We start from the raw sequence: 51231 nt of genomic DNA, 5'->3' as shown, positions 1-51231 counted from the left end.
GTCTTGCCATGGTCAACGTGACCAATCGTACCAATGTTGCAGTGCGGCTTGTTACGCTCAAACTTTGCCTTGGCCATCGCTCTATTCCTGTTATCCGACCAGTGTCCGACGGCCCCTTGCGGACCCGCCTGTTGCGTTCACGGTGCGACACCCGGATTCGCGCCGCGCCCTGATGGCGCCGTTCGCTAACCCAAATGCCGCGAGCGGACCATGCCAAGGCATGTCCGCCCTACTAAGCTGGAGCGGGTGAAGGGAATCGAACCCTCGCAACCAGCTTGGAAGGCTGGGGCTCTACCACTGAGCTACACCCGCCGCTTCGCGTCACTTTCCAAAAACTTCCACCAACCTATTGATGCCAATGCATCTTTCAGATGGCGTGGAGATGGTGGAGGGGGCTGGATTCGAACCAGCGTAGGCGTACGCCAACGGATTTACAGTCCGTCCCCTTTAGCCACTCGGGCACCCCTCCGACCGGGCCCCTCGATTACCGAAGGGATATCTGCCCGTCAATGGAAAAACGCGACAAAAGCCCCGTCATCGCCCCCTCCCCTCGAACAAAAATGAGGTTCGGCGGCAATGTTGTTGCTTCTGACGGCCGGCACTATAAAGGCCCCCATGTCCAGACGCAAGCCAGATACCCGAGCCCCGAAACGCGCCCCCTCCAAGGGCGCTTCCGGCCCCCGAAACCGTGCCCCCGAAGGCCGCGAACGCAGCGAAAGCCGCCCGGACAGCCGTCCCGGCAAGGCTGCCGCCGGCGCGAATCGCCCCTTCAAGGGCAAACCCGGCCCCGGTGGCAAAGCTGGCGGTAAACCCGGCGGCAAAACCATCACCGGCCGCTCGAAGCCGGGCGAGTACCGCCCCTGGGAAGAGAATCAGGGCCGCCGCCCCGAAGCGCCGCGCCCCGAGCGCCGCCCGGACCGCCCGGAGTCGCGCGGCCCCCGTCCAGCGCCAGAACAGAATCGCGAAACCGGCCGCCGTGGCCCCGACCGTCATGTGGGCGATACCGGCGAACGCCGCCCCGACCAGCGCAGCTTCGATCGCCGCCATACCCGCGGCGACCTGCCGGTCTGGCTCTACGGCCATCATGCGGTCATCGCAGCGCTGGAGAATGACGCCCGCTATGTGCGCCGCCTGGTGCTGACGCGTGAGACCCAGGACAGCCTGCAGCAGGCCCTGCCCGCCGGCAATCAGCCGGAGATCATCGACCGCGTGCGCCTCGACAGCCTGCTGCCGCCCGGCGCGGTCCACCAGGGCATTGCGGTGCTGGTCGATCCGCTGGAAGACGGTGGCGTTGAATCGCTGAAAGACCCGCTGGACGAAGACGCGCGCGAGATCGTGCTGCTGCTCGATCACGTCACCGATCCGCGCAATGTCGGCGCCATCCTGCGTTCGGCAGCGGCCTTCGGCGCCCGTGCCGTGATCGTCACCGACCGCCATGCACCGGAAGCGACCGGCGCCCTGGCCAAGGCGGCCTCCGGCGGTCTGGAAGTCGTGCCGCTGATCCGCGTCACCAATATGTCGCGCGCGCTCGACCTGCTGGCGGATTACGGCTTCTGGCGCGTCGGCCTGGAAATGGAAACCGACAAGACGCTGGCGGAAGCCGTGACCGACATCCGCCGCGTGGCGCTGGTGCTGGGTGCGGAAGACGAAGGCCTGCGTCGCCTGACCCGCGAGAAATGCGATTTCCTGGCGAAGCTGCCGATGACCGGCGCGGTGGAAAGCCTAAATGTGTCGGCTGCCGCAGCGGTCGCGCTTTACGAATGCGTGCGCGGCTGAAGCCACAGGTCAGCGCACCAACAAAAAAAGGCCGGAGTTTTCTCCGGCCTTTTTCTTTTCAGCGCAATCGTGATTACGACGGCGAACCGTCGCCCATCTGCGACTGCAGGTAATTCTGCACGCCAACCTTCTCGATCAGATCGAGCTGGGTCTCCAGATGATCGATATGCTCTTCGGTATCGCTGAGGATGCCCTTGAGAATGTCGCGGCTGATGTAATCCTGCACGGATTCGCAATGGGCCATGGCGGCGACCAGGTCGATGCGGCCCTTGCGCTCGAGATCGAGATTGGCGCTCAGACCTTCGGGCACCGTCTCGCCGATCTTCAGCTTGCCGAGATCCTGCAGGTTGGGTACGCCCTCCAGCAGCAGCACACGCTCGATGATCTTGTCGGCGTGCTTCATCTCCTCGATCGACTCTTTGTATTCATGATGGCCGAGCCGCTCGAAGCCCCAGCTCTTCCACATGCGTGCATGCAGGAAATACTGGTTGATGGCGGTCAGCTCGTTCTTCAGAACGGTGTTGAGGTGCTGCAGAACTTTCTTGTCGCCCTTCATGGCGGGACTCCTTGTGCCGGGAATAGCGACTCAACAACGCCGCTGGTTGGCACGAGGCTTACGCCCGCCGTTTCAAAGCCTCAAGGAAAATGCGTGAAATTACGAGTTAGTCGCAAAGATTTCCGCGACTTAACTCATTTTCTGTGCGACTTAGTCGCGATAACCGCGCGACTGCGCATCATGCGCAAAACAGCCAGAGTCGAGAACACAACGCCAAGGCTCGCCAGTGCGAAGAGCACCAGTTCCAGCGTGCTGCCCTGGCTCAATCGGCACCTTCCAGGCTGGCAACGGCGGCGCCCGGCATCATGCAGGCGGCGCCATGCTGATGCGTACCTTTATGCGCGTTGATCATGCCACGTACATCCGGCACGCATTTGCCGCATTGCGGACGGTCGGCCAGATGGCGATAGACCGACGCGACCGATTTGCAGCCGCCGGCAATCGCGTTGCGCACATCGCCGTCGGTGAAGCCATGGCAGAGACAGATATACATGACAGCCCCCGCCTTCAGTGCAGACGCTGCGCCGACGCCGGCACCGGCTGCAGCATCGCATCATGCTGCACGGGGCTGCGCGGGCGGGTACGGTAAGGCAGGTCGTGGCCACTGCCAGCGAGGCAATCGGCCAGCGCCTGCAAAGGCGCGAGGAAGGCGGCAACGCCCTCGCCGCGCACCAGCCAGGGAGCCATCGCCTGGGCAGCGCGACCGGCATCGTTCTGCAGGGCGGCAACAATGGACAACACGCAGACCTCATCGGCCGCGAGGCAGGGGCAGCAGGCCTGATGATGCACAATGGTGCGACGGGCATGGCGGGTCAGCACCGCCATCGCCGCGTCGAGCGAGACCAGCGCCGGACGCGACTCAACACGGCGGAACTGACGGTCGAATTCGCGGGCCAGCATGGGCAGATGTTCGGGGCCGGCGATCCAGCGGCGGAAGGCCCAGAGCACCAGGCGCTCGCCCTCGGTCAGCTCCTGGACGCTGGTCGGCCATGGCTGGACGGCCTGCGCCTGCCCGGCGGGGCTTTGCCCCTGGCCATCACTCGTGTCCTGACTGCTTCGGATACCGGTCCTGAGGAACTCGCCCATCGCCACACGCAATCCTGCTGTGCAAATCATTCTCAGATACGGTTTTAGCGATCTTGCGAGTGATTATCAAGTACCCTTTTTGACATTCTTGCAGCCCGACTATGCTTGCCGGGTGCGGATAGCTCACGTAAACAGGCGCCCGGACGGCCCACTGCAGGCCCAGATGCCGGATTAGCTCAGCGGTAGAGCAGCGGTTTTGTAAACCGAAGGTCGGGGGTTCAATCCCCTCATCCGGCACCATTTTCCGTCAATCCAGCACCGGCTGGCCCATCACGAACCAGGCGCGGGCAATGGTCTCCCCGGCCAGTTCATAGATCGCGATCACATCCACACGGCCCGGCCCTTCAGGGAAGGTCCGCGTCACGACCTCGCGATCGACCACGGTGCTGCCAACCGACATCCGCGCGATCAGCTTGCCGAACAGGTTCGGTTCCCGGAAGCGCGCCTCATGGCGCGCCCGGATTGCGGCGGCGCCGCTGGCCAGCAGCGTATCGGGATGGGCGAAAATCTGCGCGTCTGCGGCCCAGCAGGCCATGAAGGCGTCGATGTCCTTCGCGTTATAGGCATCGAGCTGCCGGCCGACGATCTCTTCAGGAGTCATGATCCGCTCTGTGTTCGTGTTGCACAGACACTAGCAAGGCCGCGGCGAAACGGAATCGTGGAATTGTGCCGATGCAATCCGGCCGGACCTCCCAAAAAAACCACAATGCATGGCATAAGCTGCGGCATGTCATCCATGCTGATTCGCCTGCTGCCTCTCGTCGCCTTGACGCTGGCTATCCTGCCGGCCCGTGCCTCGACGCCCGAGGCCTGGCAGGCGCTGTTCGTCACGGCCGGACAGCGCTGTACGGCCGCCAGCGGCCTGCTGGAAGCCAAGGCCAGCGCCCAGCCCGCCGATTTCAACGATGAAGTGCTGATGCTGGTGACCGGCATGTGGCCGCAGCCGCATATGAAGCAGAGTTCGGCGCAGCTGCTATGCCGCTACAGCAAGGCCAATGGCCAGGTGCAGCTGATCGAGCTGCCCACCGACTGGCGCCTGCAGCTGCTGCGCAACTGACGCGTCAAGCGTCGAGCAGCAGGTCCTTGGCCCGGTTGATCTGCGCCGCCAGATAGGTCGAGCCGCCCTGGTCGGGATGGAATTTCTTCATCAGGCGGCGATGGGCGGCGCGGATATCGGCCTCCGGCGCGCCCGGCTTCAGCCCCAGCACATCCCAGGCCTGCTCACGCGTCATGGTGCTGCCATTTGCGGCCCCGGACATCGGATCTGCCGCCTCGCCCGGATCGCCGCTGGCGGCACGCTCGCGCCAGTCCTCGCCCACCGTGCGGTCGAGATAGGATTCCAGCAAAGCCGCGCCCTGGTTATCCGCAGCGCGGCAGTCGCGCAGCAGCAGGATCAGCTCCTCGAACCGCAGGCTGGACAGCCGCCTGCCGCCATAGCGGCCCTGCAGCACGTCGCCATCCATGCGGCCGGTGCCGTGATCCAGATGCATGCGCAGCCAGGCGGTCTCGACGCTGGATTGCGGACCGCCACTGCTGCCGGCCATGCCGTCCGGCGGGGCTTCGTGTCCTGTACGCGCGCGCTGCCATCCGGATCCGAGGCCGCGGCCGTGGAACAGGCCGCTGAACGGGATCAGGCCGCGCGGCAGGTAGCCCAGCGAGGCTGCTGCACCGGCCCCCAGCATCATCGCCACATCGATGCGGCCGCGGATGAGGAAAAAGATGGCCAGGCCGCCGCAGATCACCGCGCCGCCGATCTTCAATCCCCGCGCCAGCAGTTTCGGATCGGCATTGACGAAGGCCCGTGCGCCCAGCATCAGCAGGACGAGGATCACCACACCGATGGCAAACCATGCGGCCATGGTCAGCGCATCTGCCCGATCAGGGCCCGAACATCCCCGCCGGCGCCACGGCCGTAATCTTCCAGGGCGCGCATGCCGCCGGTGGCATAGACGGCAACGGCAGTAAGCAGCGCCCGCAGGGTCTCGGCGCTGGACTTGTCGAAGGCGCAATAGGCACCACGGGTCAGCTTCGCCATATCCTGGAAACAGGCGCGCGCCAGCGGCTCGTCGCCTTCCTGGAAGGCGAAGATCGGCACGCCCAGCAGGCCCAGCTCGCCGGCGCGCTGGGCGACATCGTCATGGGCCTCTTCCAGGCAGTCGCCGACATAGACCAGGGCATTGACCCGGCGTTCGCGGGTTTCGCCGATGGTGTGCTTGAGCACCCGCTCGATCTGGGTATGGCCGCCGACGCATTCGACCTGCCGCATCAGCCGCAGCATTGCATTGGCCTCGCCGACCCAGGGCGAGGCCTTGCATTCGCCGTGGCCGCGGAAGAACACCAGCTGGATATCCAGGCCGCCGAGGGCAGCCGTGGTGCGGAACATATCGGCCTGAATGCTCTGGGCTTCGTCCCAGGTCGCCCGCCGGCTAGCGGTGGCATCCATGGCAAAGACCAGCCGGCCGCGGCCATCGGCCTGGGGGGCCGGTTTGGGGCTCAGGGCGACCTGGCGCAGGAAGGCTTCGACCTGCTGGGTCGAGGATTTCACCGGGGTCCGGTTTTCCGTGCTCATACAGCAAGGATATAGGTGCTGCCGCCACAAAGCAAAATGGGCGGAAAAGCAAAACGCCGCCGGCAGGGCCGGCGGCGTTGCGGGATTGTCCGGGAGAGGCCGGTCAGCCTTCCTCGGTGAAGGCTTCCTCGCGCTTCTTGCGAATGGTCGGTAGCAGCACGACGATCAGGCCGATGGCCGCCATGCCCAGCATGATGGCGCTGATCGGGCGCTCGACGAAGACCATCGGGTCGCCGCGCGACAGCACCATGGCGCGCCGCAGGTATTCCTCCATCATCGGACCGAGAATGAAGCCGAGCAGCAGCGGCGCCGGTTCGCAATCCAGCTTGGACAGCACATACCCGAGCAGGCCGAACAGGGCCATCAGGTAGACGTCGAAATCGGAGTTGTTCAGCGAGAACACACCGATGGCGCAGAACACCAGAATGGCCGGATAGAGCAGATGGTAGGGCACGGTGAGCATGCGGACCCACAGACCGATCATCGGCAGGTTCAGCACCACCAGGAAGAAGTTGCCGATCCACATCGAAACGATGATGCCCCAGAACAGCGCCGGCTGTTCGGTCATCACCTGCGGGCCGGGCTGGATGCCCTGGATGATCATGGCGCCGATCATCAGCGCCATCACCGGATTGGACGGAATGCCAAGCGTCAGCATCGGGATAAACGAGGTCTGCGCGCCGGCGTTGTTCGCCGATTCCGGCGCGGCCACGCCTTCGATGGCGCCCTTGCCGAAATTCTTCGAATTCTTCGAGACCTTCTTTTCCAGCGAGTAGGCCGCAAACGATGCCAGCATGGCGCCGCCGCCCGGCAGAATGCCGAGCGCCGAGCCGAGCGCCGTGCCACGCAGCACCGGCGGGATGATGGTCTTGATATCCGCCCAGGTCGGCAGCAGGCCGGTGATCTTCTTGGTGAAGACGTCGCGCGATTCTTCGCTCTCCAGATTGCGGATAATCTCGCCCAGGCCGAACATGCCCATGGCGACGATCACGAAGTTGATGCCGTCGGCCAGTTCCGGGACATCGAAGGTGAAGCGCGGCGTGCCCGAGGTCACATCGGTGCCGACCAAGCCGAGCAGCAGGCCGAGCAGGATCATCGCGATCGCCTTGATCAGCGACCCATGCGCCAGCACAACCGACGCCACCAGACCCATCACCATCAGCGAAAAGTATTCGGCTGGACCGAATTTCAGCGCGATCTCGGCCAGCGGCGGCGCGAACACCGCCAGCAGGAAGGTCGCCACCGTGCCGGCGAAGAACGATCCGAGCGCAGCCGTCGAGAGCGCAAGGCCGGCCCTGCCCTGCCGCGCCATCTGATAGCCATCCAGCGCCGTCACCACCGAGGATGACTCACCCGGCAGGTTGATCAGGATAGCTGTGGTGGAACCACCATACTGGGCGCCATAATAGATGCCCGCGAGCATGATCAGCGCCGAAACCGGCGGCAGGCCGAAGGTCACCGGCAGCAGCATGGCGATGGTCGCCGTCGGCCCAAGGCCCGGCAACACGCCGATCAGCGTCCCGACAAACACACCGCCGAGGCAGTACAGCAGATTGAGCGGCGTCATCGAAACTTCGATGCCGATCATCAGGTTGGAAAGCAGTTCCATGACTTAACTCCTCAACCGCCAAGCCACGGCCCGCGGACCGGCATCGGCAGCCCCAGGGCATAGACGAAAACAATGACGCAGAACACGGCCATGCCGATCGCCAGCACCAGGGTCGGCATCCATTTGAAACGCTGGCTGGCGAAAGCACTGACGGCGACCAGGATCGCGGTGGCAACGGGAACGCCGGCATTGCGGACCAACACCGCGAACAGCAGCGTGGAAACAATGACCAGCAGCAGGCCCTTGAAGGTGAAGCCGCGCGGCGGCTCTTCAGAAACCGCGATGCCGCGCACACCGATCACAATGCCAATGATGACCAGAATGGCCGCCAGCACGATCGGGAAGAATGCCGGTCCCATGCGGCGGGCCGTGCCGAAACCGTAATCCCGGGCCAGCCAGATGAAGCCAACGCCAAACAGGATGAATAGTAGGCCGGAATAAAAGTCTTTTGGATTGCGGATAAAGGACATTTTTCCCCCTGCGCCGTATCCCCGGCTGCCCCCCGGCCACCTTGGCCATGGGGCAGACTTTGTACAAGGGGCGCCCGGCCTGCAAAAGGCCGGACGCCCCATCTTTTACGCCAAAGATATACTGCGTTTAGTCAGCGTATTCGCCGGCCGCCTTGATCACCGGCGCCCACTTGGCGATCTCGGCCTTCAGGTACGGACCAAGCGCCGCAGGCGTTGCACGATCCTGCGCCACCGGCTCGGTGCCGAGTTCACGGAAACGCGTCACGACATTGGTGTCCTTCAGCGCGGCCTGGAGAGCCGGCACCAGCTTGTCGATCGCAGCCTTCGGCGTGCCCTTCGGCGCATAGAGGCCATGCCAGATCGAGACGTCGAAGTCCTTGATGCCCGACTCATCCATGGTCGGCAGGTTGGGCAGCGACGGCACGCGGGTCTTGGTGGTGACCGCATAGGCCTTGATCTTCTCGCCCTTGATCTGGCCGGTGGTGTTGGTCGTCTGGTCGCACATCAGGTCGATCTGGCCGCCCAGCAGGTCGTTCATGGCCGGGCCGGTGCCCTTGTAGGCAACGGTGGTCATCTGGGTCTTGATGGCGCTCATGAACATCAGGCCGCAGAGATGCGAGGCCGCGCCGATACCGGCATTGCCGTAGGACACCTTGTCCTTGTTCTGCTGCACGTAGGCGATGAGTTCCTTCATATCCTTCGGCGGCAGGTCCTTCTTCGCCACCAGGGTCATCGGCACGTCGGTGATCAGGCCGATCGGCTCGAAGTCGGTGATGGTGTCGTAGGGCAGCTTGCGATACAGCGAGGCGCTGGTCGCGTGGCCGATATGATGCAGCAGCAGGGTGTAGCCATCGGGTGCTGCGCGGGCAACACGACCGGCGCCCAGCGTGCCGCCGGCGCCGCCAACGTTCTCGATGATGACCTGCTGCTTCAGCGTCGTGCCCATCGACTGGGCCACAAGACGGGCGACCGTATCAGTCGGGCCACCGGCAGCGAACGGCACCACGATGGTGATCGGCTTGGACGGATAGTCCTGCGCCTGAGCAGCGGTGCCCAGAAGCAGCAGGCTGCCAGCGAGCAGCGAAAGAGTCTTTTTCATATCGTCTCCCTGTTTAACAATTCCACGGAACCTGTACGGGACCGGTCGAATAGCCGTTGTATAAAGCATAACTTGGCCGCGCCCTCCAAGCAAAACCCATGGAGGAATTTCGCTTGTGCAGTGCAGCAATGCCGCCGTTTAAGGCAGATCAGTCTTCGGTGATGAGGTTGAGGCCGAGCAGCAGGGCCCGCACCTCCTGACGCGCCGCCGCCTGCGCCATATTGATGCCGCCGGCGCCACCGGAAAGGCTGGTGCGGTCGAGGTCCATCAGTGTCAGGCCACTGAGGAAAAGTTCGCGGAAAATCACGCGTTCCGACAAGCCCGGCAAAAACCGGAAGCCGATGCGTTTTTCCAGCGCCTCCAGCACATGACCGACATTGCGCTTGTTGCGCGCGTCCAGATGCGAGAGGCGATTGCGGATCACAACCCAGTCAACACTCTGGCGGTCGCGCGCCAGCCGCTGCTTGCGCTGCTCCCAAACCATGACGGCATAACGACTGGGCTTTATCACCTTCAGCGTGTCCGGATCGATTGTGGCGAGCAGATCGATGTCGATGAAGCTGTCATTCACCGGCGTGATCAGCAGATCGGCATGGGAATGACCGATACGGGCCAGGTTGGTATCGCTGCCGGGACAGTCGACCAGGATGAAATCGTGACGAGTGGAAAGACCGGCGACGGCCTCGGCGAAACGCGCCGCTTCCTCGGCCTCGGCTGCCGGACGATGCGGCTGGTCGCTTTCGGTGATCACCACATGCTCGGGCATCGCCAGGCGCAGGTTATGTTTGGCGATAAAAGCCTGCCGGTTTTCCAGATAGCGGGTCAGCGTGCGCTGCTTGCCGTCCAGATCGATGGCGGCGACACGGCCGCCCTCGGTCAGCAGCGCGATCAGGATATGCATCGAGGTGGTCGACTTGCCTGAGCCGCCCTTCTCGTTGCCGACGACAATGATGCGTGCCCGCTGTTGAGCGGTCATGGTGAACTCCGGATACAGATCCTGTTGAAACTATAGCAGCCCGAGCGCGCGCAACTCGGCCAGCAGCTCGGGCGGCATTTCGGCAGCGCCCTTGCCAGCCTTGGAGACATCCGGCGGTGTGTCTTCGTCTTCCAGATAGCGCCAGCCCTGGTGCGGGCGGCGCGGCTGCGGCAGCACCGGGATCAGCTCGGTCTTCATCACGATGCCGCAATGAGGCCCCTTGTTTTCCAGCACCGCCTCTTCCAGCCGCACGATGGGGCAGCGCACGGCGATATAGCCCTTGACGATCCAGTAGAGCGAGCCGCCGGCCAGCACCTCTTCGGCGCGCTTGGGCATATGCCGCGTGTAATGGGTGAAGGTCTTGCCGGCCTTCCTGCGCATTTTCATGCGCTCCTGGAAGTGCTCCATGCTGTCGATGCCGACGGCGATCTTCAGCAGATGAACCGGAACGATGGACGTCTTCGGGGCAGGCTTCTTCACAGGCATTTGGATTTCAGCGCCCTTGCCACGCTGGAGACCGGCGGCCGGCCGAGGCGGTCGGAAATCCACCAGGCCGTCTGCACCAGTTTCTTCAGGTCGACGCCGGTCTCGATCCCCATGCCGTCCAGCATATAGACCACATCCTCGGTAGCGACATTGCCGGTGGCGCCCGGCGCATAGGGGCAGCCGCCCAGGCCGGCGACGGAAGCATCATGCCGTGCGATGCCGCATTCGAGCGCGGCGAGCGTATTGGCCAGGGCCTGGCCATAGGTATCGTGAAAATGCGCGCCGATGGTTTCGAGCGGCACCAGCTTCGCGCAGGCCTCGATCATCGCCTTGACCTTGCCCGGTGTGCCAACACCGATGGTATCGCCCAGGGCAATATCGTCGCAGCCGAGATCGTAGAGCTGCTTGGTCACTTTCGCCGTCTGCTCGGGCGCGATGGCGCCTTCAAAGGGGCAGCCGACCACGACCGAAACAAAGCCGCGCAGCTTCACGCCATCGCGCCGGGCCGCTTCCGCCACCGGGCGCAGGCGTTCGATGCTTTCGTCGATGGTGCAGTTGATATTCTTCTTGGAGAAACTCTCGCTGGCGGCAACGAAAATGCCCACGGCTTCGGCGCCGGCGGCGCGCGCACCTTCGTAGCCCTTCATATTCGGCGTCAGAACCTGATAGGTCACGCCGGGCCGGCGCTTCAGCTGTGCCATCACCGCTTCATGGTCGCCCATCTGCGGCACCCATTTCGGCGAGACGAAGCTGGTGGCTTCCACGTGTTTCAGGCCACAATCGACCAGACGGTCGATCAGCTCCACTTTCACCTCGGTGGAGACAATGCCGGGTTCGTTCTGCAGGCCGTCGCGCGGCCCCGCTTCCCACAGGGTGATCCTGGACGGCATGCCCATGATCAGGCCTCGGTTTCCAGATTGAGCAACACGGCGCCCTCGCTGACCTGGTCGCCAGCGCGGAAGCTCACCTTGGCGACTGTGCCGCGCGCCGGCGCGCTGATGGTGTGTTCCATCTTCATGGCCTCCAGGATCATCAGCGGCTGGCCCTTCTCGACCTTCGCGCCCTCTTCCACCAGCACCGTCACCACCTTGCCCGGCATCGGTGCGGTGAGATGGCCGCTGCCGCCCTCGTCCAGATCGCTGACCGCCCGCGGATCGACCACCGTCAGACGATGGGTCTCGCCCGGCAGCATCACCGCCAGCTCGTCGCCCTGGGCATCCTTGCGGCGCACGATGCCCGCACGCAGACGGCGACCATCGACCACGGCATCCAGACCGCCATCGCCATCCAGGTTGCCCTGCACGGTCACATGGCCGCCCGGACCGTTCACCCGCAGGGCGCCGCCATCGAGATATTCAATCCGGCAACTGACATCGGTATCGCGTTCGCGGATCACCAGTTCATCCCAGCCCTGGTCGTTCAGGCGCCAGCCGCTGACCTGCGCCCAGGGCGACCAGCGGTCGCCGCTCGACAAAGCCTGCCGCTCGACGGACGCACGCTGCTCCAGGGTGACAGCCAGTGCGGCCAGCGCCAGCACCGTGATCGAGGCCGGCTCTGGCGTCGGGATCAGGTCGGCGCGGAATCGCTCGATGAAGCCGGTGTCCAGGTCGCCGGCAATGAAAGCCTCATGACCAGCCAGCGCGATCAGAAAGGCGGTGTTGGTCTGCACGCCGGCGATCTGGTATTCGGCCAGCGCCTGCTTCATGCGGCGCAAGGCCGACTTGCGGTCCGTGTCCCAGACGATCAGCTTGGCGATCATCGGATCGTAATAGGGCGTGACCGCATCGCCCTCGCGCACGCCGGTATCGACACGCACATGGGCATTCTCGGCTGGCGCCCGCAGGCGATGCAGCGTGCCGACCGAGGGCAGGAAATTCTTCTGCGGGTCTTCCGCGTAGATACGCGCTTCCACGGCGTGGCCGTTGATCGAGAGCTGGTCCTGCGCCAACGGCAGGGTGCCGCCGGCCGCGACATCGAGCTGCCAGGCCACCAGATCCTGCCCGGTGATCATCTCGGTCACCGGATGCTCCACCTGAAGCCGCGTGTTCATTTCCATGAAATAGAAGCGGTCAGGCCGAAGTCCATCGGAGACATCGGCGATGAACTCCACCGTGCCGGCGCCGACATAGCCGATGGCCTTGGCGGCAGCCACCGCAGCATCGCCCATCGCCTTGCGCATGGCCGGCGGCATGTCGGGCGCCGGCGCTTCCTCCAGCACCTTCTGGTGGCGACGCTGCACCGAACAGTCGCGCTCGAACAGATGCACGGCATTGCCATGGCTGTCGGCAAAGACCTGGATTTCGATATGGCGCGGCTTCACCAGATACTTTTCCAGCAGCACCTTGTCGTCGCCGAAGGCATTGGCGCCCTCGCGCTGCGCACCGGCCAGAGCAGTCGCGAACTCCTTGGCGGAATCGACACGACGCATGCCCTTGCCGCCGCCGCCGGCTACGGCCTTGATCAGCACCGGATAGCCGATGCGATCCGCTTCTTTCGCCAGAAGATCGGGGGACTGGTCGTCGCCGTGATAACCCGGCACCACCGGAACCTTGGCCTTTTCCATCAGCGCTTTTGCCGCGCCCTTCAGGCCCATGGCCTCGATGGCGGAAGCCGGCGGCCCGATGAAGACGATATCGGCGGCCTTGCAGGCCTTGGCGAATGCGGCATTTTCCGAGAGGAAGCCATAGCCCGGATGGATCGCCTGCGCGCCGGTCAGTTTGGCGGCGGCAATGATCCGCTCGGGCAGCAGGTAGCTTTCGCGTACTGCCGCGCCGCCGATATGCACGGCCTCATCAGCCATGGCGACATGGCGCGCCTGCGCATCGGCGTCGGAATAGACAGCCACCGTGGCAATGCCGAGCTTTTTTGCCGTGCGGATGACACGGCAGGCGATTTCACCGCGATTGGCGATCAGGATCTTGCGGAACACGGTCTGACGCTCCCCTTACTTCGCCCAGTTCGGCTTGCGCTTGTCGAAGAAGGCGGTCAGGCCCTCCTGCCCTTCCGGACTGGCGCGGCGGTCAGCGATATTCTGCGCCGTGAACTGCATCAGCTCGTCATCGACACGTACATGAGCAACACGACCGATCAGCAGCTTGCTGTCACGGATCGCGCCCGGTGCGCCCTGCAGCAGGGCCGCAATATAGTCTTCGCCACGCGCAGCCAGCGCTGCCTCGTCAGCAACAACCTCATGCACCAGGCCGATGCGGCAGGCATCCTCGGCGCTGAACCGTTCGGCGGTCAGGAAATAGCGGCGCGCCTGGCGCGGGCCGATGGCGGCCACCACATAGGGCGAGATCGTCGCCGGCGTGAGGCCGAGCCGCACTTCGGTCAGCGCGAATTTCGCATCCGCCGTCGAGACCACCATATCGGCAGCCGAGGCAAGGCCTGTGCCGCCGGCCATGCAGTTTCCGTGTACGAGGGCGAGCGTTGCCTGCGGCAGGTCGTTCAGCTTTTTCAGCATGCGCGCCATGTTCATGGTGCTGGCGCGGTTCTGTTCCGGCGTCGCCTGGCCGGACTTGCGCATCCAGTCGAGGTCGCCACCGGCCGAGAAACTCTTGCCCGCGCCTTTCAGCACCACCACGCGCACATCGGTATGGCCGGCGACCTGGTCCCAGATCGCGGTCAGGCGCTGCACCACATCGTCATTGAAGGCGTTGTGGATCTGCGGCCGGTTCAGGGTCACCGTGGCGACGCCGCGGCTGTCGATATCAAGCAGGACGAGTTCGTCAGACATGGTGCATCTCACATCCGGAACACGCCGAACTTCGTCGGCTCGGGCGGCGCGTTATGGGCCGTGCTGAGGCCGAGCGCCAGAACCGTGCGGGTATCGGCCGGATCGATGATGCCATCGTCCCACAGGCGGGCCGAGGCGTAATACGGATGACCCTGGCGGTCATACTGGGCGCGGATCGGGTTCTTGAAGGCCTCTTCCTCGTCCTTCGACCAGGTGCCGCCGCCGGCCTCGATGCCGTCGCGCTTCACGGTGGCCAGCACGCTGGCCGCCTGCTCGCCGCCCATCACCGAGATGCGGGCGTTCGGCCACATGAACAGCAGCCGCGGACTGTAGGCGCGGCCGCACATGCCGTAATTGCCAGCGCCGTAGGAGCCGCCGATGATGACAGTGAATTTCGGCACGCTGGCGCAGGACACGGCCGTGACCAGCTTGGCGCCATCCTTGGCGATGCCGCCGGATTCGTATTTCTTGCCAACCATGAAGCCGGTGATGTTCTGCAGAAACACCAGCGGGATATTGCGCTGGCAGCACAGCTCGATGAAATGCGCGCCTTTCAGCGAGCTTTCCGAGAACAGGATGCCGTTGTTGGCGATGATGCCGACCGGATAGCCATGGATGCGGGCGAAACCGCAGACCAGCGTGGCGCCGTACAGCTTCTTGAACTCGTCGAATTCGGAATCGTCCACGATCCGCGCGATAATCTCGCGCACATCGAAGGGAATGCGGCCGTCTTTCGGAATCACGCCGTATAGCTCGGAGACGTCATAGCGCGGCGGCAAAGGCGCACGCACATCGCCGGACACCTGCTTCACGCTGTTGAGATTGCCGACAATGCGACGCGCCAGCCCCAGCGCATGATTGTCGTTCATGGCGTAATGGTCGCTGACGCCCGAGGTGCGCGCATGGACATCGGCGCCGCCGAGATCTTCGGCCGACACCACCTCGCCGGTCGCCGCCTTCACCAGCGGCGGGCCGGCCAGGAAGATGGTGCCCTGATTCTTCACGATGATCGATTCATCCGACATGGCCGGCATATAGGCGCCGCCCGCAGTGCAGGAGCCCATGACCACGGCGATCTGCGGAATGCCGGCCGCCGACATATTGGCCTGATTGTAGAAGATGCGGCCGAAATGCTCCTTGTCGGGAAACACCTCGTCCCAGGTCGGCAGGTTGGCACCACCGGAATCAACCATGTAGATGCAGGGCAGACGATTCTGCATGGCGATTTCCTGCGCCCGCAGATGCTTCTTCACCGTCATCGGGAAGTATGTGCCGCCCTTCACAGTGGCATCGTTGCAGATGACGACGCATTCGCGCCCGGCCACCCGGCCGATGCCGGTGATCACGCCGGCCGCATGGATATCGCCGCCATACATGTCATAGGCGGCGAACTGACTGAGTTCGAGGAAGGGCGTGCCGGGATCGAGCAGCGTGCGCACGCGGTCGCGCGGCAGCAGCTTTCCGCGCGACAGATGCTTCTCGCGGGCCTTGTCGCCGCCGCCCTGCTTGATCAGGCGGACCTTGGCTTTCAGATCGTCGACCAGCGCCTGCATCTGCGCCGCGTTGTCGCGGAAGGCCGCCGAACGGGTATCGAGTTGGCTGGTAAGAGCGCTCATGGCAGGGCTTCTGCTTCTCGTTCTCGGGCTGTGGTTGTTCCGACCATGCCAGCGCCCCCGATAGCCTGCAAGGGGTGCGGCGGGAAAAGGATGCAGCCCGTGCGGCAAGCTGCTAATTTCGCCTTATCTATCGGCAACATCGATAAAAACTATGGAGGAACCATGGCCGGCAAAGGCTTCGATCTCAGCGGCAAGGTGGCACTGGTCACCGGTGGCAACGGCGGCATCGGCCTGGGCATGGCCGAGGGTCTGGCGCAGGCCGGCTGCGACCTGGTGATCTGGGGCGGCAACCCGTCCAAGAATGCCGCGGCCGAAACCAAACTGAAGACCCATGGCCATCGCGTGCTGGTGCAGAAGGTGGATGTGTCGGATGAGGCGCAGGTCGAGGCCGCCTTCGCCGAAGCCCTGAAGCAGATGGGTCGCGTGGACGGCTGTTTCGCCAATGCCGGTGTCAGCCAGGCGCGCGCCGCCTTCCATGAACTGGCGACGGCGGAATGGCGCCGGGTTCTGTCGGTCAATCTCGATGGCGCCTTCTTCACCCTGCGCGCCGCCGCAAAACATATGGTCGAGCGCAGCAAGGCCGGCGACAAGGCCGGTGGTCGCCTGGTCGGCATGGCCAGCACGGCTGGCGTGCATGGCGCGGCGCGGAACCAATCCTATGCCGCCAGCAAGGGCGCCATGCTGTCGATGATCCGTGCTCTGGCTGTCGAGATGGCGCGCTACGGCATCACCGCCAATTCCATCCTGCCCGGCTGGATCGAGACCGAGATGACGGCGGCCGGCGTCGCCGATCCGAAATTCAGCGGCAACGTGCTGCCGCGCATCCCGGTGCGGCGCTGGGGCCAGGGGTCGGATTTCAGCGGCATCGCCACCTACCTGATGAGCGATACCAGCAGCTATCACACCGGCGACAGCTTCGTGATCGACGGCGCCTACACCATCTTCTGACGGGCGGCTTCCCGGGCCGCCTTCATGCCCAGCCACTGCATGCGGACCACGCCGGCGAGGATCAGTATTCCGCCGGCGATCTGCTGCAGGGTGATGGCGCTGCCGAAAAACAGCGCCGAGACCAGCACGGCAAAGACCGGCGCCAGACTGGTATAGAGCGTCGCCACCGGTACGCCGACATGGCTGACGCCGTAATTCCAGAACAGGATCGCCAGGCCGGCGCCGCCAATGCCGACCCAGGCCAGCATGCCGAGTGCGGCAGCAGAGGGCACCTCCGACGGCAACCGCGCCGGCGTGATCATCGCCAATACCACGAACAGGCCGCAGATCAGCAGGCCGCCGGCCAGCGAGGTCAGGCAGGTGATGCGCATGTTGCTCCAGCCCAGCGGCGCGAGCCAGGCCTGCACCTTCAGGGAATACAGGCTCCAGCTCGCCATGGCGCCCACCAGCATGATTTCGCCCAGCAGGCTGAACTCGCCGGGGCCGCCGGCCTTTGGGCGCACGGCATCCAGCGCCACCAGCGCCGCGCCGATCACGGCACAGATCGCCGCCGGCCAGAACCCGCGCGCCAGCGGAGCGCGCAGCATCAGCTTGGTCATCAGCGCTGCCACCAGCGGGCCGCAGCTCATGGCAATGGCCGCCCGCACCGGCTCGGACAGCATGATGCCCACCGTGTAGAAGATGGAGAAACAGGCCATGATGACGCCCAGCTTCGCCACCACCGGCCAGGGCACCGGCGCACGGAAGGGCGAGGCCCGATCGAATACCAGCACCATGCCGATCAGCAACGGCGCCGGAATCAGGTAGCGGATCGCCGACATGAAAAACGGATCGATATGCCGGGTCGCCAGCACATGCGTCATCGGGATCATGGCGCCCCAGAGCAGCGCCGTAACGATGAGGCCGGTGACGGCCAGCGCGCCGCCGGCAGGTTTGACGCTCATTTGCGCTTGCTGAGCCAGCGGTCGATATGATCGATGCGGTCGGCGCCCCAGAACATCTCGTCATCGACAATGAAGGTGGGCGTGCCGAAGGCCTTGGCCTCGCTGGCCTCGGCGGTGGCATCCAGCACCGCCTGCCGGGCTGCGGCATCTTCGGCCGCCGCGGCGATCTCGGATTCCGGAACGCCCGCCACATGCACCACGGTCTTGAGATGCTCCGGCCGCGCGATGTCCTTGCCCTCGCCCCAGTATTGCCGGAACGCCGCCTTGGCCACCGCCACCGCCTTGGCCGGATTGCGCTCCTTCAGCCGGTAGAACAGCAGGCGCGGCAGCTTGACGTCGGTGGGAAACGGATCGGGCGTGGAGACGATGGGCAGGCCGGCGAGTTTGGCCGAGCGCGTCCAGTCGTGCATCATATGCTCCATCTTCACCTGCGGGATCGGCGCGCGATCCGGGATCGCCTTCCACAGATGGCCGATCGAGACCGCGCGCCAGTCGACGCTGCGGTTGTGCTTCTTCGCCACCGCCTCGATCTGGTTGGCGCCGATATAGGCGTAGGGCGAGGTGAAGTCCCAGTAGAAGATGATCGGGTTGGCCATGGCAGCGTTCCTCTCGGTTTTTATGTTTTATGTTACCAGCCGCCGCGCTGCAGCCAGCGGTCGACCTGGTCCAGGCGGTCGGCGCCCCAGAAGGGTTCGCCGTCGACAATGGTGAAGGGCGAACCGAAGACGCCGCGATGCTGGATCGCATCCTCGGTCACGGCGCGCAGCTTGTCCTTGATCGGCTGGCTTTCGATGCCGGCCATGAAGGCCTTGCGGTCGACGCCAAGACCGGCAGCGATATCGCCCACCGCCTCCGGCGCGGAAATGTCGATGCCATCGACGAAATAGGCCTTGTAGGCCGCCTTGATGAAAGCGACCGCCTTGTCGGGCTGTTCCTGCTGCAGCCAGTAGACGCCGCGCCCGGCGGCCTGGGTCGCCACCGGGAATTTCGGCGGCATGTTAAACTGGATGCCATGCTCGCGCGCGCTGCGCTTGAAGTCATGGGTCGAGTATTTGCCCTTCATCGGATACTGCGTCAGCGGCTGCGTGCCTTCGGACTTGAACACAGCGCCGAGCAGCATCGGATGCCAGTTGACGCTGCGGCCATGCTTCGCCGCGATCTCATCGATACGCTGGGCGCCGATATAGCCGTAGGGCGAGCCGAAATCGAAATAGAAATCCAGTGCAGCCGCCATGCTGCATCCTCCGTCTTTTTTTGTTTAGTCGAAACCAAAAGCACGGCGGAAGCCGCGCAGGATCGGATGCTCCTCGGGTTCCAGCTCGATGCCGATCGAGGTGATGCGGTCGTTGCGGATCTCGCGCACCACCAGCTCCACCGGGCCGAGACGGATACGGTCGCCGACCACGGGACGATGGCGCAGACGACGGCGGACAAAGGCGCCGGCCGGCTCCTTGCGGTCCTTCTCGTCGACGGCAATGCCATAGATCACCGACAACTCGCCCATCAGCGTATCGCCGGCCAGCACGAATTCGCCGAACACCTCTTCGCCGCGTTCGCGCTTGCGCTTGGCCTTGTCCTGCTTGCGCGCGGTGAACAGCCGGTCGAGCGCGAAGAACTGCTCCGGCGGCGCCAGCATCAGCAGGTAGTCGCCGGGCTCGATATTCTCCAGCTTGGTACGGTCCATCACCGTGCCGTCACGGATCACCGAGATGATGCGGCAGCGTCGCGGCAGCGGCAGCTCGGGGAAGCGATAGCCAAGCGCCGGCGCATCGGCCTCGATGCGGTAGCTGGCGATATCGCGATCCAGGGTCGAGCCCAGGTCGATATCGGCGGTGCGGGCCGCGGCTTCGGGCTTCGGCGGCAGCTCAAGGCCGAACAGCCGGGCGACCGGCGCAATCGTCCAGCCCTGCAGGGTCAGGGAGGCGAGCACGCAGACAAAGGCGGCGGTGACATAAAGTTCGGAATTGGGCAGCTTGGCCAGCACCGGGATGGTGGCCAGGAAGATCGGCACCGCGCCGCGCAGGCCGACCCAGGAGATGAAGCCGATTTCACGCATGGTGTAGCGGAACGGCAGCAGGCAGAGCATGACCGCCACGGGACGCGCCACCAGCATCAGCACACCGGCGATGATGCCGCCGCCCACGGCATAGGGCGTCATCTCCTCGGGCGTCATCAGCAGCCCGAGCAGCAGGAACATCACGATCTGTCCAAGCCAGCTCAAGCCGTCATAGAATCGCAGGATCACCTGCGCGCCGCGATGGCGCCGGTTGCCCAGCACCAGGCCGGCGACATAGACGGCGACGTAACCCGAGGCCTGCACGTAATGCGCGCCCGAGAAGATCAGCAGCGCGCCAGCCATGGCCACGATGGGATAGAGGCCGCCAGCCACCGCCACGCGGTTGAACAGGCCGACCAGCAAAAAGCCGCCGAGGATGCCGACCACCAGACCGCCCGCCATCTGCACCGTGAACAGGCCGAGCAGATTCAGCGTGTCGGGCACCTTGCCCAGCCGCAGCATCTCGACCATCACCAGCGTCAGGAAGATCGCCATCGGATCGTTGATGCCGGATTCGACTTCCAGGGTGCCGCTGACGCGTTTTTGCAGCGCCAGCCCCTTCATGTTGAGCAGGAAGAACACGGCGGCCGCATCGGTGGAGCCGACGATGGCGCCGACCAGGCAGGCTTCCAGCGGCTTCAGGCCGAAGGCGAAATGCGCCGCCACGCCGACCAGCGCCGCCGTCACCAGCACCCCGATGGTGGCGAGCACGAAGGCCGGGCCGATCACCAGCCGCACCGTGGAGAAATGCGTGCGCAGCCCGCCGTCGAACAGGATGATGCCGAGCGCCGCCGAGCCGACGGCATAGGTGAGCTGGTAGTCGCGGAAGACGATGCCGCCCGGCCCGCTTTCGCCGGCAAACAGGCCAAGCCCGAGGAAGACCAGCAGGAAGGGCACGCCGAAGCGGCTGGAGGCCGAGCCGGCAAAGATGCTGACCAGGACCAACAGAGATGCGATGAAAAGGATCTCGTTGGCCTGGTTCAATACCGCTCCTTACAGGGCCCTTGCGGGCGTTTGAGTCTAGCTTCCGGTGAGAGCGCGGCTGATCACCAGCCGCTGCACATCGCTGGTGCCTTCGTAGATCTGACAGACGCGCACGTCCCGGTAGATGCGCTCGACCGGGAAATCGGCGAGATAGCCGTAGCCGCCGTGAATCTGGATGGCATCCGAGCATACGCGCTCGGCCATTTCAGAAGCAAACAGTTTGGCCATGCTGGCTTCTTTCAGGCAGGGCGCGCCGGCATCCTTCAGCCGCGCCGCATTCAGCACCAGCTGCCGCGCCGCCTCGATGCGGGTCGCCATATCGGCCAGCCGGAAGGCCACGGCCTGATGGTTGATGATCGCGGTCCCGAAGGCCTGGCGCTGGCCGGCATAGTCGCGCGCCGCCTCGAAAGCCGCCCGGGCCATGCCGGTGGCCTGGGCGGCAATGCCGATCCGGCCTGATTCGAGGTTGGCGAGTGCAATGCGGTAGCCCTCGCCCTCGGCGCCCAGCAGGGCGTCAGCCCCCACTTTCAGGTCCTCGAAGACAATCTGGCAGGTATCCGAGCATTTCTGGCCCAGCTTCTGTTCCACACTCGCTACGGTGTAGCCCGGCGTGTCGGTGGGCACGACGAAGCAGGACATACCGCGCTTGCCCTGGTCCGGATCGGTGACGGCAAAGACCAGGGCCACCCTGGCGATCGAGCCCGAGGTGATGAACTGCTTCACGCCATTGATCACCCAGCCGTCACCATCGCGCCGCGCCCGGGTCTTGAGCGCAGAAGCGTCCGAACCGGCCTGCGGCTCGGTCAGGCAGAAGGCGCCGATCCACTCGCCGCGCGCCAGCGGCTTGAGGAAGCGTTCCTTCTGCTCAGGGCTGCCATAGCGCAACAGTGCCGCACAAACCGGCGAATTGTTGACAGACATGATGGTGCTGATCGCGCCATCGGCGGCGGCAATCTCTTCCAGTGCCAGCACATAGGATACGAAATCGGCGCCGGCGCCATCCCACTGCTCGGGAACACCCATGCCCAGCAGGCCAAGCCCGCCCATCTCGAGCAGCAGATCCACCGGCGGTTCGGCGCTGCGGTCGCGCGCAGCGGCCCCGGGCAGCAGCTTGTCGCGGGCGAAATCCTGCGCCATGGCGCGGATCATCTGCTGGTCTTGCGTCAGCATCGGCTTGGTCCTCGGCGTCAGATGCGCTTGCGGGCGGTAACCTCGATCTCAAGCTTCATCTTGGGATCGATCAACTGGCAGACCAGGGCGGTGGCCGCCGGCCGCGCTTTGGCGAAGTATTTGCCGCAGACGGGTGCGATCAGCGGAAAATAGCTGGCGTCGGTCAGGTAGTAATGCACCCGCACCACGTCATCCAGCGTGGCATCGGCCTGTTTCAGGGCGGCGATGATGTTCTGGAAAATCTGTTCGGCCTGCGCGGTCACATCGTCGCTGATGGTCATGGCGCTGTAATCGTAGCCGGTGGTGCCCGAGACATGGACCCAGTCGCCATCCACCACAGCCCGGGAATAGCCCATGGCCTTCTCGAAGGGAGACCCGGTGGAGATCAGGCGGCGGTCGTTCATCAGGTCGGTTCCTAGTTTTTCCGTGGGGTGAGCGAGAGACCGCCGGCATAGGCCAGCACCTGTTGCGGCGTCAGCGGCTGGCCGGCAGCGGCGCAATAGACGCCATCGAGCCGCAGACTGCCCTCGGCCAGCGGCTCTTCCTTCGCGGCTGCTGTCTTGCCTGACGCTGCGGCCTGGGCCTGCGGCTGGGCGTAGAAGCCAAGCGCCACACATTGCCGCGTGCCCAGATCGAAACGCCGGGTCAGCAACGGGCGGGTCGGGGTCGCCATTTTCACATCCTTCGGTTCGCTGGCCTGCGGCTTCGGCGCCTCCAGCCCCTTCAGAACCGTGGTGGCGAATTTTATCAGGTCGACCGGGCCGCTCAGGTAATGGTCTTCCTCACTGAGGTCGCGCAGCACCGCGATAGCGAAACTGCCGGCCGGCTTCTGCGCCTTCCACAGATAGCGATCGATGCGATAACCCAGCGGCGAGGTGAAGGCTTCGGCCATCTGCGGCGCGGTCGTCAGGCCCTCCGCCTCCCAGCGCACCCGCTGGTCAGCCGCCTTCACATGCTCCCAGCGCGCACCGCTATCGCCGGCCGCCGCCGAGGTGGCTGACAGCAGGATAACGGCGGCAAGGCTGCGGGATACGACCTTCACTTGGTCTCCTCGAAGATTTCACGCCCGATCAGCATGCGCCGGATTTCCGAGGTGCCGGCGCCGATCTCGTAGAGCTTGGCGTCGCGCAACAGGCGGCCGGTGGCATAATCGTTGATATAGCCGTTGCCGCCGAGAATCTGGATGGCATCCAGCGCCAGCTTGGTCGCCTTCTCGGCCGCGAACAGGATCGCGCCGGCGGCATCCTTGCGCGTGGTCTGGCCACGATCGCAGGCTTTCGCCACCGTGTAGACATAGGCGCGCGAGGCATTCATCTCGGTATACATATCGGCGACCTTGCCCTGAATGAGCTGGAAGGTGCCGATCGACTGGCCGAACTGCTTGCGCTCATGGATATAGGGCAGCACCACGTCCATTGCCGCCTGCATGATCCCCAGCGGACCGGCGGCCAGCACGGCGCGCTCGTAATCCAGGCCACTCATCAGCACGTTGACGCCCTTGCCGACCTGATTGAGCACGTTCTCTTCCGGCACTTCGCAGTCCTGGAAGACCAACTCGCCGGTATCCGAGCCGCGCATGCCCAGCTTGTCGAGCTTCTGCGCCGTCGAGAATCCCTTGAAGCCCTTCTCCACCAGAAACGCCGTGATGCCGCGCGGACCGGCGGCGGGATCGGTCTTGGCATAGACCACCAGCACATCGGCGGTCGGGCCATTGGTGATCCACATCTTGTTGCCGTTGAGGATATAACGGTCGCCCTTCTTGTCGGCGCGCAGCTTCATCGACACGACATCGGAGCCGGCATTGGGCTCGCTCATGGCAAGCGCGCCCAGGTGTTCGCCGGAAATCAGCTTGGGCAGGTAGCGCTTCTTCTGCTCCGGGCTGCCGTTGCGACTGATCTGGTTGACGCAGAGATTGGAATGGGCGCCATAGGACAGGCCCACCGAGGCCGAGCCGCGGCTGACCTCTTCCATCGCCACGCAATGCTCCAGATAGCCGAGGCCGGCGCCGCCGTATTCTTCCTCGGCGGTGATGCCATGCAGGCCCAGATCGCCCAGCTTGGTCCACAGGTCGCGCGGAAATTCGTTGGTCTTGTCGATGGCATCGGCACGCGGCGCCAGCTCGTTATCGACAAAGCCACGCACGGACTGGCGCAGCATATCGGCGGTCTCACCGAGCCCGAAATCGAGCGTCGGATAGCTGTTGGAGATCATGATTATACCCTTCTCGGACGAGACTTCTGAATCGGGTGACGGGACTGTAGCGGATTGCGGCTCAGGATGCAGCCGTGCGGGGCCCATCTGGACGCCCCATAATGCATATCAGCGTCGATAGCCCGGTGGCGCAGTGCACTATCTTGCCGGATTTCTCGGCAAACACATCGAAGCCCGTAATGGTCAGGGTGCGACCATGACGGGTGACCTGCCCGCGTGCCACAAGGCGGTCGCCATCGGCCGGCGCCATGATGTTGATCTTGTATTCCACCGTCAGCACCGTGGCATCGGCCGGAAACAGGCTGAAGGCGGCATACCCTGCAGCGGAATCGGCAATCATGCCGACAATGCCGCCATGCACGAAGCCGTGCTGCTGTGTCAGGTCCGGCTTGCGCACCATCTCGATTTCGCAGAAACCGGGCGTCACGGCAGCGATCGACGCGCCGATCAGATGCATCGCCGGCTGGCGGTTGAAACTGTCGCGCACGCGGGATTCGTAATCCTCGACCTGCGGCTTGAACTGGGGCTGTGAAAACTGGGTCACGCGGCGGCGTCCTTCGGTGCGGGAGGCTGCAGATCGAATGCGGCAACAATACGGTCGATGAAGACCGGCGGAAATGGCCGCGAGCGGCGCTGCTGCAGATCGATGCAGACGCCGGTCAGCCGCGCCGCCATCGCCTGGCGTTCGTCGCCGATGCGGATCAGCCGGTGACGGAACACGATCTTGCGTTCGCCGATGCTCTCCACCGTGCTTTCCATCCGCACCATATCGCCGCCGCGCAGCTCGGCCTGATAATCCACCTCGGCCCTGACGGCGGCGACACCGGCATGCTCCGTCATCATCTGGTCGCGGCCCCAGCCATGAAGGGCGCCCATGGCGAAGGCGGCATCGCCCAGCCAGCCCATGTAGAAACTGACATTCACATGACCCAGATGGTCGCACTGCCAGGCCTGGGTCATCAGGCGCAGGGTTTCGATATAGCGGTCGGCCATAGCCGGGCCTCGTTCAGGGTTTCCTCTGGCTCCCCTGATACCCCGCAAATCGGAATAGAGAAAATCGATTGTATTTATAGTTCGGATAGTTTTTCTCTATTCGGCATGAACCTGACCCAGATCCGTTACTTCATGGCCGTGGCCGAGACCGGCAGCTTCACCCGGGGTGCCGAGCGCGCCAACGTGACCCAGCCGACCCTCTCGGCCGGGATCAAGCGTCTGGAGGAATCGCTGGGCGCCAGCCTGTTCGACCGCGCCCGCGCCGCCCAGCTCACCCCGGCCGGGGCCCGCTTTCTGCCGCGCGCCCGCCTGCTGCTGCAGGAATGGACCGCCGCACGCCGCGAACTGCGCCAGGAAGGCCGGGTGGCGAAACTGCGGCTGCGGCTGGGTTATATTCCCGGCCTGCCGCAGCAGCGCCTGACCGCCCTGCTCGGCAGCTTCGTTGCCGCCCATCCCGATATCGCGCTGGAGACTCTGGAAGCGCCGGCGGCCACGCTGAGCAAGCGCTCCGACATGGGCCGCATCGACGCCGCGATCCTGCCGCTGACCGATGATCGCGACGACCGCAGCCTGACCCTGTTCCGCCAGCGCTACCTGCTGGCCGTGCCGCTGCATCATGCCCTGGCCCATCGCGCCAGCGCGCGGGTTGCCGACCTGCAGGACCAACCCTTCGTGATCCGTCCGCAGGCCGAGATCATGCCGGCTGCCGAAAAACTGTTCGACACGCTGAATGTACGGCCGCGCATCATCGGCCGCGCCGAAAGCGATGCCGGCCTGCTGGCGCTGGTGGAAGCCGGCCTCGGAGTTGCGATCCTGCCGCACTGGCTGGCTGGCGACGGCATCGCCACGCTCAGCCTGCCGGAGCTGCGCGATGCCCATCGCATCGGCCTGGTCTGGCGCGACGACAGCGACGCGGCGCTGCAGCAGTTGCGGGAGTTCGCCAGCGGCCATGACTGGGATGCCGCCGCGCGGCATCCCGTCATCGGGCATTAGACTTTGGCGGCTGCCGCGTCGGCGTGATCCTGGGCATCAACCACGGCGACCGCGCTCATGTTGACCAGGCCGCGCACGGTGACATTGCGCGACACGATATGCGCCGACTTCGCCGCCCCCATCAGGATCGGGCCGACATAGAAGCCCTGCTCCATCTGGCGCACCAGGTTGGACGAGATATTGGCGGCATCGAGATTGGGCATCACCAGCAGATTGGCGCTGCCCTTCAGGCTGTTGTCGGGCATCAGCTTCTCGCGGATCGCTTCCGAGACGGCGGCATCGGCCTTCATCTCGCCCTCGATCTCCACATCCGGCATCAGCTGATGCAGGCGGCGGGTCGCCTCGCGCATCTTCAGCGCCGTGGGCGACGACGACGTGCCGAAATTGGAATGCGACAGCAGCGCGATCTTCGGTACCACGCCGAAGCGGCGCACTTCATCGGCCGCAAGCTGCGTGATCGCCACGACCTCGTCCGCCGTAGGATCGAGGCTGACATTGGTATCGGTGATGAACAGCATGCCATGGGGCAATACGAGGAGCTGCATGGCCGCCGGCACCAGCACGCCCGAGCGCAGGCCGATCACATCGACAATATGCGGCAGATGCTGGTCATACTGGCCCACGGCGCCGCAGATCATCGCATCGGCCTCACCGCGCTGCACGGCCATCGCCGCGATCACGGTGGTGTTGGTACGGATCACGGTGCGGGCATCGTCGGGCGCCACGCCCTTGCGCTTCATCAGCGTCAGGTAACCGGTCCAGTATTCGTGATAGCGGTCGTCGCGCTCCGGGTCGATCAGCTCGACGGTCTCGCCGATCTTCAGGCGCAGGCCGAGCTTCTCGATGCGGCGTTCGACCACGGCGCGGCGGCCGATCAGGATCGGCTGCGCCACCTTGTCGTCCAGCACGATCTGGGCGGCGCGCAGCACGCGCTCGTCCTCGCCCTCGGCATAGATCAGGCGCAGCGGGCGGCGCTTGGCGCGCTCGAAAGTCGGCCGCATGACAAAGCCGGTGCGGTAGACGAACCGCTCCAGGCTTTCGCGATAGGCCTTCATGTCGGTGATCGGGCGCGTCGCCACGCCGCTGTCCATCGCCGCCTGCGCCACCGCCGGCGCGATCTGCAGGATCAGGCGCGGATCGAAGGGCTTGGGGATGAAGTATTCCGGGCCGAAGCTGAGCGCCTCGTCATTGCCATAGGCGCGGGCGACGACGTCGGAGATTTCCGCCATGGCCAGATCGGCGATGGCGCGGACGGCAGCCAGTTCCATCTCCGTGTTGATCGTGGTGGCGCCGACATCCAGCGCGCCGCGGAACAGGAAGGGGAAACAGAGGACGTTGTTGACCTGGTTCGGGTAATCCGAGCGCCCGGTGGCGATGATCGCGTCGGGGCGTACCTTCTTGGCCTCTTCCGGCAGGATCTCCGGCGACGGATTGGCCAGCGCCAGGATGAGCGGTTGCGGCCCCATCTTCTCGACCATCTCCGGCTTCAGCACATTGGCGGCCGAAAGACCGAGGAAGACATCGGCGCCGACGATGGCGTCACCCAGGGTGCGGTGGTTGGTCGGGCGGGCATAGCGCGCCTTGAACTCGTCCATTTGTTCGGTGCGGCCCTCATAGACCACGCCGACGATATCGCTGACGACGATGTTTTCCGACTTCACGCCCAGCGCCACGAGAAGGTCCAGGCAGGCCAACGCGGCGGCGCCGGCGCCGCTTGCGACCAGGCGCACGTCCTCGATCTTCTTGCCGACCACACGCAGGCCGTTCAGCACGGCGGCGGCCACCGTGATGGCGGTGCCATGCTGGTCGTCGTGGAAGACCGGAATCTTCATCTTCTGGCGCAGCGCGCGCTCGACCACGAAGCATTCCGGCGACTTGATGTCTTCCAGGTTGATGCCGCCGAAGGTGGGCTCCAGCGACGCGATGATGGCGATCAGCTTCTCCGGGTCGGTCTCGTTGATCTCGATATCGAAGACGTCGATGCCGGCGAACTTCTTGAACAGCACCGCCTTGCCTTCCATGACGGGCTTGGAGGCGAGCGGGCCGATATTGCCCAGGCCCAGCACGGCGGTGCCGTTGGAGATCACGCCGATCAGGTTGCCGCGGGCGGTCAGCTCGGCGGCCTGGCCGGGATCCTCGACAATGGCGTTGCAGGCGGCGGCAACGCCGGGGCTGTAGGCCAGCGCCAGGTCGCGCTGGGTGCCGAGAGGCTTGGTGGGGGTAATTTCCAGCTTACCGGGCTTGGGCAGCCGGTGATATTCCAGCGCCGCGCGGTCGAGGTCGGATTTCATCAAATCACTCGTTGGATCAACGATAGGGGCAGCCGGTCAGGCCGATTGCCGCCGGGGCAATCAGGCTTACAACAGCCGCATCACGGATGAAAGTGGGACAGGACGTCGCCGGCTGGGAATATGCCCCTGAGGTGGGGTCAATCGAATGGTGCGGTCGAAAAGACTCGAACTTTCACGGCCTTTCGGCCACAGCCACCTCAAGGCTGCGCGTCTACCAATTCCGCCACGACCGCATTTTCGGGCGACGCGGGGGAATAGCAAATCCCGCCGGGGTATTCAAGGCCGCGCCAGAAGTTAATGGCCGATCAGTCGTCAGACCCAATCTTGCTTAGTCGTCAGACATCGTGTCGGTGATCGAGACAGCAACCTTTTCGCCGGAAATGACGATTTCGCCACGGGCGATCAGCTTGTTGTTGGCGAAGATCCAGGCATGGTCGTCGACGCTGGCATCCAGCTCGATCACGGCGCCACGGCCGACCTTCAGCACCTGGTGGATTGGCATGGTCGCCTTGCCCAGCACCACCGAGATCTCGACCGAGACGTCATTGACTGCCGTATTCACCGCCACGGGGTACCTTCCTTCCGGCCACTACAGCCGCTAAGTAACGCATCTCAGGTTAGCACAGAGTTAAGCTCATGTCCGTTCTCCCGCCGCCTTTGAGCCTGATCGACACCCCCGCCGGCCCGGTCGAATGGGCGATCAGCGACGGTCCGGTCCCCTATGAGGCCGCCCTGGCCGCCATGGAGGAGCGCGTCGCCGCCATCCGCGCCGGCACGGCGCCGGAGCTGGTCTGGCTGCTGGAGCATCCGCCGCTCTATACCGCCGGGACCTCGGCCAAAGCCGCCGACCTGCTCGACCCGCGCTTCCCGGTGCATTCCACAGGCCGTGGCGGGCAATACACCTATCATGGCCCCGGCCAGCGTGTGGTTTACCTGATGCTGGACCTCAACCGCCGGGGCAAGGACGTGCGCGCCTTCGTCTGCCGGATGGAGGACTGGGTGATCGCCACGCTCGCCCGCTTCAACGTCAAGGGCGAGATCCGTCCCGGCCGGGTGGGCGTCTGGGTCGACCGTTCGGCCGAACAGGGTCCGGGCCGGGAGGACAAGATCGCCGCCATCGGGGTGCGGGTCCGGCACTGGGTCACCTTCCACGGCCTGAGCCTGAATGTCGACCCGGCGCTGGAGCACTACCAGGGCATCGTCGCCTGCGGCATCCAGAACACGGCGGCCGAACCCTTCGGCGTCACCTCGCTGGTCGACCTGGGCCTGACCGCCGCCCTGCCCGATGTGGACCTGGCCCTGCGCGACACCCTGGAAACCGCCCTGCTGGATCGCCTGGGCGCAACCTGCACTACCTGATTAAGTAAATATCATAAAATACTGAACAGTATTATTTATTCCGGCGTTCATGAGCGCGGCGCTGCTGCCGGCTCATGCTTTCGGTCGAGACCACTTTCGGTGCCTCTGAAGCGGCCTTTGACTTCACGAACAGGACGTAAACCGCCGTGAAGATGACCACCACCCCGAAGCCGACCCACTGGTTCTGCGTCACCCACCAGGCGAGGCCGCCAAAGCCGAGCGATCCGGCATAGCAGATCGCCCAATCCTTCAGGCCCATAACCAGTTTTCTTTTCTCTGCCATAATCTTACCGATACTATATTATTAAGAATGCGAACTTGAGGCCGCCCATATTGGGATTCTGTTGTAGCATCCCTCCGAATGCCTGTCCCCGCTTCGGGATGCTTCGCCAGGCTTCCCTGATCTTCGTTCCGCTTCGATCTGCTTCCTTTGGCTTCGCTGCCGTTCCCTCGGCTTCGTTTGCCTTCCCCTGACCTTCGTTTCGCTTCGTTTGCATTCGTTTCTGCTTAGACGGATATCAGCCTCGGCGCATTGCAACCGCAGGAACATATAGCGTACATTTTAGCGGCTTCAAGGCCTCTCGCCCGCGGGTCTTGATCTTTCCGGCAGACCGCTTTACGTTATTCGTCGAATAACGAATAGAGTGTCATGTCAACCAAATCCGAGACCATTGCCAAGATCGACGACGCCTGCTGCACGGACGGCACGGTCCAGCCCGCGGTGCTGGCCGAACCGCTGCGGGCCGAGGACGAGGAACTGGCGCTGCTGGCGAAGGCGATCGGCCATCCGGTCCGCGTGCTGATCCTGCGCAACCTGCTGCGGATCGGCGCCTGCTATTTCGGCCGGCTGGCCGACCTGCTGCCCGTCGCCCCCTCCACCGCCTCCCAGCATCTGACCATCCTGAAAGACGTTGGCCTGGTGAAAGGCGAGATCGAGGGCGAGCGTCCCTGCTACTGCGTCGACATCGAGAAGCTTCGCCGTGTGCAGCAGCTGATCGGAAACCTGTAAAAAATTTGCCCTGAATATTCGTATTTCGACGAACGACGAAGGAACGCCGATGAACGCCACGACACAAATCCAGCGCCCCGCCCTGCCGGTCATCGTCATCGGTGCCGGCCCTGTCGGCCTTGCGGCGGCCGCCCATCTTCTGGCGCGCGACATCCCGGTGACGCTGCTGGAAGCCGGCGAGACCGTGGCCGCCAATGTGCAGCGCTGGGGCCATGTGCAGCTTTTCTCGCCCTGGTCCTACAACATCGACAAGGCCGCCCGCGCCCTGCTGGAAAAAACCGGCTGGCAGGCGCCGAAGCGCAGCGCGCATCCGACGGGTGCGGAACTGTACGAGCAATACCTGAAGCCGCTGGCCGCCACGCCGGAGATCGCCAGCATCCTGGAGCGCAATGCCCGCGTCACCGGCGTCAGCCGGCTCGGCTTCGACAAGATGAAATCGGCCGGCCGCGACCGCGCGCCCTTCTCCGTCATCGTCCGCGGTCAGGATGGCACCGAACGCCAGCTGCTCGGCGCGGCCGTCATCGATACCTCCGGGACCTGGACGCAGCCCAATCCGCTGGGCAGCAATGGCCTGCCGGTGCCGGGCGAGACGGCGGCTGCCGATGCCATCGCCTATGGCGTGCCGGATGTCGCCGGTGCGGATGCCATGCAGTATGCCGGCAAGCGCGTGCTGGTCCTGGGCGCGGGTCACTCGGCGGCCAATGTGCTGCTCGATCTCGCCAGACTGAAGGACCGCGCACCGGACACCACCATCCTCTGGGCCGTGCGCGGCGACAGTCTCGCCCGCCTGTTCGGCGGCGGCGAGAATGACAAGCTGGCCGCGCGCGGCGCCCTCGGGCAGGCGCTGGAACGGCTGGTGCAATCGGGTGGTATCGCGCTGCATATGCAGAGCAGCATCAGCCGGGTCGACGCCGGCAAATCCCTGACGGTCAGCCTGACGCAGCCGAACGGACAGACCGCCGTGCTGGCGGTGGATCGCATCATTGCGGCGACCGGCCAGCGGCCCGACCTGGATATCCTGCGGGAAATCCGCCTCGATCTCGATCCCGCCACCGAGAGCCCGCGCGTGCTGGCACCGCTGATCGATCCCAACCTGCATTCCTGCGGCACCGTGCGTCCCCACGGGTATCGCGAACTGGCCCAGCCCGATGCCGGTTTCTATATCGCCGGCATCAAGAGCTATGGCCGCGCGCCGACCTTCCTGCTGGCGACCGGCTATGAGCAGGTGCGCTCCATCGTCGCCGCCATCGCCGGCGACAGGACGGCGGCCGACGATGTGCAGCTCGACCTGCCGGAAACCGGCGTTTGCAGCACCAGCCGACCGGCGGCAGCAGAGACAACAGGTTGCAGTACGGCCTCGTCGTCCTGCGGTGCGCCCAAGCCGGCCGTCGTCGCCACGGCCGCCAAGACCTGCTGCTGAAGCCCCATGCCGATCGCTAAAGACCGCCGCACCACCATCGTTCTGGCACTCGGCACCGCGCAGACGCTGGCCTGGGGCTCGACCTATTACCTGCCAGCCATTCTCGCCACCCCGATGGCGGAAGCGTTCGGCGTGTCCACCGGCTGGATTTTCGGCGCCTTCTCCGGCGCCATGCTGCTGACGGCTTTCATCGGTCCCACCGTGGGCCACCGCATTGACCGTTTCGGCGGTCGCAACATGCTGACGGTATCGAGTCTTGTCTTTGCCGCAGGACTTGCCCTGCTGGGCGCCGCCCCAAACCTGGCAACCTATGTGTTGGCCTGGCTGATCATCGGCACTGGCATGGGCATGGGCCTCTATGAGGCGGCCTTCGCCTCGCTGACTGCGATCTATGGCAAGGATGCCCGCAGCGCCATCACCGGCATCACCCTGCTGGCCGGTTTCGCCAGCACGGTCTGCTGGCCCATCTCCGCGCTGGTCGATGCCGAATGGGGCTGGCGGACCACCTGCTTCGTCTGGGCCGCAGCCCATCTGCTGATCGGCCTGCCGATCAACCGCTTTCTGATCCCGGTCGAACTTGGCGAACATGCCGCGCCAAAGGCGCAGGCCGCCGCCCCGCCCGAAGATCTGTTCAGCCGGCCGATGCTGCTGCTGGCCTTTGCCTTCGCCGTGACCTGGTTCACCAGCACGGCCATGGCGGCCCATCTGCCGCGCATTCTGGAAAGCGCCGGCGCCAGCAAGACCGTCGCCATTGCCGCGGCCGCGCTGGTCGGCCCGGCACAGGTCGCCGCCCGCCTGCTGGAATACAGCGTGCTGCAGAAGCTGCATCCCCTGCTATCCGCCCGCGTCTCCGCCATCACGCATCCGCTGGGGGCCGCCATGGTGCTGCTGTTCGGCCCGGCGGCCGCCTATCTCTTCACCATCCTGCATGGCGCCGGCAACGGCGTGATGACGATTGCCAAGGGCACGCTGCCGCTGGTGATCTTCGGTGCGGCGGGCTATGGCCGCCGCCAGGGCTGGCTGGTGGCGCCGGCGCGCTTCGGCCAGGCCGCAGCCCCCTTCGTGTTCGCCGTGCTGCTGGAACGTTATGGCGCCTATGTCCTGCTGTTCTCCAGCGGCCTCTGCCTCGTGGGCTTCGTCGCCATGATGCTGCTGCGCACGACCGCGTCCTCCGAAACCATCGCCAAAGCCTGAGACCCCACAATGGATACCGGCAAGACCTACAACATCCTCTTCCTCTGCACCGGCAATTCCGCCCGCAGCATCCTCGCCGAAGCGATCATGAACGAGATTGGCGGTGGCCGGTTCAAGGCCTTCAGCGCCGGCAGTTTTCCCAGGGGCGAAGTGCATCCCGTCGCACTCGACCTGCTGCGGAAAAGCGGTCACGACATCGGCGGCCTGCGCTCGAAATCCTGGGATGAATTCGCCGGGCCGGATGCGCCGCCGATCGATTTCATCTTCACCGTCTGCGACAACGCCGCCAACGAGGTCTGCCCGATCTGGCCCGGCAAGCCGATGACGGCCCATTGGGGCCTGCCCGATCCGGCTGCCGTGCTGGATAACGAAGTGGAGCAGCGGCTGGCCTTCGCCGACACCTATCGCATGCTGACCAACCGCATCCGTGCCTTCGCCAGCCTGCCGTTTGCGGCGCTGGACGATCTGACGCTGCACAGCCGCCTGCGCGACATCGGCAAGGACAGGGCCGCGGCCTCGTGACGACCGCTGCCGCCCCGCCCGCCGCTCCGGCCATCGGTTTCTTCGAGCGTTACCTCACGCTCTGGGTCGCCCTGTGCATTGTCGCCGGCATCGCCGCCGGCCACTGGATGCCCGGTGTTTTCCAGGCGGTTGCCGCCCTGGAAATCGCCCGCGTCAACCTGCCGGTGGCGCTGCTGGTCTGGCTGATGATCGTTCCGATGCTGCTGAAGATCGACTTCGGCGCGCTGGCCTCGGTGAAACAGCACTGGCGCGGCATCGGCGTGACGCTGTTCATCAACTGGTCCGTCAAACCGTTTTCGATGGCGCTGCTGGGCTGGCTGTTCGTCGGCTGGCTGTTCCGCCCCTGGCTGCCGGCCGACCAGATCGAGTCCTACATCGCCGGCCTGATCCTGCTGGCGGCGGCGCCCTGCACGGCGATGGTGTTCGTGTGGAGCAACCTGGTCGACGGCGAGCCGCATTTCACGCTGAGCCAGGTGGCGCTGAACGACGCCATCATGGTGGTGGCCTTCGCGCCCCTCGTGGGGCTGCTGCTCGGCATATCCGCCATCGCCATCCCGTGGGAGACGCTGCTGCTGTCGGTCGGACTGTATATCGTGATCCCGGTTGCGGTGGCGCAGCTCTGGCGCCGGGCACTGCTGGCCGCCGGCAGCGACACATTCGCCCGCATCCAGCGCCGCCTCGGTCCGGTGTCGCTGGTGGCGCTGCTGGCCACGCTGGTCCTGCTGTTCGCCTTCCAGGGCGAACAGATCGTCGCGCATCCGCTGGTCATCGCCCTGCTGGCCGTGCCGATCCTGATCCAGGTCTATTTCAATTCCGGGCTGGCCTACTGGCTCAATCGCCAGTGCGGTGTCGCCCATTGTGTCGCCGGCCCTTCGGCCCTGATCGGCGCCAGCAACTTCTTCGAACTGGCCGTGGCCGCCGCCATCAGCATCTTCGGCCTGCAATCCGGCGCGGCGCTGGCCACCGTGGTCGGCGTGCTGATCGAGGTGCCGGTGATGCTGTCGGTGGTACATATCGTCAATCGCAGCCGCGGCTGGTACGGCGCGCGCTGACCGGCCGTACCGGACTGTGACGGCCGCCCTGTCCTTTCGCCGCGATCCCGGTCAGGATGACGACTTCATCCGCGACGGAGTCCCGCCATGAACGTCCTGATCTTCGGCGCCACCGGCATGGTCGGCCAGGGCGTGCTGCGCGAATGCCTGGCCGATCCCGGCGTCACCCGGGTGGTGTCGGTCGGCCGCAGCCCCGCGCGCGACACGCCGATGGGCCGGATGCATCCCAAGCTGGAAGACCTGATCCATGCCGACCTTTACGACTACAGCGCCATCGCGGACCGGCTGAGCGGCTTCGATGCCTGCTTTTTCTGTCTCGGCGTCTCGGCCGCCGGCATGACCGAGGCGGCCTATACGCGGGTGACCCATGACCTGACGCTGGCGGCAGCGACCACGCTGGCCCGGCTGAACCCGCAGATGGTGTTCACCTATATCACCGGGCGCGGCACCGACAGCTCCGAACAGGGCAGCATCATGTGGGCCCGGGTGAAGGGCCGCACCGAGAATGACCTGCTGCGCCTGCCCTTCCGGGCCGCTTACATGTTCCGTCCCGGCGCCATCGAGCCCCTGCACGGCATCAAGCCGAAAAGCCGGGTCTACCGCGCGGCCTATATCCTGCTGATGCCCTTTATGCCGTTGGTGAAAAAGCTCTGGCCGGAATCGCTCACCACCACCGAACAGGTGGGCAAGGCGATGATCGCGGTGGCGCGGACTGTGCCGGAGAAGCGCGTGCTGGAAGTGCGCGATATCAACGCGCTCTGATTACAGCGTCTTGGTCTGCGAAAACCCGGTCGCGCCGGCAGCCAGCTCGGCCTCTTCCGGCGTCACCGGGGCATCCTGAACCGCCTCGACATGGGCGGCGTCCGGGCCCTGGTGCAGCTCCTGCTCCAGGCTGTCGAGATCGGACTTCTCGCCATAGGCCAGCACTTCCACCCTTCCGTCGCGCCGGTTGCGCACCCAGCCGACCAGGTTCAGATGCTTGGCCCGGCCCGAGGTCCAGTAGCGGAATCCCACCCCCTGGACCTGGCCGGAAACGAAATAGCGGCGTGCCATCTTGCTCATGGGGGAAGCTTAACCTGCGGCGGTTGGGGGGAAAAGCGGTGGTATGAACGTAACCATGGCGTCCGGCCGGCCATGGCCTAATATGCCGGACACGGAACGAGTCCGTAGAGAAACGGCAAGACACGAGAGGAATTCCATGCGCTTCACCCGGCTTCTGGCCGCCGGCCTCCTGGCCGCCGCCCTGCCCCTGACTGCCACCCTGACCGCCACCCTGACCGCCACTGGCGCTCTGGCCCAGGCCTATCCCACCAAACCGGTGAAGGTGGTCGTGCCCTTCCCGGCCGGTGGCACCACCGACATCCTGGCCCGCCATGTGGCCGCCAAGCTGGGCGACCGCCTGGGCCAGCAGTTCATCATCGACAACAAGGCCGGCGCCGGCGGCAACATCGGCACCGAATCGGTGGCGAAGGCCGATCCCGATGGCTACACCATCATGATGGGCACCATCGGCACCCATTCGATCAACATCAGCCTGTACAACAAGCTGGGCTACGATCCGGTGAAGGATTTCGCGCCGCTGTCGCTGATCGCCATGGTGGCCAATGTGCTGGTCGTGCATCCCTCGGTGCCCGCAAAGAACGTGCAGGAGTTCATCGCGCTGGCGAAGTCGCAGCCGGGCAAGCTCAACTTCGGCACGCCGGGCAACGGCACCTCGGGCCATCTCTCGGCCGAGTTGTTCAAGACCATGACCGGCACGGATCTGGTGCATGTGCCCTATCGCGGTTCGGGCCCGATGCTGACCGACCTGCTCGGCGGCAATGTGCAGTTCACCTTCGACAACCTGCCCTCGGCCCTGCCGCATATCCGCTCCGGCGCGCTGCGGGCGCTGGGCGTCACCACGCCGAAGCGCTGGCCGTCGACGCCGGATATCCCGACCATCGCCGAACAGGGCCTGCCGGATTACAGCGCCACCGCCTGGTTCGCCATGTATGCCCCGGCCAAGACCCCGGCGCCGATCGTGGCCAAGCTGAATGCCGAGATCGACGCGATCCTGAAGACGCCGGAGATGAAGGCGCAGTTCGACCAGCAGGGCGCCGAGCCCGTGGGCGGTTCGCCGCAGGTGCTGGCCGACCTGATGAAGACCGAGATCGAGAAATGGGCCAAGGCCGTGAAGGCCTCGGGCGCCAAGATCGACTGAGGCTGATCGAAGTCTGAAACCGGAAACGGGGTGCCCGCGAAAGCCGGCGCCCCGTTTTTTTACATCTCCATGCCGGACGGCAGATGCCGGAACGGCAGCAGGGCCAGATCGAGCGCCGCCGGGCCCGGCGTGTCGACATCGACGATGATGGCGGCGCGATCCGCAAAGGCGGCGCGGAAATGGTTCTTGGCCTTGGCGGCGATCAGCCGCGTGATGCGCAGGTCGATGCCATGCAGGGCGAAATAGGCCGGATCGATGCCGGCCTGGCTGCTGCTGGTGACGATGATCCGCACCTTGTTGACGCGCAGCACCGCCGTCGGGCCCAGATTCACCGTCATGCCGGTCTCGAACGGGCCTTCGTTGACGAACTGCCCGTCGGTCAGCGTGACAACCTCCGCCGCAGTCTGTACCGGCGCGCCGAAATGCGGCGCAATCCGCCCGCCGAGTTTCGCTTCTATCGTCGCGCCGATGCCGGCGGCTGTCGCCGCCTGCACCAGACCGGGATCGCAGAGGAAGGCGAAGACCGCCTCGCCATCCAGCGCGGTCTCCAGCAGCGCGCGCAGCAACGCCGTGGTGTCGCCGATGCCGCCGGACAGCGGGTTGTCGCTCGGCTCCACCACGCAGACCAGACCCGGCGTGGCCAGCGCAGTGGCCAGGCCCTGGGCCGGCGTCGGCAGGCTGGTGCGGAAATCGGCGCGCCGCAGATACAGCGCATCGGCGATGGTATCGGCGGCGTCCTCGGCCTGCTCGGCCGTCTCGGCGTAAGCCAGCACGCAGGCGCCCGCCGTGGGACTGTCGCCCCAGACGAAACCGCCGAACACGCTGATGTCCTTCACGCCACCGGTGGTGAGCGCCGTCGCCTCGTTCACCGTGTCCGCCATCGGGCCGGCAGCCGTGCGCATGTTGAAGCTGTGCAGCAGCACCGGCAGCTTGTTCACCGCAGCCTGCAGCTTCACACCACCCTGCACCAGCCGCTCAAGCTCGGCCAGCACGCGGGCCGCCGTCTCGTTCATGTCGATATGCGGATGGGTTTTGTAGCCCGAGGCGAAATCCACCAGCGGCAGCAGCGCCGGCGCAATATTGGCATGCAGGTCGAAGCTCACGCCCAGCGGCGCAGCGCCGATGGCGGCCCGCACGCGACGGATCAGCTTCAGATCGGCCTCGGGCTCCGACACCGCGACCAGCGCGCCATGCAGCGACAGATAGACGGCGTCCCATGCCTGGTTTTTCAGGCCATCCAGGATATCGGTGACGATGCGCTCATACAGCGCGTCCTCCACCGGCCCGCCCGGCGGGGCCGAGGCACAGCGCAGCACCGTGACGTCCCAGCCCGGATGCGTGTCGATGAAGGCGGCGACCGCGCCCAGCTCGGTGCCGGTGCCGCGATAGCCCGCGACAGGCTCTGCGCCCTCGAACCATTCGCGGCGTTCGAAATCGGCGGCGACCGTGGGCAGCGGGGTGAAGCTGTTGCCCTCATGCCAGAGGCGGGCGACGGCGAGACGTTTTTTCTGATTCATCATGAACGCAGTTTACCGCTCAGGGCGTGAAATTGCCGTCGCCGTTATCGGGTTTCGCGGTGCCGTTTGCCGCACCAGCCGGTTTCGCCGCCGCGATGCTGTGCGGCACGATCACGCCGCAGGAGATGATCAGCTTCATCGCCTCGTCCACCGTCATCGACAGGATCTGGATGTCGCGGCGGCGATAGAAGGTCATGTAGCCACCGGTCGGGTTCGGCGTGGTCGGCACATAGACGGTGACCAGATCCTCGCCCAGATTGGCGCTGACTTCCGGACCCTGCACATAGTTGGTGACGAAGGCGATGGTCCAGGAGCCGGTCGACGGCCAGGGCACCAGCGCCACCTGCCGGAAGGAATTGCCCGACTGGCTGAACATGGTTTCGAAAATCTGCTTGAGCGCCGAATACACACCGCGCACCACCGGCATGCGGTTGACCAGCGCCTCGCCGATGCGCAGCAGGGTGCGGCCCATCAGGTTGGTGGCGAGGAAGCCGATCAGCGTCAGCAGCACAAAGGCGGCAATCAGTCCAAGGCCCGGAATGCCGAAGGGCAACTCGTAGGGGATGAAGCGTTCCGGCTGGTAGCCCTGCGGCACCAGGCTGCGCACGTTGCGGTCGATGGCTTCAATCGTGATGAAGACCAGGTAGATGGTCAGGCCGATGGGCGCCGTGACGATGATGCCGGCGAGGAAATAGTTGCGCAGCCGCGTGAACAGGCTGAGCCGCGGCGGCGGCGCGGCAGCCACCACGGTGGGGATGATCGGCGGCAGGTTGTCAGGCGATGGCGTGTTGGTCATCTCAGCTCACGACGTGAAAAACTTGTGCAGCGCCTGATAAGTTTCGTCCGGCGCTTCCTCGGGGAGGAAATGCCCGCTGTTGACCGGATGGCCGCTGAGCGGCCCGCTCACCCGGTCGCGCCAGGTGTCCAGCACGTCATAGGCCTTGTCCATCAGGCCCTTCGAGCCCCAGAGGATCAGCGCCGGGCAGGTCACCCGTTTGCCGGCTGCGCGGTCGGCGCGGTCATGCACCAGATCGATGCTGGCCGCCGCACGGTAATCCTCGCAGGAGGCATGGATCGTGTCGGGGTTGGAGAAGCAGCGCAGGTATTCCCGCATGGCTTCCTCATCGAACTTGAAGCTGGCGCCCGACCAGTGACCGGTCTTCTTGCGCAGATAGAATTCCGGATCGGACCCGATCATCTTCTCGGGGAACGGCGCCGGCTGGATCAGCCAGAACCAGTGGTAATAGCCGGTGGCGACCTGCTGGTTCACATTCTCGTACAGATGCAGGGTCGGCACGATGTCGAGCGTCGCCACCTTCTTCACGCGCGGCTGGTGATCCAGCGTCAGGCGATGCGAGACGCGACCGCCGCGGTCATGGCCGGCGAGGAAGAACTGCTCGTGGCCGAGCGCCGTCATCACGGCCGCCATGTCGGCGGCCATGGCACGGAAGGAATAGCTGGCATGGTCGGGTTCGGTGGCCGGCTTGGCACTGTCGCCATAGCCGCGCAGGTCGGGGCAGACGACCGTGAAGTCTTCCGCCAGCCGGGGCGCGATCCGGTGCCACATGGCGTGGGTCTGCGGGTAGCCGTGCAGCAGCAGCAGCGCCGGCCCCTTGCCGCCGACACGCAGGTTGATCTCGGCGCCCGCACCAGCCACGCGCTTTTGCTCAAATCCCGGGAACAGCACGGCTCACTCCTTTGCCCAGCTCGCACAATCCGAGCAGTCTAGCAGGGGAATCAGGCGCTTGCATGCCCCAGCCGGGCGGCTAGAGTGCTGGCTAACAGATTTTCCGGGAGGCTTGGATTATGCGTTTGGCAGGCAAGGTGGCGATTGTGACCGGCGGCGGCTCGGGCTTCGGCGAGGGCATCGCCAAGCGGTTTGCGCTGGAGGGCGCCGCGGTGGTGATCGGCGACCTCAATCTCGCCGCAGCAGAAAAAGTGGCGGCCGAGATCAACAAGGCCGGGCACAAGGCCCTGCCGGTGGCCGCCGATGTCAGCCAGAACGTACAGATGAAGGATCTGGTGGCCAAGGCGGTGGATACCTTCGGCGGGCTGGACATCATGGTCAACAATGCCGGCATGCCGCAGCGCAACGCGCCGCTGCTGCAGACCGACGAAGCCACGTTCGACAAGATCTTCGCCGTCAACGTCAAGAGCATCTATCTCTCGGCGATGCATGCGGTGCCCGAAATGCGCAAGCGCAAGGCCGGCGCCTTCATCAACATCGCCTCCACTGCCGGCGTGCGGCCCCGCCCCGGCCTGGTGTGGTATAACGGCTCCAAGGGCGCGGTGATCACGCTGACCAAGGCGCTGGCCGTGGAACTGGCGCCCGAGCAGATCCGGGTCAACGCGCTGAACCCGGTGGCGGGCCTGACCCCGATGCTGAAGGAATTCATGGGCGGCACGGAAACCGACGAGATGAAGGCGAAATTCGTCAGCACGATTCCGATCGGGCGTTTTTCCACGCCGCAGGATATCGCCAATGCCGCGCTGTACTTCGCCTCCGACGAGGCGAATTTCATCACCGGTGTCTGCATGGAGGTCGATGGCGGCAGATGTATCTGAAATCCCTGCTCCTGCTCTCCTGCTGCGCGCTGCTGGCCCTGCCGGCGGCCGCCCAGCAGGCTCCGGCAACCGCGCCAGCCCAGCAGCCGGGCGCGCAGACCACGCCGCCGACACCGACGACGACCGATCCGCGCGCAGCGGCCGAGCCGGAAAACCAGCCGATCAAACCGAAGGCTGCGACAAAGCCGGCGGCGAAGAACAGCACACCGCCGCCGCGCAACCAGACCATGGCCTTCACCCTGCCCGACCTGGTGCCGATCGCCGAGATTCCACGCGGCAAGGCGGTGATGATCCAGGGCGTGGTGCTGTCGCCTCAGGCCACCACCTTCGTACTGAACGACGGCAATTCCAGCCAGGTGATCAACCTGGGTTCGACCTGGCGCGACCTCACCAAGGTGAAGGCCGGCGACCGCGTGCGCGTGATCGGCCAGATGGATCCCTATGGCACGCCGGTCTTCCGCGCCGGCTCCGTCCTGCTGGAAAACAACCGCGTCGTCGTGGTGCCGCCGAACAGCTAGGCGTTCGGGCATAACCCGGGGTTAAGGCCGGCGGCCAAAAAGGCACGCGACAGCGGGAAGCCGGGCGGCAAGGATAGCCTCAGCGACAATCCTGCCCCGGAGTCCTTCCATGAGCGACATCCTGATCCTGCGCGGACGGCATCTGCTGACCGATTCCCGCCTGAAGGCCGGGGGCCTGATCGCCGATGGCGCGGTGGCGATCCAGGACGGCACGGTGCTGGAAACCGGCGTCTTTACCGCACTCTCCGCCAAATATCCGCAGGCCCGCGTGCTGGGCGATGGCACGCAACTGCTGCTGCCCGGCCTGATCGACGCCCATAGCCATGGCCGCGGCCTGTCTCCTATCCAGAAGGGCGTGCGCAACGACTTCCTGGAAAACGCGCTGTTCGACTGGGCCTATATGCCGGTGCTGCCGCCGGAACTGACCTCCGGCCTCTGCGCCTGGCGGCATCTGCGCAGCGGCTGCACGACGCTGCATCATAACGGCTTCGACGATGACGGCGCCGAGGGCGCGCGCCGTGCCCGCATCGCCATCCGCACCTATCTCGACAGCGGCATCCGCCTCGCCTTCAGCCCCGGCTTCCGCGACGAGAGCAAGCTGGCGATGGGCGGCACGGAATTCCTGGAGACCCTGCCCGCCGATCTGCGCAGCAAGGCGCAGGCGCTGGTCGCCTTCGACCGCGAGGCGCTGATGGACAGCTATTTCAGCCTGTTCGACGAACTGCATGCCACCTTCAACAGCAGCGACACCAGCATCCTGCTGGCGCCCTGCTGGGCGCATGGCGCCAGCGAGGAATTCCTCAACCGCGTGCGCGAAGCCAGCGACAGCCATGGCGAGGCCATGATCCACATGCATCTGCTGCAGAGCCCGGTGCAGAAGGAATGGGGCCTGCGCCGCAACAACAAGCCGACCGTGCAGTGGCTGCATGATCTCGGCCTGATGAGCAAACGCACCGCGTTTGGCCATGCCATCTGGGTGACGGAAGAAGATATCGCGCTGATGGGCAAACAGGGTGCGACGGTGACCACGCATCCGAGCTGCAATTTTCATATGCGTAACGGCATCACCCCGGTGATGGCGATGCGGGCCGCCGGCGTCAACATCGCCATGGGCATGGACGACAAGACCATCAACGACGACGAAGACGCGGTGATGGAGCTGCGCATGATGCACAAGGTGCATCGCCTCAGCACTTTCGACCTGAAGTCGCCACCAATGGATGCCTATGAGGCGCTGGAGACCGCCACGGTCAATGCCGCGCAGGCCTGCGGTTTCGACAAGGTCGGTGCGCTGCTGCCCGGCTGGAAGGGCGACGCCATCCTGGTCGACATGAAACGGGTGAATGACGATCCCTGGATCGATCCCGCCTTCGATCCGGTGGAGGCCTTCATCGAGCGCGCCATGGGCGTCGACGTGCATACGGTGGTGGTTGGCGGCAAGGTCTGCGTCGAGGATCACGTCGTGACGTCCATCGACGTCAAGGCGCTGCATGCCGAAACGCGCGCCTTCTGCGCCAAAGGCCTGACGCCCGAGCATCGCGCCCGCGCCGACCTGCTGTCGCAGATCAAGCCCTATGTGCAGGACTGGTATGCCGGCTGGGAAGACGGCCTGATCGACAAGCCCTTCTACGCGGTCAACAGCCGGGTGTGATGCCAATTTAAGTTGGCTTATCTTCTGGCTGATTTTCGTTTAAACATTTTCGGATTACAGCGATAGCAACTTCAATTCGTTGAGACTGCCCAACATCATGCCGGTATGTGTTTGCTGGATGGGCCATGAGTTTCTCGACAACACTAAGAATTGACATCATCACACGCGGCAAACCGGCAAGCTGTATAGACCATCCCTTTGGCGTGAAATGGGAAAAATTCTTTCTCAGATTATTCAGCAGCTCAACATCTTGTCCCACCTCATCATCGACATCGAGCGCGCTTCCCCCAAATTCCGCCATCCACTCAGCCTTCTTCGCCCGCTCATACAGCGTTTTTGGATCGGCCATATATTCTTTAGGCAACTTTAGATTCTCATTATTATGCGACTTCTCAAACCAATCGTTCCAAGCGGAAAAATTACTATCGGAGAGAGCGCCAATTCCAGATGTTCCGCTCAATGTGCAAACCAAAGCTCCTTGCAACACATTATGCATAGCAATAATGCACCACTTCCATTTCGTCAGATTAGATGAAACCAATGGGAAAAGTTCGGCACAATACTCCAAACTACTAATGAAGTCCTCGCGCTCATCGATCCTAAGGTAATTCATTTTTCCCACCCTAATACCCGCGCGCGCCGCGCTTGCCCTTCGGGCAGGTCTTGTAGGTGTTTTTCACCTGGCCGAGTTCGGTGCTGCGCACATGGCGCATATAGTCGTCCCAGGTCTGCAGTTTTTCCACCAGCTCGCCCAGCACCGTGCATTCCTCCGGCGCGAAATCGGCGATCTGGCGCGAGGCGACAACGGCATTGTTGGCGCGCTGCTCGGCGTAGGGATCGCCGGGCCAGTTGCGCTTGTAGGCTTCCGCGCGCGTGGTCACGGCATCGCGGAACTGCTGGGCATTCTCTTCGTCGAATTTGCCCCAGATCGGCAAGATGGTGCCATCCAGACCGCGACGGGCGCAGGCGCGGGCGAAATCGCGGATCACCATGCCGCCGCGCACGACGGCTTCGGCTTCCAGTTCGGCGACATTGAAACAGATATCGGGACGCTTGGGCCGGCGGCCCGGCCCCAGCCCGTCCTGTGCGAGGGCCGGCAGCGCCACGGCCGCCAGTATCACGCCCGCAACGATGCGGCGCAGCGGCTTAGCGTTTATGGGCAACGGCGGCGACAAAGGTGGCCGCGGCATCGGCGGCCATATCCGCCTGCGAGGCGGCCACGTTGGGGGTCTGCTCAAGCGCCTGGCGCACGGCCTGAGCCTCCTGCGGCGGCAGGCGCTTCAGGATTTCGATCGTCCGCTCATTCCCTGCAACGCGCAGGAAAGCCACCAGCTTGTCCCGGCTCATGCCTTGCTACTCCAAACCAACCCCGAGGGGCATTCTACCGCAGTTCCGCGGCAATACCATAGAATCGCTATAACAGCCCGCCGTTAAGGCGGCGTTAGCGGCCTAGCCCTTGGGCTTGGGCGCCGCCTTCACCATGGCCAGATAGATCGGCATGACGACGTTGGTGAACTTGTTCTGGCCGTATTGCAGCTCGTCCATCGCCGCCTTGACCATCTGGACGGTCGGGTAATACGGCACGATCACATAGCCATGCTTGCGCAGCGCGGCGACCACCGCATTGGCCTGCTTGGTGTAATTCTCGAAGAAATAGCTGTTGTCGGCGTCCTTGATCGCGTCGGAGATCACTTCCACCGCGGCAATCGGCTTGATGGCCTGCGGCCGCCAGTTATAGCCCTCCGGCGGGCCATTGGGATTGTTGCGATCGTCCGAAGAGGCCATGACGCGAGGCGATCAGCCGGCCGGCCGGCGCGTGCCCGTGGGCCACTGGCGCGCGGTTTCCTTCAATTCGGGATTCTGCACGCTCGGGACGCGCTTGGCATCCAACTCGCGCACCGCATGAGCGACGCGATGCTCCACCGCCATCTCGGACGGCTGGCGCAGGCGCATTTTCACATAGGCCTCGCGGAAGGCTTCGGCCACACGGCGTTCCAGCACGCTGCCCGGCCCAGTGATGCGACGACGGATGATGATGCCCAGCGCGTCGATGTTGAGGCCGATGATCGCATGCAGGCGCGGCGTCGGCTGCGACAGGCCGGCGCAGAGATTTTTCAGGCTGTCGGCATAGAGCGTAACCAGCGGATAATTGAACAGGCCGCCCTGGCCTTTCAGCTCCAGCGCCAGATCGTGGATCCACTCGTAATAGCGCGCGCGACTGATGGAATTGAATGCGGCCGAGCCCCAGGCCTCTTTCAGGGTCTGCAGGGTATCGACAGCGCTGGTTTCAAAATCGGCCTGGTTTTCCACGATGATCTTCTCGATCTGACCCCGCAATTCGGCACTCAGGCGCACCTCTTGGCCGCGCTTGAAATTTACCGCCTTGCGTTTCAGGTCGCCCCGGTTGGCGATCAGCCGTCCGGCGGCGTATGGATCGAACATCGCTGCCCTCGTTCATACCGTCACGGTTTTTGCCATGACTTAGCCGAATCGGCCGGCCCGCCACGAAATCATCGTGGCAGTTGAACCGGTTAGCAACAGGGAAAGCGCAGCCTCGGCGGGCTGGCGCGGCGCATCATGCGTCGCGCTGAATCACCCGCAGGCGGTGATTGCAGATATCGATCTTGTCAGCCATGCGGGCGCGCCAGATCTGGTCGGCTTCCTTCTCGGTCTGGAACGGGCCGTAGCGCTCCTCGGTTCCGCCGATCGGTGCCGGATCCGCCAAGTCCTTGAAAATGCCGCCTTCAACGTAAAACTGGGTCATGATCCTCATCCTCCGGTTCGCCCGGATCAGGGCCGCTATTATCCCGCAACTGCGAAGGGATGTGTAGCCCCTTAAAGGTTGTAAGTTGGTAACCGACGCTACGTTTTCAACGGGAAACGGGCGTCCAGGGCGGCGGCAACCTGCCCCACCGGCCCGGACCAGCCTTCGGTGCCGGCGCCCTGCCGGAAGCAGCGGACGCCCGGATAGAACGGGCTGTCGGCGCGGTCGAGCTGCCAGTACCAGAGCAGGCCGAGACCCGGCGCCGGCAGCAGCAGCCAGGTGGGCAGGCCGAGTGCGCCGGCCAGATGGGCGGCCGTGTTGCTGGCGGTGATCACCAGGTCGAGGCCGGCATACTGACCGGCCGCGGCCTCCAGATCGGTCAGCGGATCGACCTGCGGGTCGCGCCAGAGCGTCAGGCCGGCGGCGGCCACGGCCGCCCGTTCGTCCCCGGTATCGCCATATTGCAGATCGACCCAGAACAGGTCCTGCCGGCGCAGCAGCGGCGCGAGATCGGACAGGGCCAGCGATTTCTCCGCCCCGTATTGGGTGTTGCGGCTGCGCCATGACAGGCCGATGCAGGGCCGGCCGGCGGACACGGCGGCAAGACGCTGCCGGGACACAGCGACAGCGGCAGGATCGGCCTGGAGGAAACCGGCAAGCATTGCAGCAGATTACGGGGCAGACCATGCTGGCGCCAGCATGACGACTCCCGCCACCGCGAGCCTGATCCAGGCCGGCCTCGCCAGCCTGCAGACCGGCGACCTTGACGGCGCCCTGCAGCGCTTTGCCCGGGCGCGTGTCGAAGACCCCGCCAATATCGGCCTGCTGCGCATTGCCGCCGCGCTGTATCACCGCGCCGGACGCTGGGCCGAAAGCTGGTCCGCAGCCGAAACCGGCCTTGCCCTGCTGCCCGACGATGCCGGCTTCACCGATGCGCGGCTGGCCGCCATGGCCGATGCGGGATTTGCCGCCGCCGCGCTGACGCTGGCGCGCCATCACGCCGCAGCCCTGCCGCAGGATGCGCAGGCACAGGCGCGGCTGGCCGACCTGCTGCTGAAATGCGGCGCGACTGTCGCGGCGCTGGCGGCAGCGAAAGCCGCGTTGGCGCTGGCGCCCGATCATCCCCAGGCCCTGCTCGCCGGCGCCGAGGCGGCTTTCCGGAGCGGCGATGTCACGGCGGCGCGCGGCTGGCTGGATCATGCCGTGACGCTGGAGCCGGAGAACCGCAGCATCCGCATGGCACGCACCACCATGCTGCTCAGCCTGGGCCACTGGGATCCGGGGCTGCAGGATTATGAATACCGCCTGCAGCCTGGCGGTGCAGACACCGTGCAGCGCGTCGGCCTGACCCTGCCGCGCTGGCAGCAGCAGGACCTGCGCAACGGCGGCCTGCTGGTGATCGCCGAACAGGGGGTGGGCGACCAGATGCGGTTCCTGCGCGACATCCTGGCGGTGCAGCCGTTCTGCCAGCGGCTGATCGTCGAATGCGCCGCCCGGCTGGTGCCGCTGTTCCGCCGCAGCCTGCCGGCCGAGGTCATCGTGCAGGCCGCCGACGAATCGCGCAGCGGCGCGGTCCACCGCTTTGGTTATGGCTGGCTCGGCGGCGATATAGCGGCGGTGGACGCCTATATCGAGATGGGCAGCCTGATGCTGCGCCTGTTCGAGCGCGGCATCGCCCCGGATCGGCCCCTATGAGCCTGTTTTTTCACAATATCCAGTTGGTTGACGGGGGCCGCTGCGCGACCTATGGTCGCCGCGATTTTCAGGGGCTGCTGCCCGGAAAATGACCTCTGTGAGCCCGTAGCTCAGCTGGTAGAGCAAGCGACTTTTAATCGAGAGGTCCCGGGTTCGAATCCCGGCGGGCTCACCACTTCCCTTGATCCAGATGCGAAACTAAATCCCCGGCCAGTTGTTCCCGGTATATGATCCCGCCAAAAGCGGAGAAATTCCCTGAACCGGCAGATTGTCGATACCAGGCTCCGGCTGGATCCGGACCTGAATTTTGTCCGTTCCGAGCTGACCCATCTGGTGATGCTGTGGCAGCAGCAACGCGCCGGGCGCGCCCTGCCCGACCGCAGCGACTTCTCGCCCTTCGTGCTGCGCCCGTATCTGCCGCGCGTGCTGATCTACGAGGTGGTGGGCATGCCGCCCGAACGCCGCTTCCGCATCCGCCTCTACGGCACGCTGGTCAGCCAGCAGTCCGGCCGTAACCCGACAGGAAAATTCGTCGACGAGGTGATGGATGCCGCGGCCTATGCCGATTTCAATCGCGGCCTCTCCTGGGCCACCGACGAGCAGAAGCCGCTGCGGGCCAGCGGCACCTATTACTTCATCGACCGCAGCTTCGTGCATTTCGAATCTGTTACCCTGCCGGTGACGGTGGGCGGTCACGGCACGGCCGCGCAACTGATCAATATCAGCTATTACGGCGACGAGGACTGAGCATGACCACCGACAAGACTCCGCAACCGGCCCCGGCCGATGTCCAGCTCACCCGTGCGCTGCGGCGCTGGGAAGGCGAAGGCGGCGCAGTCGAGGACCATCACTTCGCGGTTTCGGAAAGCAATATCCTGAAATGCCTGGGCGCGGCCGTGGTGCTGACCTGGAACGACCTGCCGCAGCCGCTGCAGCGCGAACTGTTCCTGCATGCGCTGAAAGTCAACGACTCCTACGACCCGGAAACGCTGAAAGTCCAGATCGGCCGCTTCCTGCACCTGCACAAGGATGACGACGCCTTCAGCGTTTAGGATTGGCAGCGTCTAGAACGCTGTCACCAATGGTGAATGATGCGAAAGAGCAGATGCGCCAGGCCATAGGCGACGGCGGCGAAGCAGGCAGCAATACCGAAGACCTTCAGATGCCGCAGCAGCATGGCTACCGCGGCTCCCCACCACCCAGCGCTTCAACATCGCCCATGGAAATATCTCCCTGCGCCTGTCCGGCATGGAAATCGGCGGCGAAAGCATCAAGGCGCTGTTCGCCGATAGCCGCGCGCATGCCGATCATCAGATCCTGGTAATAGGTCAGGTTATGCTGGGTCATCAGCATCGAGCCAAGGATTTCATCCGAGCGGACCAGATGATGCAGATAGGCGCGGCTGTAGCTGCGGCAGGCCGGGCAGCGGCACCGCTCGTCCAGCGGCCGCGGGTCTTCGGCATGGCGGGCGTTGCGGATGTTCAGCGTGCCGCGCCGGGTGAAGGCCTGGCCGTTGCGGCCAGAGCGCGTCGGCATCACGCAATCGAACATATCGATGCCGCGCTGCACCGCGCCCACGAGATCCGATGGCTTGCCCACGCCCATCAGGTAGCGCGGCCGATCCTGCGGCAGATGCGGCACGGTCACATCCAGCGTGCCGAACATTTCTGCCTGCGTCTCGCCCACCGCCAGGCCGCCGACGGCATAGCCGTCGAAGCCGGTTTTGATCAGGCCCTTGGCCGACTCTTCGCGCAAGCTCCCGTTGGTGCCGCCCTGCACGATACCGAACAGGCCATAGCCTGCGCGCTGCCGGAACGCCGTCTTGCAGCGTTCGGCCCAGCGCAGGCTAAGTTGCATGGCTTCAGAGACGCGCCTGTCGTCGGCCGGCAGCTTGACGCATTCGTCCAGCTGCATGGTGATGGTCGCATCCAGCAGGTCCTGGATTTCGATCGAGCGTTCCGGCGTCAGTTCATAACGCGCACCGTCGATATGCGACTGGAAGGCGACGCCCTGTTCCGTGACCTTGTTAAGCTGCGACAGCGACATCACCTGGAAGCCGCCGGAATCGGTCAGGATCGGGCCGGCCCAGTTCATGAATTTGTGCAGGCCGCCCATCTTGGCGACGCGCTCGGCCGTCGGCCGCAGCATCAGGTGATAGGTATTGCCCAGAATGATCTGCGCGCCGGTCTCGACCACCGCCTCGGGCGTCATCGCCTTCACGGTCGCCGCCGTGCCCACCGGCATGAAGGTCGGCGTATCGATGGCGCCATGGGCGGTTTCGAGCCGGCCCTGGCGGGCGGCGCCATCGCGGGCGGATACGGAGAAACGAAGGGTCATGTGGGCTGGGCCTGTCTGAACAGCAGGCTTGTATCGCCGTAAGAGTAGAAACGGAAGCCCTTCTCCACGGCTTCCCGGTAGATCGCCCGCTGCAGCCCCTGCCCCACAAAGGCCGCGACCAGCATCAGCAGGGTGGATTTGGGCAGATGGAAGTTGGTCATCAGGCCATCCGCCGCCCGGAACCGGAAGCCCGGCGTGATGAAGATATCGGTCTCGCCGGCAAAAGGCTTCAAGGCTCCGTCACGGGCGGCGCTTTCCAGCAGCCGCAGCGACGTCGTGCCGATGGCGATCACCCGGCCGCCGCGCGCCTTCGTCTCCGCGATGGCCGCCACGGTCTCGGCCGTCACCTCGCCCCATTCGGCATGCATTTTATGGTCTTCCACCCGGTCGACCTTGACCGGCAGGAAGGTGCCGGCGCCGACATGCAGCGTCACGCGGGCAAAGCCGATGCCGGCGGCTTTCAGCGTCTCGATCAGGGCGGGCGTGAAATGCAGGCCGGCCGTGGGCGCGGCAATCGCGCCGGTCTTTTCGGCGAACACCGTCTGGTAGTCGGTCTTGTCCTGCGCATCGGCCTTGCGCTGGGCCACGATATAGGGCGGCAGCGGCATGGCGCCGGACTCGTTCAGGGCCAGCAGCAGCGCCGTATCGTCGCGGTCGAAGCGCAGCACCAGTTGATCGTCGCGGCGCTCGACCATCTCGGCGGTGATGCCGCCCTCGAACAGCGCGCGGTCGCCCTCCTTCAGGCGCTTGGCCGGTTTGGCCATCACGGTCCAGCAGCGGTCGCCGAGCGATTTCAGCAGCAAGGCTTCCAGACGGACCTCGGGATCGCGTTCGCGCCGGCCATAGAGCCGCGCCGGGA

General features: G+C 64.9%; 59 protein-coding genes and 5 tRNA genes (1 of these 64 running past the window's edge). 20 read left to right on the top strand and 44 right to left on the bottom strand.

Annotated elements, in window-relative coordinates:
• Positions 1–238 precede the first annotated feature (238 nt).
• Together AC1ROB_RS12855 and AC1ROB_RS12850 are read right to left on the bottom strand one after the other, a co-directional pair.
• Positions 239–312: transfer RNA gene (locus tag AC1ROB_RS12855), tRNA-Gly, on the bottom strand.
• A 71-nt stretch (positions 313–383) separates the two neighbouring features.
• Positions 384–469: transfer RNA gene (locus AC1ROB_RS12850), tRNA-Tyr, on the bottom strand.
• Between the two features lie 146 nt (positions 470–615).
• Between AC1ROB_RS12850 and rlmB the strand changes: the two genes are divergently transcribed.
• Entirely contained in the window at positions 616–1776 is a 1161-nt protein-coding gene (gene rlmB, locus AC1ROB_RS12845) for a 23S rRNA (guanosine(2251)-2'-O)-methyltransferase RlmB (protein WP_492970773.1), read from the top strand.
• A gap of 73 nt (positions 1777–1849) precedes the next feature.
• Here rlmB and bfr read toward each other — a convergent pair whose 3' ends face one another.
• The 3 genes from bfr to AC1ROB_RS12830 form a co-directional block, all read right to left on the bottom strand.
• Entirely contained in the window at positions 1850–2332 is a 483-nt protein-coding gene (gene bfr, locus AC1ROB_RS12840; protein ID WP_492970774.1) for a bacterioferritin, read from the bottom strand.
• A gap of 262 nt (positions 2333–2594) precedes the next feature.
• A complete protein-coding gene (locus AC1ROB_RS12835; RefSeq protein WP_492970775.1) occupies positions 2595–2825 on the bottom strand; it encodes a (2Fe-2S)-binding protein in 231 nt (76 codons plus the stop codon).
• 14 nt (positions 2826–2839) lie between these two features.
• On the bottom strand, positions 2840–3418 hold the full coding sequence (locus AC1ROB_RS12830) for a hypothetical protein (protein WP_492970776.1): 579 nt from the start codon (positions 3416–3418) through the stop codon (positions 2840–2842).
• A gap of 165 nt (positions 3419–3583) precedes the next feature.
• Between AC1ROB_RS12830 and AC1ROB_RS12825 the strand changes: the two genes are divergently transcribed.
• Positions 3584–3658: transfer RNA gene (locus tag AC1ROB_RS12825), tRNA-Thr, on the top strand.
• A 7-nt stretch (positions 3659–3665) separates the two neighbouring features.
• Here the strand turns inward: AC1ROB_RS12825 and AC1ROB_RS12820 are convergent.
• A complete protein-coding gene (locus AC1ROB_RS12820; RefSeq protein WP_492970777.1) occupies positions 3666–4019 on the bottom strand; it encodes a nuclear transport factor 2 family protein in 354 nt (117 codons plus the stop codon).
• A 135-nt stretch (positions 4020–4154) separates the two neighbouring features.
• Here AC1ROB_RS12820 and AC1ROB_RS12815 point away from each other — a divergent pair, with 135 nt between their 5' ends.
• Positions 4155–4475 carry a hypothetical protein gene (locus tag AC1ROB_RS12815; protein ID WP_492970778.1) on the top strand — a complete coding sequence of 107 codons (321 nt, stop codon included), beginning with the start codon at positions 4155–4157 and terminating at the stop codon, positions 4473–4475.
• A gap of 4 nt (positions 4476–4479) precedes the next feature.
• On the opposite strand, the gene AC1ROB_RS12810 is transcribed toward AC1ROB_RS12815, so the two are convergent.
• From AC1ROB_RS12810 to AC1ROB_RS12760, 11 genes are all read right to left on the bottom strand, one after another.
• Positions 4480–5277, bottom strand: coding sequence for a DnaJ domain-containing protein (locus tag AC1ROB_RS12810; protein ID WP_492970779.1), 798 nt, complete (start codon positions 5275–5277; stop codon positions 4480–4482).
• Between the two features lie 2 nt (positions 5278–5279).
• Complete coding sequence (locus AC1ROB_RS12805; protein ID WP_492970780.1) at positions 5280–5987, bottom strand: VWA domain-containing protein; 708 nt, start codon at positions 5985–5987, stop codon at positions 5280–5282.
• Positions 5988–6090: 103 nt separating this feature from the next.
• The gene (locus AC1ROB_RS12800) at positions 6091–7596 is read right to left on the bottom strand and encodes a tripartite tricarboxylate transporter permease (RefSeq protein ID WP_492970781.1); all 1506 of its coding nucleotides are present in this window, start codon (positions 7594–7596) and stop codon (positions 6091–6093) included.
• An 11-nt stretch (positions 7597–7607) separates the two neighbouring features.
• Positions 7608–8066, bottom strand: coding sequence for a tripartite tricarboxylate transporter TctB family protein (locus AC1ROB_RS12795; protein WP_492970782.1), 459 nt, complete (start codon positions 8064–8066; stop codon positions 7608–7610).
• Positions 8067–8193: 127 nt separating this feature from the next.
• Entirely contained in the window at positions 8194–9165 is a 972-nt protein-coding gene (locus AC1ROB_RS12790; RefSeq protein WP_492970783.1) for a tripartite tricarboxylate transporter substrate binding protein BugD, read from the bottom strand.
• A gap of 148 nt (positions 9166–9313) precedes the next feature.
• Positions 9314–10141, bottom strand: coding sequence for a division plane positioning ATPase MipZ (locus AC1ROB_RS12785; RefSeq protein WP_492970784.1), 828 nt, complete (start codon positions 10139–10141; stop codon positions 9314–9316).
• Positions 10142–10171: 30 nt separating this feature from the next.
• Positions 10172–10627 (bottom strand): DUF1489 family protein, encoded by a 456-nt coding sequence (locus tag AC1ROB_RS12780; RefSeq protein WP_492970785.1) that lies wholly within the window; start codon positions 10625–10627, stop codon positions 10172–10174.
• Positions 10618–11523: a hydroxymethylglutaryl-CoA lyase gene (locus AC1ROB_RS12775; RefSeq protein WP_492970786.1), complete on the bottom strand. Its 906-nt coding sequence runs from the start codon at positions 11521–11523 to the stop codon at positions 10618–10620. The genes AC1ROB_RS12780 and AC1ROB_RS12775 overlap by 10 nt, the downstream gene beginning before the upstream one ends.
• 2 nt (positions 11524–11525) lie before the next feature.
• Positions 11526–13556 (bottom strand): acetyl/propionyl/methylcrotonyl-CoA carboxylase subunit alpha, encoded by a 2031-nt coding sequence (locus AC1ROB_RS12770; RefSeq protein WP_492970787.1) that lies wholly within the window; start codon positions 13554–13556, stop codon positions 11526–11528.
• Between the two features lie 15 nt (positions 13557–13571).
• Complete coding sequence (locus AC1ROB_RS12765; RefSeq protein ID WP_492970788.1) at positions 13572–14363, bottom strand: enoyl-CoA hydratase-related protein; 792 nt, start codon at positions 14361–14363, stop codon at positions 13572–13574.
• 8 nt (positions 14364–14371) lie between these two features.
• Positions 14372–15979 (bottom strand): carboxyl transferase domain-containing protein, encoded by a 1608-nt coding sequence (locus AC1ROB_RS12760; RefSeq protein WP_492970789.1) that lies wholly within the window; start codon positions 15977–15979, stop codon positions 14372–14374.
• 162 nt (positions 15980–16141) lie between these two features.
• On the opposite strand from AC1ROB_RS12760, the gene AC1ROB_RS12755 reads away from it, so the two are divergent.
• Complete coding sequence (locus AC1ROB_RS12755) at positions 16142–16927, top strand: SDR family NAD(P)-dependent oxidoreductase (RefSeq protein WP_492970790.1); 786 nt, start codon at positions 16142–16144, stop codon at positions 16925–16927.
• Here AC1ROB_RS12755 and AC1ROB_RS12750 read toward each other — a convergent pair.
• The 10 genes from AC1ROB_RS12750 to AC1ROB_RS12705 form a co-directional block, all read right to left on the bottom strand.
• Positions 16912–17871 carry a DMT family transporter gene (locus AC1ROB_RS12750; protein WP_492970791.1) on the bottom strand — a complete coding sequence of 320 codons (960 nt, stop codon included), beginning with the start codon at positions 17869–17871 and terminating at the stop codon, positions 16912–16914. The two genes, AC1ROB_RS12755 and AC1ROB_RS12750, sit on opposite strands and share 16 nt — an antisense overlap.
• On the bottom strand, positions 17868–18467 hold the full coding sequence (locus AC1ROB_RS12745; RefSeq protein ID WP_492970792.1) for a 2-hydroxychromene-2-carboxylate isomerase: 600 nt from the start codon (positions 18465–18467) through the stop codon (positions 17868–17870). The genes AC1ROB_RS12750 and AC1ROB_RS12745 overlap by 4 nt, the downstream gene beginning before the upstream one ends.
• 32 nt (positions 18468–18499) lie before the next feature.
• Complete coding sequence (locus tag AC1ROB_RS12740; RefSeq protein WP_492970793.1) at positions 18500–19105, bottom strand: 2-hydroxychromene-2-carboxylate isomerase; 606 nt, start codon at positions 19103–19105, stop codon at positions 18500–18502.
• Positions 19106–19129: 24 nt separating this feature from the next.
• Complete coding sequence (locus AC1ROB_RS12735; protein WP_492970794.1) at positions 19130–20911, bottom strand: potassium/proton antiporter; 1782 nt, start codon at positions 20909–20911, stop codon at positions 19130–19132.
• Positions 20912–20947: 36 nt separating this feature from the next.
• Positions 20948–22081, bottom strand: a complete 1134-nt coding sequence (locus AC1ROB_RS12730; RefSeq protein ID WP_492970795.1) for an acyl-CoA dehydrogenase family protein — start codon at positions 22079–22081, stop codon at positions 20948–20950.
• A gap of 17 nt (positions 22082–22098) precedes the next feature.
• Positions 22099–22485: a RidA family protein gene (locus tag AC1ROB_RS12725; protein ID WP_492970796.1), complete on the bottom strand. Its 387-nt coding sequence runs from the start codon at positions 22483–22485 to the stop codon at positions 22099–22101.
• Positions 22486–22496: 11 nt separating this feature from the next.
• The gene (locus AC1ROB_RS12720; protein ID WP_492970797.1) at positions 22497–23123 is read right to left on the bottom strand and encodes a hypothetical protein; all 627 of its coding nucleotides are present in this window, start codon (positions 23121–23123) and stop codon (positions 22497–22499) included.
• On the bottom strand, positions 23120–24292 hold the full coding sequence (locus AC1ROB_RS12715; protein ID WP_492970798.1) for an isovaleryl-CoA dehydrogenase: 1173 nt from the start codon (positions 24290–24292) through the stop codon (positions 23120–23122). Before AC1ROB_RS12715 ends, AC1ROB_RS12720 begins: the two co-directional genes overlap by 4 nt.
• Before the next feature lie 61 nt (positions 24293–24353).
• Positions 24354–24836 (bottom strand): PaaI family thioesterase, encoded by a 483-nt coding sequence (locus tag AC1ROB_RS12710; RefSeq protein ID WP_492970799.1) that lies wholly within the window; start codon positions 24834–24836, stop codon positions 24354–24356.
• Positions 24833–25285, bottom strand: coding sequence for an acyl-CoA thioesterase (locus AC1ROB_RS12705; protein WP_492970800.1), 453 nt, complete (start codon positions 25283–25285; stop codon positions 24833–24835). The genes AC1ROB_RS12710 and AC1ROB_RS12705 overlap by 4 nt, the downstream gene beginning before the upstream one ends.
• 105 nt (positions 25286–25390) lie before the next feature.
• Between AC1ROB_RS12705 and AC1ROB_RS12700 the strand changes: the two genes are divergently transcribed.
• Positions 25391–26278, top strand: coding sequence for a LysR family transcriptional regulator (locus tag AC1ROB_RS12700; protein ID WP_492970801.1), 888 nt, complete (start codon positions 25391–25393; stop codon positions 26276–26278).
• Here the strand turns inward: AC1ROB_RS12700 and AC1ROB_RS12695 are convergent.
• From AC1ROB_RS12695 to AC1ROB_RS12685, 3 genes are all read right to left on the bottom strand, one after another.
• Entirely contained in the window at positions 26275–28569 is a 2295-nt protein-coding gene (locus AC1ROB_RS12695) for an NADP-dependent malic enzyme (RefSeq protein WP_492970802.1), read from the bottom strand. The two genes, AC1ROB_RS12700 and AC1ROB_RS12695, sit on opposite strands and share 4 nt — an antisense overlap.
• Before the next feature lie 146 nt (positions 28570–28715).
• Positions 28716–28802 (bottom strand) — tRNA-Leu (locus tag AC1ROB_RS12690).
• A gap of 95 nt (positions 28803–28897) precedes the next feature.
• Positions 28898–29137 (bottom strand): FliM/FliN family flagellar motor switch protein, encoded by a 240-nt coding sequence (locus tag AC1ROB_RS12685; protein WP_492970803.1) that lies wholly within the window; start codon positions 29135–29137, stop codon positions 28898–28900.
• A gap of 68 nt (positions 29138–29205) precedes the next feature.
• Between AC1ROB_RS12685 and lipB the strand changes: the two genes are divergently transcribed.
• Positions 29206–29928 carry a lipoyl(octanoyl) transferase LipB gene (gene lipB, locus AC1ROB_RS12680; RefSeq protein ID WP_492970804.1) on the top strand — a complete coding sequence of 241 codons (723 nt, stop codon included), beginning with the start codon at positions 29206–29208 and terminating at the stop codon, positions 29926–29928.
• 31 nt (positions 29929–29959) lie between these two features.
• Here the strand turns inward: lipB and AC1ROB_RS12675 are convergent, their stop codons facing one another.
• Positions 29960–30187, bottom strand: a complete 228-nt coding sequence (locus tag AC1ROB_RS12675; RefSeq protein ID WP_492970805.1) for a hypothetical protein — start codon at positions 30185–30187, stop codon at positions 29960–29962.
• A 390-nt stretch (positions 30188–30577) separates the two neighbouring features.
• Here AC1ROB_RS12675 and AC1ROB_RS12670 point away from each other — a divergent pair, with 390 nt between their 5' ends.
• The 6 genes from AC1ROB_RS12670 to AC1ROB_RS12645 all read left to right on the top strand — a co-directional run bounded on the left by AC1ROB_RS12670 (position 30578) and on the right by AC1ROB_RS12645 (position 35887).
• Positions 30578–30937, top strand: a complete 360-nt coding sequence (locus AC1ROB_RS12670; protein ID WP_492970806.1) for an ArsR/SmtB family transcription factor — start codon at positions 30578–30580, stop codon at positions 30935–30937.
• Between the two features lie 49 nt (positions 30938–30986).
• Positions 30987–32357 carry an FAD-dependent oxidoreductase gene (locus tag AC1ROB_RS12665; RefSeq protein WP_492970807.1) on the top strand — a complete coding sequence of 457 codons (1371 nt, stop codon included), beginning with the start codon at positions 30987–30989 and terminating at the stop codon, positions 32355–32357.
• A 6-nt stretch (positions 32358–32363) separates the two neighbouring features.
• Positions 32364–33551 (top strand): MFS transporter, encoded by a 1188-nt coding sequence (locus AC1ROB_RS12660; RefSeq protein WP_492970808.1) that lies wholly within the window; start codon positions 32364–32366, stop codon positions 33549–33551.
• A 9-nt stretch (positions 33552–33560) separates the two neighbouring features.
• Positions 33561–34073: an arsenate reductase ArsC gene (locus AC1ROB_RS12655; RefSeq protein WP_492970809.1), complete on the top strand. Its 513-nt coding sequence runs from the start codon at positions 33561–33563 to the stop codon at positions 34071–34073.
• Between the two features lie 32 nt (positions 34074–34105).
• Positions 34106–35125 carry an ACR3 family arsenite efflux transporter gene (arsB, locus tag AC1ROB_RS12650; RefSeq protein ID WP_492972194.1) on the top strand — a complete coding sequence of 340 codons (1020 nt, stop codon included), beginning with the start codon at positions 34106–34108 and terminating at the stop codon, positions 35123–35125.
• An 87-nt stretch (positions 35126–35212) separates the two neighbouring features.
• Complete coding sequence (locus tag AC1ROB_RS12645) at positions 35213–35887, top strand: NAD-dependent epimerase/dehydratase family protein (protein WP_492970810.1); 675 nt, start codon at positions 35213–35215, stop codon at positions 35885–35887.
• Here AC1ROB_RS12645 and AC1ROB_RS12640 read toward each other — a convergent pair whose 3' ends face one another.
• The gene (locus AC1ROB_RS12640) at positions 35888–36187 is read right to left on the bottom strand and encodes an acylphosphatase (protein WP_492970811.1); all 300 of its coding nucleotides are present in this window, start codon (positions 36185–36187) and stop codon (positions 35888–35890) included. It abuts the gene before it with no gap.
• A 136-nt stretch (positions 36188–36323) separates the two neighbouring features.
• Here AC1ROB_RS12640 and AC1ROB_RS12635 point away from each other — a divergent pair, with 136 nt between their 5' ends.
• The gene (locus tag AC1ROB_RS12635; RefSeq protein ID WP_492970812.1) at positions 36324–37325 is read left to right on the top strand and encodes a Bug family tripartite tricarboxylate transporter substrate binding protein; all 1002 of its coding nucleotides are present in this window, start codon (positions 36324–36326) and stop codon (positions 37323–37325) included.
• Positions 37326–37384: 59 nt separating this feature from the next.
• On the opposite strand, the gene AC1ROB_RS12630 is transcribed toward AC1ROB_RS12635, so the two are convergent.
• From AC1ROB_RS12630 to AC1ROB_RS12620, 3 genes are read right to left on the bottom strand one after another with little or no spacing between them, the layout of a single operon-like run.
• Entirely contained in the window at positions 37385–38845 is a 1461-nt protein-coding gene (locus AC1ROB_RS12630; protein ID WP_492970813.1) for a M81 family metallopeptidase, read from the bottom strand.
• Positions 38846–38861: 16 nt separating this feature from the next.
• On the bottom strand, positions 38862–39638 hold the full coding sequence (locus tag AC1ROB_RS12625; RefSeq protein WP_492970814.1) for a DUF502 domain-containing protein: 777 nt from the start codon (positions 39636–39638) through the stop codon (positions 38862–38864).
• Positions 39639–39644: 6 nt separating this feature from the next.
• A complete protein-coding gene (locus AC1ROB_RS12620; protein WP_492970815.1) occupies positions 39645–40529 on the bottom strand; it encodes an alpha/beta fold hydrolase in 885 nt (294 codons plus the stop codon).
• Positions 40530–40648: 119 nt separating this feature from the next.
• Here AC1ROB_RS12620 and AC1ROB_RS12615 point away from each other — a divergent pair, with 119 nt between their 5' ends.
• The 3 genes from AC1ROB_RS12615 (at position 40649) to AC1ROB_RS12605 (ending at position 43576) form a co-directional block, all read left to right on the top strand.
• Positions 40649–41407, top strand: coding sequence for an SDR family oxidoreductase (locus AC1ROB_RS12615; RefSeq protein ID WP_492970816.1), 759 nt, complete (start codon positions 40649–40651; stop codon positions 41405–41407).
• Complete coding sequence (locus AC1ROB_RS12610) at positions 41398–41925, top strand: hypothetical protein (protein ID WP_492970818.1); 528 nt, start codon at positions 41398–41400, stop codon at positions 41923–41925. Before AC1ROB_RS12615 ends, AC1ROB_RS12610 begins: the two co-directional genes overlap by 10 nt.
• A 109-nt stretch (positions 41926–42034) precedes the next feature.
• Entirely contained in the window at positions 42035–43576 is a 1542-nt protein-coding gene (locus AC1ROB_RS12605; protein WP_492970819.1) for an amidohydrolase family protein, read from the top strand.
• 7 nt (positions 43577–43583) lie between these two features.
• Here the strand turns inward: AC1ROB_RS12605 and AC1ROB_RS12600 are convergent, their stop codons facing one another.
• From AC1ROB_RS12600 to AC1ROB_RS12570, 7 genes are all read right to left on the bottom strand, one after another.
• Positions 43584–44189 (bottom strand): hypothetical protein, encoded by a 606-nt coding sequence (locus AC1ROB_RS12600; RefSeq protein WP_492970820.1) that lies wholly within the window; start codon positions 44187–44189, stop codon positions 43584–43586.
• 10 nt (positions 44190–44199) lie between these two features.
• On the bottom strand, positions 44200–44682 hold the full coding sequence (locus AC1ROB_RS12595; protein ID WP_492970821.1) for a hypothetical protein: 483 nt from the start codon (positions 44680–44682) through the stop codon (positions 44200–44202).
• A 40-nt stretch (positions 44683–44722) separates the two neighbouring features.
• Positions 44723–44923, bottom strand: a complete 201-nt coding sequence (locus AC1ROB_RS12590; RefSeq protein ID WP_492970822.1) for a magnesium and cobalt transport protein CorA — start codon at positions 44921–44923, stop codon at positions 44723–44725.
• Between the two features lie 102 nt (positions 44924–45025).
• The gene (locus AC1ROB_RS12585; RefSeq protein ID WP_492970823.1) at positions 45026–45361 is read right to left on the bottom strand and encodes a hypothetical protein; all 336 of its coding nucleotides are present in this window, start codon (positions 45359–45361) and stop codon (positions 45026–45028) included.
• 12 nt (positions 45362–45373) lie between these two features.
• Complete coding sequence (locus AC1ROB_RS12580; protein ID WP_492970824.1) at positions 45374–46018, bottom strand: hypothetical protein; 645 nt, start codon at positions 46016–46018, stop codon at positions 45374–45376.
• Positions 46019–46151: 133 nt separating this feature from the next.
• Complete coding sequence (locus tag AC1ROB_RS12575) at positions 46152–46340, bottom strand: DUF4170 domain-containing protein (protein ID WP_492970825.1); 189 nt, start codon at positions 46338–46340, stop codon at positions 46152–46154.
• Positions 46341–46438: 98 nt separating this feature from the next.
• Positions 46439–47002, bottom strand: coding sequence for a hypothetical protein (locus AC1ROB_RS12570; protein WP_492970826.1), 564 nt, complete (start codon positions 47000–47002; stop codon positions 46439–46441).
• A gap of 37 nt (positions 47003–47039) precedes the next feature.
• On the opposite strand from AC1ROB_RS12570, the gene AC1ROB_RS12565 reads away from it, so the two are divergent.
• The 4 genes from AC1ROB_RS12565 to AC1ROB_RS12550 all read left to right on the top strand — a co-directional run bounded on the left by AC1ROB_RS12565 (position 47040) and on the right by AC1ROB_RS12550 (position 49087).
• A complete protein-coding gene (locus tag AC1ROB_RS12565; RefSeq protein WP_492970827.1) occupies positions 47040–48035 on the top strand; it encodes a hypothetical protein in 996 nt (331 codons plus the stop codon).
• 99 nt (positions 48036–48134) lie between these two features.
• Positions 48135–48210, top strand: a tRNA-Lys gene (locus AC1ROB_RS12560).
• Between the two features lie 161 nt (positions 48211–48371).
• Positions 48372–48782, top strand: a complete 411-nt coding sequence (locus AC1ROB_RS12555) for a PAS domain-containing protein (RefSeq protein WP_492972195.1) — start codon at positions 48372–48374, stop codon at positions 48780–48782.
• 2 nt (positions 48783–48784) lie between these two features.
• A complete protein-coding gene (locus AC1ROB_RS12550) occupies positions 48785–49087 on the top strand; it encodes a hypothetical protein (protein ID WP_492970828.1) in 303 nt (100 codons plus the stop codon).
• Positions 49088–49214: 127 nt separating this feature from the next.
• On the opposite strand, the gene tgt is transcribed toward AC1ROB_RS12550, so the two are convergent.
• A complete protein-coding gene (gene tgt / locus AC1ROB_RS12545; protein WP_492970829.1) occupies positions 49215–50372 on the bottom strand; it encodes a tRNA guanosine(34) transglycosylase Tgt in 1158 nt (385 codons plus the stop codon).
• A protein-coding gene (gene queA, locus AC1ROB_RS12540; RefSeq protein WP_492970830.1) for a tRNA preQ1(34) S-adenosylmethionine ribosyltransferase-isomerase QueA crosses the window boundary here: on the bottom strand, positions 50369–51231 show its 3' portion. 187 nt of this gene lie beyond the right edge of the window; the window shows 863 of its 1050 coding nt (coding positions 188–1050); the start codon falls outside the window, past its right edge — the gene reads right to left on this strand; its stop codon occupies positions 50369–50371. The genes tgt and queA overlap by 4 nt, the downstream gene beginning before the upstream one ends.

Source organism: Ferrovibrio sp. GW821-FHT12F09 (assembly GCF_058806775.1).
The sequence above is the reverse complement of the archived record's forward strand: the minus strand, read 5'-3'. Positions and strand labels throughout refer to the sequence as shown.

What these genes read in the sequence shown, in the direction of transcription:
- AC1ROB_RS12740 (WP_492970793.1), bottom strand. Translation starts at nt 19,105, where the DNA reads ATGGCGGCTGCACTGGATTTCTATTTCGATTTCGGCTCGCCCTACGGC.
- AC1ROB_RS12670 (WP_492970806.1), top strand. Translation starts at nt 30,578, where the DNA reads ATGTCAACCAAATCCGAGACCATTGCCAAGATCGACGACGCCTGCTGC.
- AC1ROB_RS12795 (WP_492970782.1), bottom strand. Translation starts at nt 8,066, where the DNA reads ATGTCCTTTATCCGCAATCCAAAAGACTTTTATTCCGGCCTACTATTC.
- AC1ROB_RS12755 (WP_492970790.1), top strand. Translation starts at nt 16,142, where the DNA reads ATGGCCGGCAAAGGCTTCGATCTCAGCGGCAAGGTGGCACTGGTCACC.
- AC1ROB_RS12835 (WP_492970775.1), bottom strand. Translation starts at nt 2,825, where the DNA reads ATGTATATCTGTCTCTGCCATGGCTTCACCGACGGCGATGTGCGCAAC.
- AC1ROB_RS12700 (WP_492970801.1), top strand. Translation starts at nt 25,391, where the DNA reads ATGAACCTGACCCAGATCCGTTACTTCATGGCCGTGGCCGAGACCGGC.
- AC1ROB_RS12730 (WP_492970795.1), bottom strand. Translation starts at nt 22,081, where the DNA reads ATGCTGACGCAAGACCAGCAGATGATCCGCGCCATGGCGCAGGATTTC.
- AC1ROB_RS12760 (WP_492970789.1), bottom strand. Translation starts at nt 15,979, where the DNA reads ATGAGCGCTCTTACCAGCCAACTCGATACCCGTTCGGCGGCCTTCCGC.
- AC1ROB_RS12810 (WP_492970779.1), bottom strand. Translation starts at nt 5,277, where the DNA reads ATGGCCGCATGGTTTGCCATCGGTGTGGTGATCCTCGTCCTGCTGATG.
- AC1ROB_RS12610 (WP_492970818.1), top strand. Translation starts at nt 41,398, where the DNA reads ATGTATCTGAAATCCCTGCTCCTGCTCTCCTGCTGCGCGCTGCTGGCC.
- AC1ROB_RS12590 (WP_492970822.1), bottom strand. Translation starts at nt 44,923, where the DNA reads ATGAGCCGGGACAAGCTGGTGGCTTTCCTGCGCGTTGCAGGGAATGAG.
- AC1ROB_RS12695 (WP_492970802.1), bottom strand. Translation starts at nt 28,569, where the DNA reads ATGAAATCCGACCTCGACCGCGCGGCGCTGGAATATCACCGGCTGCCC.
- AC1ROB_RS12805 (WP_492970780.1), bottom strand. Translation starts at nt 5,987, where the DNA reads ATGAGCACGGAAAACCGGACCCCGGTGAAATCCTCGACCCAGCAGGTC.
- AC1ROB_RS12605 (WP_492970819.1), top strand. Translation starts at nt 42,035, where the DNA reads ATGAGCGACATCCTGATCCTGCGCGGACGGCATCTGCTGACCGATTCC.
- lipB (WP_492970804.1), top strand. Translation starts at nt 29,206, where the DNA reads ATGTCCGTTCTCCCGCCGCCTTTGAGCCTGATCGACACCCCCGCCGGC.
- AC1ROB_RS12675 (WP_492970805.1), bottom strand. Translation starts at nt 30,187, where the DNA reads ATGGGCCTGAAGGATTGGGCGATCTGCTATGCCGGATCGCTCGGCTTT.
- AC1ROB_RS12830 (WP_492970776.1), bottom strand. Translation starts at nt 3,418, where the DNA reads ATGGGCGAGTTCCTCAGGACCGGTATCCGAAGCAGTCAGGACACGAGT.
- AC1ROB_RS12555 (WP_492972195.1), top strand. Translation starts at nt 48,372, where the DNA reads ATGCTGTGGCAGCAGCAACGCGCCGGGCGCGCCCTGCCCGACCGCAGC.
- AC1ROB_RS12745 (WP_492970792.1), bottom strand. Translation starts at nt 18,467, where the DNA reads ATGGCCAACCCGATCATCTTCTACTGGGACTTCACCTCGCCCTACGCC.
- AC1ROB_RS12615 (WP_492970816.1), top strand. Translation starts at nt 40,649, where the DNA reads ATGCGTTTGGCAGGCAAGGTGGCGATTGTGACCGGCGGCGGCTCGGGC.
- AC1ROB_RS12775 (WP_492970786.1), bottom strand. Translation starts at nt 11,523, where the DNA reads ATGGGCATGCCGTCCAGGATCACCCTGTGGGAAGCGGGGCCGCGCGAC.
- AC1ROB_RS12715 (WP_492970798.1), bottom strand. Translation starts at nt 24,292, where the DNA reads ATGATCTCCAACAGCTATCCGACGCTCGATTTCGGGCTCGGTGAGACC.
- AC1ROB_RS12630 (WP_492970813.1), bottom strand. Translation starts at nt 38,845, where the DNA reads ATGATGAATCAGAAAAAACGTCTCGCCGTCGCCCGCCTCTGGCATGAG.
- rlmB (WP_492970773.1), top strand. Translation starts at nt 616, where the DNA reads ATGTCCAGACGCAAGCCAGATACCCGAGCCCCGAAACGCGCCCCCTCC.
- AC1ROB_RS12655 (WP_492970809.1), top strand. Translation starts at nt 33,561, where the DNA reads ATGGATACCGGCAAGACCTACAACATCCTCTTCCTCTGCACCGGCAAT.
- AC1ROB_RS12550 (WP_492970828.1), top strand. Translation starts at nt 48,785, where the DNA reads ATGACCACCGACAAGACTCCGCAACCGGCCCCGGCCGATGTCCAGCTC.
- AC1ROB_RS12725 (WP_492970796.1), bottom strand. Translation starts at nt 22,485, where the DNA reads ATGAACGACCGCCGCCTGATCTCCACCGGGTCTCCCTTCGAGAAGGCC.
- AC1ROB_RS12790 (WP_492970783.1), bottom strand. Translation starts at nt 9,165, where the DNA reads ATGAAAAAGACTCTTTCGCTGCTCGCTGGCAGCCTGCTGCTTCTGGGC.
- AC1ROB_RS12625 (WP_492970814.1), bottom strand. Translation starts at nt 39,638, where the DNA reads ATGACCAACACGCCATCGCCTGACAACCTGCCGCCGATCATCCCCACC.
- AC1ROB_RS12640 (WP_492970811.1), bottom strand. Translation starts at nt 36,187, where the DNA reads ATGAGCAAGATGGCACGCCGCTATTTCGTTTCCGGCCAGGTCCAGGGG.
- AC1ROB_RS12665 (WP_492970807.1), top strand. Translation starts at nt 30,987, where the DNA reads ATGAACGCCACGACACAAATCCAGCGCCCCGCCCTGCCGGTCATCGTC.
- AC1ROB_RS12785 (WP_492970784.1), bottom strand. Translation starts at nt 10,141, where the DNA reads ATGACCGCTCAACAGCGGGCACGCATCATTGTCGTCGGCAACGAGAAG.
- AC1ROB_RS12660 (WP_492970808.1), top strand. Translation starts at nt 32,364, where the DNA reads ATGCCGATCGCTAAAGACCGCCGCACCACCATCGTTCTGGCACTCGGC.
- AC1ROB_RS12780 (WP_492970785.1), bottom strand. Translation starts at nt 10,627, where the DNA reads ATGCCTGTGAAGAAGCCTGCCCCGAAGACGTCCATCGTTCCGGTTCAT.
- AC1ROB_RS12705 (WP_492970800.1), bottom strand. Translation starts at nt 25,285, where the DNA reads ATGGCCGACCGCTATATCGAAACCCTGCGCCTGATGACCCAGGCCTGG.
- AC1ROB_RS12765 (WP_492970788.1), bottom strand. Translation starts at nt 14,363, where the DNA reads ATGTCTGACGAACTCGTCCTGCTTGATATCGACAGCCGCGGCGTCGCC.
- AC1ROB_RS12815 (WP_492970778.1), top strand. Translation starts at nt 4,155, where the DNA reads ATGCTGATTCGCCTGCTGCCTCTCGTCGCCTTGACGCTGGCTATCCTG.
- AC1ROB_RS12645 (WP_492970810.1), top strand. Translation starts at nt 35,213, where the DNA reads ATGAACGTCCTGATCTTCGGCGCCACCGGCATGGTCGGCCAGGGCGTG.
- AC1ROB_RS12800 (WP_492970781.1), bottom strand. Translation starts at nt 7,596, where the DNA reads ATGGAACTGCTTTCCAACCTGATGATCGGCATCGAAGTTTCGATGACG.
- AC1ROB_RS12750 (WP_492970791.1), bottom strand. Translation starts at nt 17,871, where the DNA reads ATGAGCGTCAAACCTGCCGGCGGCGCGCTGGCCGTCACCGGCCTCATC.
- AC1ROB_RS12570 (WP_492970826.1), bottom strand. Translation starts at nt 47,002, where the DNA reads ATGCTTGCCGGTTTCCTCCAGGCCGATCCTGCCGCTGTCGCTGTGTCC.
- bfr (WP_492970774.1), bottom strand. Translation starts at nt 2,332, where the DNA reads ATGAAGGGCGACAAGAAAGTTCTGCAGCACCTCAACACCGTTCTGAAG.
- AC1ROB_RS12600 (WP_492970820.1), bottom strand. Translation starts at nt 44,189, where the DNA reads ATGAATTACCTTAGGATCGATGAGCGCGAGGACTTCATTAGTAGTTTG.
- AC1ROB_RS12580 (WP_492970824.1), bottom strand. Translation starts at nt 46,018, where the DNA reads ATGTTCGATCCATACGCCGCCGGACGGCTGATCGCCAACCGGGGCGAC.
- AC1ROB_RS12565 (WP_492970827.1), top strand. Translation starts at nt 47,040, where the DNA reads ATGACGACTCCCGCCACCGCGAGCCTGATCCAGGCCGGCCTCGCCAGC.
- AC1ROB_RS12585 (WP_492970823.1), bottom strand. Translation starts at nt 45,361, where the DNA reads ATGGCCTCTTCGGACGATCGCAACAATCCCAATGGCCCGCCGGAGGGC.
- AC1ROB_RS12820 (WP_492970777.1), bottom strand. Translation starts at nt 4,019, where the DNA reads ATGACTCCTGAAGAGATCGTCGGCCGGCAGCTCGATGCCTATAACGCG.
- tgt (WP_492970829.1), bottom strand. Translation starts at nt 50,372, where the DNA reads ATGACCCTTCGTTTCTCCGTATCCGCCCGCGATGGCGCCGCCCGCCAG.
- AC1ROB_RS12575 (WP_492970825.1), bottom strand. Translation starts at nt 46,340, where the DNA reads ATGACCCAGTTTTACGTTGAAGGCGGCATTTTCAAGGACTTGGCGGAT.
- AC1ROB_RS12635 (WP_492970812.1), top strand. Translation starts at nt 36,324, where the DNA reads ATGCGCTTCACCCGGCTTCTGGCCGCCGGCCTCCTGGCCGCCGCCCTG.